Annotated in this window: 52 protein-coding genes and 1 pseudogene (2 of these 53 cut by a window edge); 26 read left to right on the top strand and 27 right to left on the bottom strand. The window is 70.9% G+C overall.

Annotated features, from left to right (window positions below; all coding sequences use genetic code 11):
- Nucleotides 1–563 carry the 3' portion of a chaperonin GroEL gene (gene groL / locus ESP57_RS05655; protein ID WP_115956973.1) on the top strand. The gene continues 1057 nt to the left of window position 1, outside the view, so 563 of the gene's 1620 nt are visible here — the last part of the coding sequence; its start codon lies beyond the left edge, outside the window; the stop codon is at nt 561–563.
- Nucleotides 564–665: 102 nt separating this feature from the next.
- Here the strand turns inward: groL and ESP57_RS05650 are convergent, their stop codons facing one another.
- The gene (locus tag ESP57_RS05650; RefSeq protein WP_243648412.1) at nt 666–2105 is read right to left on the bottom strand and encodes an FGGY family carbohydrate kinase; all 1440 of its coding nucleotides are present in this window, start codon (nt 2103–2105) and stop codon (nt 666–668) included.
- Nucleotides 2102–3292 (bottom strand): xylose isomerase, encoded by a 1191-nt coding sequence (xylA, locus tag ESP57_RS05645; protein ID WP_129230819.1) that lies wholly within the window; start codon nt 3290–3292, stop codon nt 2102–2104. The genes ESP57_RS05650 and xylA overlap by 4 nt, the downstream gene beginning before the upstream one ends.
- A gap of 114 nt (nt 3293–3406) precedes the next feature.
- Between xylA and ESP57_RS05640 the strand changes: the two genes are divergently transcribed.
- Nucleotides 3407–4438: a LacI family DNA-binding transcriptional regulator gene (locus ESP57_RS05640; protein ID WP_129230818.1), complete on the top strand. Its 1032-nt coding sequence runs from the start codon at nt 3407–3409 to the stop codon at nt 4436–4438.
- A gap of 54 nt (nt 4439–4492) precedes the next feature.
- Here the strand turns inward: ESP57_RS05640 and ESP57_RS05635 are convergent, their stop codons facing one another.
- From ESP57_RS05635 to ESP57_RS05610, 6 genes are all read right to left on the bottom strand, one after another.
- On the bottom strand, nt 4493–5164 hold the full coding sequence (locus tag ESP57_RS05635) for a polysaccharide deacetylase family protein (RefSeq protein WP_129230817.1): 672 nt from the start codon (nt 5162–5164) through the stop codon (nt 4493–4495).
- Nucleotides 5161–6780, bottom strand: a complete 1620-nt coding sequence (locus tag ESP57_RS05630) for a glycoside hydrolase family 43 protein (protein WP_129230816.1) — start codon at nt 6778–6780, stop codon at nt 5161–5163. Before ESP57_RS05630 ends, ESP57_RS05635 begins: the two co-directional genes overlap by 4 nt.
- Nucleotides 6777–9164, bottom strand: coding sequence for a beta-xylosidase/alpha-l-arabinosidase (locus ESP57_RS05625; protein WP_129230889.1), 2388 nt, complete (start codon nt 9162–9164; stop codon nt 6777–6779). The genes ESP57_RS05630 and ESP57_RS05625 overlap by 4 nt, the downstream gene beginning before the upstream one ends.
- 65 nt (nt 9165–9229) lie before the next feature.
- Nucleotides 9230–10099 carry a carbohydrate ABC transporter permease gene (locus ESP57_RS05620; RefSeq protein WP_056010396.1) on the bottom strand — a complete coding sequence of 290 codons (870 nt, stop codon included), beginning with the start codon at nt 10097–10099 and terminating at the stop codon, nt 9230–9232.
- A complete protein-coding gene (locus ESP57_RS05615) occupies nt 10096–11133 on the bottom strand; it encodes a carbohydrate ABC transporter permease (RefSeq protein ID WP_129230815.1) in 1038 nt (345 codons plus the stop codon). The genes ESP57_RS05620 and ESP57_RS05615 overlap by 4 nt, the downstream gene beginning before the upstream one ends.
- Nucleotides 11134–11146: 13 nt before the next feature.
- Nucleotides 11147–12442 carry an extracellular solute-binding protein gene (locus tag ESP57_RS05610; protein ID WP_056010390.1) on the bottom strand — a complete coding sequence of 432 codons (1296 nt, stop codon included), beginning with the start codon at nt 12440–12442 and terminating at the stop codon, nt 11147–11149.
- Between the two features lie 144 nt (nt 12443–12586).
- Between ESP57_RS05610 and ESP57_RS05605 the strand changes: the two genes are divergently transcribed.
- The 4 genes from ESP57_RS05605 (at nt 12587) to ESP57_RS05590 (ending at nt 17462) form a co-directional block, all read left to right on the top strand.
- Nucleotides 12587–13753, top strand: coding sequence for an ROK family transcriptional regulator (locus tag ESP57_RS05605; protein ID WP_129230814.1), 1167 nt, complete (start codon nt 12587–12589; stop codon nt 13751–13753).
- A gap of 245 nt (nt 13754–13998) precedes the next feature.
- Nucleotides 13999–15285, top strand: coding sequence for a multidrug effflux MFS transporter (locus ESP57_RS05600; RefSeq protein WP_082571386.1), 1287 nt, complete (start codon nt 13999–14001; stop codon nt 15283–15285).
- A gap of 75 nt (nt 15286–15360) precedes the next feature.
- On the top strand, nt 15361–16047 hold the full coding sequence (locus ESP57_RS05595) for a phosphatase PAP2 family protein (RefSeq protein WP_243648410.1): 687 nt from the start codon (nt 15361–15363) through the stop codon (nt 16045–16047).
- Between the two features lie 143 nt (nt 16048–16190).
- Nucleotides 16191–17462: a D-arabinono-1,4-lactone oxidase gene (locus ESP57_RS05590; protein ID WP_129230813.1), complete on the top strand. Its 1272-nt coding sequence runs from the start codon at nt 16191–16193 to the stop codon at nt 17460–17462.
- 43 nt (nt 17463–17505) lie between these two features.
- Here the strand turns inward: ESP57_RS05590 and ESP57_RS05585 are convergent, their stop codons facing one another.
- From ESP57_RS05585 to ESP57_RS05565, 5 genes are all read right to left on the bottom strand, one after another.
- Nucleotides 17506–18099 carry a GNAT family N-acetyltransferase gene (locus ESP57_RS05585; protein WP_129230812.1) on the bottom strand — a complete coding sequence of 198 codons (594 nt, stop codon included), beginning with the start codon at nt 18097–18099 and terminating at the stop codon, nt 17506–17508.
- A 90-nt stretch (nt 18100–18189) separates the two neighbouring features.
- Nucleotides 18190–18690 carry a MogA/MoaB family molybdenum cofactor biosynthesis protein gene (locus ESP57_RS05580; protein WP_207904482.1) on the bottom strand — a complete coding sequence of 167 codons (501 nt, stop codon included), beginning with the start codon at nt 18688–18690 and terminating at the stop codon, nt 18190–18192.
- Nucleotides 18687–19163, bottom strand: coding sequence for a cyclic pyranopterin monophosphate synthase MoaC (moaC, locus tag ESP57_RS05575; RefSeq protein WP_129230811.1), 477 nt, complete (start codon nt 19161–19163; stop codon nt 18687–18689). Before moaC ends, ESP57_RS05580 begins: the two co-directional genes overlap by 4 nt.
- Complete coding sequence (locus ESP57_RS05570; RefSeq protein ID WP_129230810.1) at nt 19156–20463, bottom strand: molybdopterin molybdotransferase MoeA; 1308 nt, start codon at nt 20461–20463, stop codon at nt 19156–19158. Before ESP57_RS05570 ends, moaC begins: the two co-directional genes overlap by 8 nt.
- Nucleotides 20464–20536: 73 nt before the next feature.
- Nucleotides 20537–20785 carry a MoaD/ThiS family protein gene (locus tag ESP57_RS05565; protein WP_056010367.1) on the bottom strand — a complete coding sequence of 83 codons (249 nt, stop codon included), beginning with the start codon at nt 20783–20785 and terminating at the stop codon, nt 20537–20539.
- Between the two features lie 70 nt (nt 20786–20855).
- On the opposite strand from ESP57_RS05565, the gene ESP57_RS05560 reads away from it, so the two are divergent.
- Both ESP57_RS05560 and ESP57_RS05555 read left to right on the top strand, forming a co-directional pair.
- Nucleotides 20856–22019 carry a ThiF family adenylyltransferase gene (locus ESP57_RS05560; RefSeq protein ID WP_129230809.1) on the top strand — a complete coding sequence of 388 codons (1164 nt, stop codon included), beginning with the start codon at nt 20856–20858 and terminating at the stop codon, nt 22017–22019.
- Between the two features lie 37 nt (nt 22020–22056).
- On the top strand, nt 22057–22470 hold the full coding sequence (locus ESP57_RS05555; protein ID WP_129230808.1) for a molybdenum cofactor biosynthesis protein MoaE: 414 nt from the start codon (nt 22057–22059) through the stop codon (nt 22468–22470).
- A 10-nt stretch (nt 22471–22480) separates the two neighbouring features.
- Here ESP57_RS05555 and moaA read toward each other — a convergent pair whose 3' ends face one another.
- From moaA to ESP57_RS05530, 5 genes are read right to left on the bottom strand one after another with little or no spacing between them, the layout of a single operon-like run.
- Nucleotides 22481–23608, bottom strand: coding sequence for a GTP 3',8-cyclase MoaA (gene moaA, locus ESP57_RS05550; RefSeq protein ID WP_129230807.1), 1128 nt, complete (start codon nt 23606–23608; stop codon nt 22481–22483).
- A gap of 40 nt (nt 23609–23648) precedes the next feature.
- Nucleotides 23649–24806: a sulfate/molybdate ABC transporter ATP-binding protein gene (locus tag ESP57_RS05545; RefSeq protein ID WP_129230806.1), complete on the bottom strand. Its 1158-nt coding sequence runs from the start codon at nt 24804–24806 to the stop codon at nt 23649–23651.
- A complete protein-coding gene (locus ESP57_RS05540; RefSeq protein WP_424219313.1) occupies nt 24803–25648 on the bottom strand; it encodes an ABC transporter permease in 846 nt (281 codons plus the stop codon). Before ESP57_RS05540 ends, ESP57_RS05545 begins: the two co-directional genes overlap by 4 nt.
- A complete protein-coding gene (gene modA / locus ESP57_RS05535) occupies nt 25645–26481 on the bottom strand; it encodes a molybdate ABC transporter substrate-binding protein (RefSeq protein WP_243648409.1) in 837 nt (278 codons plus the stop codon). Before modA ends, ESP57_RS05540 begins: the two co-directional genes overlap by 4 nt.
- Complete coding sequence (locus ESP57_RS05530; protein ID WP_056013036.1) at nt 26478–26882, bottom strand: TOBE domain-containing protein; 405 nt, start codon at nt 26880–26882, stop codon at nt 26478–26480. Before ESP57_RS05530 ends, modA begins: the two co-directional genes overlap by 4 nt.
- A gap of 231 nt (nt 26883–27113) precedes the next feature.
- Here ESP57_RS05530 and ESP57_RS05525 point away from each other — a divergent pair, with 231 nt between their 5' ends.
- The 3 genes from ESP57_RS05525 (at nt 27114) to ESP57_RS05515 (ending at nt 30601) form a co-directional block, all read left to right on the top strand.
- A complete protein-coding gene (locus ESP57_RS05525) occupies nt 27114–27677 on the top strand; it encodes a nucleoside deaminase (RefSeq protein ID WP_129230805.1) in 564 nt (187 codons plus the stop codon).
- Nucleotides 27678–27689: 12 nt separating this feature from the next.
- A complete protein-coding gene (locus ESP57_RS05520; RefSeq protein WP_129230804.1) occupies nt 27690–29234 on the top strand; it encodes an NCS2 family permease in 1545 nt (514 codons plus the stop codon).
- A gap of 134 nt (nt 29235–29368) precedes the next feature.
- Entirely contained in the window at nt 29369–30601 is a 1233-nt protein-coding gene (locus tag ESP57_RS05515) for an MFS transporter (protein WP_243648408.1), read from the top strand.
- Between the two features lie 3 nt (nt 30602–30604).
- Here the strand turns inward: ESP57_RS05515 and ESP57_RS18685 are convergent, their stop codons facing one another.
- The 5 genes from ESP57_RS18685 to ESP57_RS05490 all read right to left on the bottom strand — a co-directional run bounded on the left by ESP57_RS18685 (nt 30605) and on the right by ESP57_RS05490 (nt 37042).
- On the bottom strand, nt 30605–31360 hold the full coding sequence (locus ESP57_RS18685) for an SDR family oxidoreductase (RefSeq protein WP_129230803.1): 756 nt from the start codon (nt 31358–31360) through the stop codon (nt 30605–30607).
- On the bottom strand, nt 31357–32208 hold the full coding sequence (xdhC, locus tag ESP57_RS18680; protein ID WP_129230802.1) for a xanthine dehydrogenase accessory protein XdhC: 852 nt from the start codon (nt 32206–32208) through the stop codon (nt 31357–31359). The genes ESP57_RS18685 and xdhC overlap by 4 nt, the downstream gene beginning before the upstream one ends.
- 13 nt (nt 32209–32221) lie before the next feature.
- Complete coding sequence (gene xdhB / locus ESP57_RS05500) at nt 32222–34675, bottom strand: xanthine dehydrogenase molybdopterin binding subunit (protein ID WP_129230801.1); 2454 nt, start codon at nt 34673–34675, stop codon at nt 32222–32224.
- The gene (locus ESP57_RS05495; protein WP_207904481.1) at nt 34672–36123 is read right to left on the bottom strand and encodes a xanthine dehydrogenase small subunit; all 1452 of its coding nucleotides are present in this window, start codon (nt 36121–36123) and stop codon (nt 34672–34674) included. Before ESP57_RS05495 ends, xdhB begins: the two co-directional genes overlap by 4 nt.
- 163 nt (nt 36124–36286) lie before the next feature.
- Nucleotides 36287–37042, bottom strand: coding sequence for an IclR family transcriptional regulator (locus tag ESP57_RS05490; protein ID WP_056010348.1), 756 nt, complete (start codon nt 37040–37042; stop codon nt 36287–36289).
- Between the two features lie 226 nt (nt 37043–37268).
- Here ESP57_RS05490 and aceB point away from each other — a divergent pair, with 226 nt between their 5' ends.
- From aceB to ESP57_RS05475, 3 genes are read left to right on the top strand one after another with little or no spacing between them, the layout of a single operon-like run.
- Nucleotides 37269–38876 (top strand): malate synthase A, encoded by a 1608-nt coding sequence (gene aceB / locus ESP57_RS05485; RefSeq protein ID WP_129230800.1) that lies wholly within the window; start codon nt 37269–37271, stop codon nt 38874–38876.
- Nucleotides 38873–40138 carry a DUF6986 family protein gene (locus ESP57_RS05480; RefSeq protein WP_129230799.1) on the top strand — a complete coding sequence of 422 codons (1266 nt, stop codon included), beginning with the start codon at nt 38873–38875 and terminating at the stop codon, nt 40136–40138. Before aceB ends, ESP57_RS05480 begins: the two co-directional genes overlap by 4 nt.
- A gap of 40 nt (nt 40139–40178) precedes the next feature.
- Entirely contained in the window at nt 40179–40991 is an 813-nt protein-coding gene (locus tag ESP57_RS05475) for a bifunctional allantoicase/(S)-ureidoglycine aminohydrolase (RefSeq protein WP_056010342.1), read from the top strand.
- A 32-nt stretch (nt 40992–41023) separates the two neighbouring features.
- Here the strand turns inward: ESP57_RS05475 and ESP57_RS05470 are convergent, their stop codons facing one another.
- Nucleotides 41024–41554 (bottom strand): hypothetical protein, encoded by a 531-nt coding sequence (locus tag ESP57_RS05470; RefSeq protein ID WP_129230798.1) that lies wholly within the window; start codon nt 41552–41554, stop codon nt 41024–41026.
- Between the two features lie 187 nt (nt 41555–41741).
- On the bottom strand, nt 41742–42044 hold the full coding sequence (locus ESP57_RS05465; RefSeq protein ID WP_129230797.1) for a hypothetical protein: 303 nt from the start codon (nt 42042–42044) through the stop codon (nt 41742–41744).
- A 321-nt stretch (nt 42045–42365) separates the two neighbouring features.
- Here ESP57_RS05465 and ESP57_RS05460 point away from each other — a divergent pair, with 321 nt between their 5' ends.
- The 12 genes and pseudogenes from ESP57_RS05460 (at nt 42366) to ESP57_RS05410 (ending at nt 54770) form a co-directional block, all read left to right on the top strand.
- A complete protein-coding gene (locus ESP57_RS05460) occupies nt 42366–43175 on the top strand; it encodes a hydroxypyruvate isomerase family protein (RefSeq protein ID WP_129230796.1) in 810 nt (269 codons plus the stop codon).
- Between the two features lie 41 nt (nt 43176–43216).
- Nucleotides 43217–44095 carry a 2-hydroxy-3-oxopropionate reductase gene (locus tag ESP57_RS05455; protein ID WP_056010333.1) on the top strand — a complete coding sequence of 293 codons (879 nt, stop codon included), beginning with the start codon at nt 43217–43219 and terminating at the stop codon, nt 44093–44095.
- A gap of 29 nt (nt 44096–44124) precedes the next feature.
- Nucleotides 44125–45921, top strand: coding sequence for a glyoxylate carboligase (gene gcl / locus ESP57_RS05450; protein ID WP_129230795.1), 1797 nt, complete (start codon nt 44125–44127; stop codon nt 45919–45921).
- A gap of 1 nt (nt 45922) precedes the next feature.
- Nucleotides 45923–47062, top strand: a pseudogene (locus ESP57_RS18675) (glycerate kinase); the annotation flags it as partial.
- Nucleotides 47063–47122: 60 nt separating this feature from the next.
- Complete coding sequence (allB, locus tag ESP57_RS05445; RefSeq protein ID WP_243648428.1) at nt 47123–48439, top strand: allantoinase AllB; 1317 nt, start codon at nt 47123–47125, stop codon at nt 48437–48439.
- A 17-nt stretch (nt 48440–48456) separates the two neighbouring features.
- A complete protein-coding gene (gene bcp, locus ESP57_RS05440) occupies nt 48457–48963 on the top strand; it encodes a thioredoxin-dependent thiol peroxidase (RefSeq protein ID WP_129230794.1) in 507 nt (168 codons plus the stop codon).
- Between the two features lie 100 nt (nt 48964–49063).
- A complete protein-coding gene (uraD, locus tag ESP57_RS05435) occupies nt 49064–49561 on the top strand; it encodes a 2-oxo-4-hydroxy-4-carboxy-5-ureidoimidazoline decarboxylase (protein ID WP_129230793.1) in 498 nt (165 codons plus the stop codon).
- Nucleotides 49558–49899 (top strand): hydroxyisourate hydrolase, encoded by a 342-nt coding sequence (uraH, locus tag ESP57_RS05430; protein ID WP_115957053.1) that lies wholly within the window; start codon nt 49558–49560, stop codon nt 49897–49899. The genes uraD and uraH overlap by 4 nt, the downstream gene beginning before the upstream one ends.
- Nucleotides 49900–49902: 3 nt before the next feature.
- Nucleotides 49903–50850 carry a factor-independent urate hydroxylase gene (pucL, locus tag ESP57_RS05425; RefSeq protein ID WP_129230792.1) on the top strand — a complete coding sequence of 316 codons (948 nt, stop codon included), beginning with the start codon at nt 49903–49905 and terminating at the stop codon, nt 50848–50850.
- Between the two features lie 117 nt (nt 50851–50967).
- The gene (locus ESP57_RS05420) at nt 50968–51780 is read left to right on the top strand and encodes a hypothetical protein (RefSeq protein WP_129230791.1); all 813 of its coding nucleotides are present in this window, start codon (nt 50968–50970) and stop codon (nt 51778–51780) included.
- The gene (menC, locus tag ESP57_RS05415; RefSeq protein WP_129230790.1) at nt 51777–52970 is read left to right on the top strand and encodes an o-succinylbenzoate synthase; all 1194 of its coding nucleotides are present in this window, start codon (nt 51777–51779) and stop codon (nt 52968–52970) included. The genes ESP57_RS05420 and menC overlap by 4 nt, the downstream gene beginning before the upstream one ends.
- 111 nt (nt 52971–53081) lie before the next feature.
- Nucleotides 53082–54770 carry a cell wall-binding repeat-containing protein gene (locus ESP57_RS05410; RefSeq protein ID WP_129230789.1) on the top strand — a complete coding sequence of 563 codons (1689 nt, stop codon included), beginning with the start codon at nt 53082–53084 and terminating at the stop codon, nt 54768–54770.
- Between the two features lie 17 nt (nt 54771–54787).
- Here ESP57_RS05410 and ESP57_RS05405 read toward each other — a convergent pair whose 3' ends face one another.
- Together ESP57_RS05405 and ligD are read right to left on the bottom strand one after the other, a co-directional pair.
- Nucleotides 54788–55633 (bottom strand): aminoglycoside phosphotransferase family protein, encoded by an 846-nt coding sequence (locus ESP57_RS05405; protein ID WP_207904480.1) that lies wholly within the window; start codon nt 55631–55633, stop codon nt 54788–54790.
- Nucleotides 55630–56339: the 3' portion of a non-homologous end-joining DNA ligase gene (ligD, locus tag ESP57_RS05400; protein ID WP_129230788.1), read on the bottom strand. The gene runs 526 nt beyond the window's last position; 710 of the gene's 1236 nt are visible here — the last part of the coding sequence; its start codon lies off the right edge, out of view — the gene reads right to left on this strand; the stop codon is at nt 55630–55632. The genes ESP57_RS05405 and ligD overlap by 4 nt, the downstream gene beginning before the upstream one ends.

Here is a 56339-nt window from a genome sequence, read left to right as displayed (position 1 = left end):
ACACCGACTCCGACTACGACCGCGAGAAGCTCCAGGAGCGCCTCGCCAAGCTCGCCGGCGGCGTCGCCGTCATCAAGGCGGGTGCGGCGACCGAGGTCGAGCTCAAGGAGCGCAAGCACCGCATCGAAGACGCCGTGCGCAACGCCAAGGCAGCCGTCGAAGAGGGCATCGTCGCCGGTGGTGGCGTCGCCCTCATCCAGGCCGGCAAGACCGCATTCGAGAAGCTCGAGCTCACGGGCGACGAGGCGACCGGCGCGAACATCGTCCGCGTCGCGATCGACGCTCCGCTCAAGCAGATCGCCCTCAACGCCGGCCTCGAGCCGGGCGTCGTCGTCGACCGCGTGCGCAACCTCCCGGTCGGCCAGGGCCTCAACGCCGCGACCGGCGAGTACGTCGACATGCTCGCTGCCGGCATCAACGACCCGGTGAAGGTCACCCGCTCCGCGCTGCTGAACGCAGCGTCGATCGCGGGCCTCTTCCTCACCACCGAGGCCGTCGTCGCCGACAAGCCCGAGAAGAACGCGGCTCCGGCCGGCGACCCGACGGGCGGCATGGACTTCTAGTCCGCGCCTCACGCAACGAAACGATGGGCGTCTCCCGAGAGGGAGGCGCCCATCGTCGTGTCAGCGGGTTCGTGCGCGTGTCAGGCGCTCGCTCCCACCCGCTCAGCCGGGTCGGTGCGCGCTCGTCAGGCGTGCGCGGGCGTATTGCGTCCGGATCACCTCACGCGTGTCGCTCGCGAGCTCTGCGTCGATGTCGAGCGGCCATGACGGGCGTTCACCGGTGAGCGCCCACCTCGCCTGCCTGGCGGCGCCGTCGGCGACGTACTCCCCGCGTGCCGGCACGACGATCGGCACGTCGAAGACCTGGGCGGCGATGCCCTGCACCGCCGGATTCTGCGCCGCACCGCCGATGAGCAGGATGCGGGCCGCGTAGACGCCCTGCCCTCGCACGGCATCGAGGCCGTCGGCGAGGCCGCACAGGAGGCCCTCGATCGCAGCGCGCGCGACCGATGCCCGCGTCGTGTTGGCGAACGTGAGACCAGAGAACGAGGCGGTCGCGTCGGGAAGGTTCGGCGTGCGCTCGCCCTCGAAGTACGGCACGAGCACGGCACCGGATGAGCCGGGCACGGCCTCGAGCGCGAGCCGGCCGAGTTCCGCGTGGTCGACCCCGAGCAGGGCGGCCGTGACATCGAGCACGGGCGCCGCGTTCAGGGTGGCGATGAGCGGCAGGCCGCGCCCGGTCGCATCGGCGAACCCGGCGACCGTCCCGGAGGGATCGGCGATGACGGCATCCGTCACGGCGAAGACCGTGCCGCTCGTGCCGATCGAGACCACGACGTCACCGGCGGATGCATCGAGTCCGAGCGCGGCGGCGGCGTTGTCGCCGGCTCCGGCGCCCACGAGGATGCCGTCGGGCGTGCGTCCCGCCGCTGCGTTCGGGGCGAGCACGCGCGGCAGTACCGGGACGTGCCCGAGCGCACGGGCGACCAGATCCAGGTCGTAGCCGTTCGGGCCCCAGTACGCCGTGCCGCTCGCATCCGAGCGATCGGTCGTGAGCTCGTCCAGCCGGGGCCCGAGCGGCGACTCGCCGGCGGGACCGAAGCCCCGCAGGCGCCACGTCAGCCAGTCGTGGGGGAGGACGACCGCCGCGACGCGAGCCGCGGCATCCGGTTCGGCGTCGCGCAGCCATCGGAGCTTCGTGGCCGTGAACGACGCGACCGGCACGACGCCAGTGCGCCTGGCGTACTCGTCGGTGCCGACCTCGGCGATGAGGTCGAGCGCCGCCTGGGCGGATCGGGTGTCGTTCCAGAGCAGGGCATCGCGGATGACGCATCCTTCGGCGTCCAGCACGATCATGCCGTGCTGCTGGGCGGCGATCGAGATCGCGGCGACGTCGTCGAGCCCGCCCGCGTCGGCGAACGCGGAGAGCATCGCACCCCACCATGCCGCGGGATCGACCTCGGTGCCGCCCGGGTGGGCCGCGCGACCGGAGCGGACGAGCGCTCCGGTCGACGCATCCCGGATCACGACCTTGCAGGCCTGCGTCGACGAGTCGACGCCCGCGACGAGCCTGGCACGGTGATCCGCGAGCGGCATCGTCATCGAGCGCCCAGCAGGTGCTCGGTCGCGAGCTGCTGCAGGCGCACGAAGCCGCCGCCCTTGCCGCCGAGGTAGGCCGCTGCGTCGAAGTCCTCGTAGGCCGAGCGGTCGGCGAGGAACTCGTCGTAGGTCTCGCCCTCGTTCAGGGTCGGTGTCGACAGTTCGAAGACCTTCGCGGCCTCGAGCGCCTCCTGCACCTCGGGGTCGGCGCGGAAGGCCGCGGCCCGCTCTTTGAGCAGCAGGTAAGTGCGCATGTTCGCGGCGGCGGACTCCCACACGCCCTTCTCGTCCTCGGTACGCGAGGGCTTGTAGTCGAAGTGGCGCGGGCCGTCGTAGGCGGGCACGCCGCCGGGGCCGCCGTTCTCGAGCAGGTCGACGAGCGCGAACGCGTTGTGCAGGTCGCCGTGGCCGAACACGAGGTCCTGGTCGTACTTGATGCCGCGCTGGCCGTTGAGGTCGATGTGGAAGAGCTTGCCGTGGAAGAGCGCCTGGGCGATGCCGGCGGCGAAGTTGAGGCCGGCCATCTGCTCGTGCCCGACCTCGGGGTTGAGGCCCACGAGTTCGGGCCGTTCGAGCGAGTCGATGAAGGCGATCGCGTGGCCGAGGGTCGGCAGCAGGATGTCGCCTCGGGGCTCGTTGGGCTTGGGCTCGATGGCGAACCGGATGTCGTAGCCCTTGTCGGTGACGTAGTCGCCGAGGAGGTTCACGGCCTCGCGGTAGCGCTCGAGCGCCTGGCGGATGTCCTTCGCGGAGTCGTACTCGGCGCCCTCGCGGCCGCCCCACATGACGAACGTCTTCGCGCCGAGCTCGGCGCCGAGGTCGAGCTGGCGGAACACCTTGCGCAGCGCGAAGCGTCGCACGTCGCGATCGTTGGCGGTGAAGCCGCCGTCCTTGAAGACGGGGGCCGAGAAGAGGTTGGTGGTGACCATCGGCACGATGAGGCCGGTCGCGTCGAGCGCGCCCTTCAGGCGGTCGATCTGCTTCTGGCGCGCGGCATCGGTCGACCCGAATGCGAACAGGTCGTCGTCGTGGAACGTCAGGCCGTAGGCGCCGAGCTCGTCGAGTTTCTCGACGACGTGCACGACATCGAGGGGCGTGCGGGTCGGGCCGCCGAACGGGTCGGTGCCGTCGTACCCGACCGTCCAGAGGCCGAAGGAGAACTTGTCGTCACGGGAGGGCGCGGTGGCCATGGGTGATCCGCCTTTCAGCGTCATCGGTGATTTGTTGGCATGTACAACATAAACTGGGCGACCCGCCCGCGCAAGTCTTCCGGGTTCGCAACTTTCGCGATTAGGATTCGAAACATGAAGACCGAAGTCACGGGCGACCGAGTCACCCTCGCCGAGATCGCCGAGGAGACGGGTTCGAGCCTCTCGACGATCTCCAAGGTGCTGAACGGCCGTGCCGACGTGTCGAAAGCGACGAGGGAGCGCATCGAGCATGCGCTGCACGACCGCGGATACGTGCGCCGCGGCGCGGGTCGTTCGGAATCCCGGCCCGAGCTGCTCGAACTGGTCTTCCACGGACTCGATTCCATCTGGTCGATGGAACTCATCGGCGGCGTCGAAGCCGTGGCGAAGGAGCACGGGCTGAGCGTCGTCCTCACGGTGAGCGGCGACCGGCACGCACCCGACCCCGACTGGATCGACGGCGTCATCCGTCGTCGCCCGGTGGGCGTCGTGCTCGTCTTCTCGGAGATCTCGCCCGAGTATCGCGAACGACTCCGCGCCAGGGGCATCTCCTTCGTGATCGTCGACCCGGCAGGCGACCCGTCGCCCGACGTACCGAGTGTCGGTTCGGCCAACTGGTCGGGCGGCCTCGCTGCGACTCGCCATCTCATCGAGCTCGGGCACCGCCGCATCGCGACGATCACGGGTCCCGAGGACATGATGTGCTCGCTCGCGAGGCTCGACGGGTTCCGCAGCGCCATGAACTCCGCCGGGCTCCCAGTCGATCCGGCATGGGTCCGCTTCGGCACCTTCGAGATCGCGGGCGGTCGCGACCGGGCCCGCGAGCTGCTGGCGCTGCCGGCCGATCTCCGCCCGACCGCGATCTTCGCCGGCAGCGACATGCAGGCGCTCGGCACCCTCGATGCCGCGCGCGAAGCCGGGCTCGCCGTTCCGCACGACCTCTCGATCGTCGGCTACGACGACATCTCGCTGGCGCCCTGGGTGAGCCCGCCGCTCACCACGGTGCACCAGCCGCTCCGCCGCATGGGCGAGGAGGCCGCCCGACTCGCCATCCGCCTGAGCGATGAACAGCCCGAGACCACCCCGCGCATGGACCTCGCGACGAACCTCGTCGTGCGCGAGAGCACGGCACCGCCGGCCGAGTAGGGACGATCCGCCCGCGACACCGACGATGCTTCCTCGGCGAGGGCGTCGCCGGGGTCACGGATGCCGATGACCAGCGCCCTTCGGGAAGGCGAAGCCCCAACCGTCGGCGAGACGCTCCATCACGACCGTCTCCACCGCGGCGAGGGTGCCGGCCCGGTCGCCACCGCCGTCGTGCAGGAGCACGACCTCGCCCGGCCTCATCGCCGCACGCAGGTTCGACGTGAGCGTCGCGACATCCTGCGTCGCCCAATCGTCGATCGTGTTCACGACGGCGAGCGGCTGCATGCCGAGCTCGACCGCGACCCGCTGGGTGGCACCCCAACTGCCGTTGGGCGCCCGCCAGAACGGCACCGGCTGGTTCACGTCGCCGAGCGCCTCGCGGATGATCGCGAGGTTCGCGATGAGATCGGCCCGCACCTCTGATGCCGGCCACGAGCCCATGTCGGCGAAGCTCGTCGAGTGGTTGCCGAGCACGTGGCCCTCGGCGACGATCCGCTGGAGGATCGCCGCGCCGCCCGGTGCGGTGACGTTGCGGCCGATGACGCAGAACACCGCCTTCACGTCGTGCTCGGCGAGGAAGTCCAGCAGCGCGGGCGTCGTATTCGGGCTCGGGCCGTCGTCGAAGGTGAGGGCGGAGACCTCGCCGGAGTCCTCCGCATGGTCCACGGGAGTGGTGACGGGGTCGATCGCCCCGCCGGGGACGACCTCCGGCCCCCGTCCGGTCATGCGGGTTCGGCCGTGTGCACGAGGCTCAGCAGGTCGAAGTCGGCCCAGGCCGCGCCTGCTGCGCCGTGCTCATCGGTGCCGGGAGCGCCGATCGCGAACACCCCGCCCACGACGCCGGCGAATCCTGTTCCTCCGCCCGTGCTCGGGCTGAGGGGTGCGAGGTCGGCGGAGCCGACGTCGCTGCGCCGCTCGTCGTGCTCGAGCCGGGCGATGGCCGCGAAGCCGTCGATCTCCAGGACGAGGCCGACTCGTCCCCCCGGCATCTCCGCGCGACCGAGCACCCGGTCCTCGCCGTCGACATGGAGCACGAGCTCCACGACGCGGCCGCTGCCACGCGGGCGCACGCCGAACGTCAGGTGGCGGTGCTCGGAGAGGCGCAGCGCGAGGCCGGCGACCATGCCGGGCGGCGCGGCATCCGGCACCTCGACCACCGTCGCGAGGGTCGCCGTCGGCTGCTCGAGGCGGAAGCCCGCGAAGGCGTGCGGGGCGAGTTCCGCGAGGCTGCCGGAGACGGCGTGCAGACGGAGGTGTCCGGGCCGTTCGCCGAGCTGCACCCTCGGTGAGCCGACGGCGGTGCGCACCGTGAGCAGTTCGGGATGCAGAGCGAGCCCGTCGAAGTCGTCGACGAGCATCGTCGGCCCGGCGGCCGGGCCCTCGGCCCACGGGACGTCGACCTCGTCGCGCAGACGACCCGCGCCGGGGGCGAACACCGGCCACCCGTCCTCGAAGGTCACGGGCACGAGCCACGTCTCGCGGCCCTGCAGGGCATCGGCGCGCGCGACATCGGCGTTCGCGTCGCCGATGGGAAGACGCCGGGTGGCGAGCGCGGTCGCCCACCAGCCGCCGCGGCCGTCGTCGACGAGGTCCGCGTGCCCGACGTTCGCGACCCCGACTCCGCCGCCGAGATGACGGTGGGTGAGCAGCGGGTTCGCCTTCGAGCCCGTGAACGGGCCCGCCGGGCGTGCGCCACGGGCCGCGCTGACCGCGTGGTGGCGATCGGTGCCGCCCTCGCTCGCGAGGAGCAGCACCTCGCCGTCGAGGCGGTAGAGGTGCGGACCCTCCGCCCAGACGGCGCCCTCGACGGCGCCGTGCCACACGACGTGCTCCTCGCCGACGAGCGTCATGGTGGCGAGATCGAGCTCCCGCACCCATACCTCGGTCTGGTCGTGCCATTCGCCGGGCTCGGCGAGCCGAGTGCCGCACCACCAGGCGCGACCGTCGTCGTCGAAGAGCAGGGACGGGTCGATGCCGGCTGCCTCCTCGATCCACGCCGGGTCGGACCAGGGGCCGGCCGGATCGGTCGCGGTGACGACGAAGTTGCCCTGCCGGCCTTCCCCGCCGACGAGCGTGCATACGACGAAGAAGCGGCCGTCGTGGTGGCGGATCGTCGGCGCGAAGAGGCCGCCCGACGCCGCCACCGTCGACAGGTCGAGCTGATCCTCGCGGTGCACGACGTGTCCGATCAGTTCCCATTCGACGAGATCACGGGAACGGTGCACCGGCAGGCCCGGGAAGTACTCGAACGTCGAGGTCACCACGAAGAACTCGTCGCCCACTCGGCAGATGCTCGGATCGGGATGGAAGCCCGGCAGCACCGGATTGCGCGCCGCGGTCACGGTGAATCCGTGCCCATGCGCTCGGCGGTCCAGACGGGGTGGAGCGCTCGCGTCTGGTCGACCACGCGCACCGGCCCCGAGAGCTCGACCGACGCGGTCAGCGCCAGGTCGCCGCTCGAGCGTCCGAACCCGAGCACGAGTGTTCCCGGCTCGACGATGCGGAGGCCGTCGCGGCCGGTGAACGAGGCGAGGTCGGCGGGCACCTCGACCCCCAGCCGTACGGACGCCCCGGGCTCGAGTTCGACGCGCTGGAACCCGATGAGCCGCTGCAGCGGTCGCACGACGGAGGCCACGGGATCGTGCAGGTACAGCTGCACGATCTCGGCACCCGTGCGGTCGCCGGTGTTCTCGATCGTGAGCGACATCCGGAAGCTGCCGGCGGTCGTCGACTCGGCCTCGTCGATGACGAGGTCGCTCCACGCGAACGGGGCGTAGCCGAGGCCGTGGCCGAACGGGTACCTGGCCGTCGGGTCGATGTTCGACACCTCGCTGCGCCGCGCGAGCGTCGACGCGAGATAGGTCGACGGCTGCGCGCCCGGCGTGGCCGGCACGCTCACGGGGAGCCGGCCGCTCGGATTGACCCGGCCCGAGAGGATCGCGGCGAGGGCCCGTGTGCCCTCCTCGCCCGGGAAGAACGCCTGCACGATGCCGGCGGCGCGCTCCGGCGCCGTGCCGAGCACGTACGGGCGACCGGCGAGGAGCGTGAGCACGGTCGGCGTTCCGGCGTCGAGGACGGCCTCGAGCAGGGCGCCCTGGGCGCCCGGAAGGTCGAGGGTCTCCGCATCGCAGCCCTCGCCGCTCGTGCCGCGGCCGAAGAGTCCGGCGCGGTCGCCGAGGGCGAGCACCACGACGTCGGCGGATGCCGCGAGCTCGACGGCCTCGGCGAAGCCGTCGGTCTCGCCGCCGACGATCGAGGTTCCCGCCGCGAGGGCGATCTCGGCACCGGGGAACTCCTCGCGGAGTGCCTCGACGAGGGTGGGGAGCTCGATGCCCAGCCCGCTCTCGGGGTGGTGGACGCCGACGTGCGTCGGGAAGCCGTAGCACCCGAGGACGGCGAGGGGGTCGTCGGCCGTCGGCCCGATGACGGCGATCCGGGTCGGCGCCGCGAGCGGCAGCGTTCCGTCGTTGTGCAGCAGCACGATCGCCTGCTCCGCGATCCGGCGCGCGAGGTCGCGGTTCTCGGGGGAGTCCAGGTCGACGGACCCCTTCGTCCCGGTCGAGGCCGCGTGCTCGGCCGGCTCGTCGAGGAGGCCGAGCTCGACCTTCTGCACGAGGACGCGGAGTAGCGCCCGGTCGATGACCGACTCGGCGATGCGGCCGCCCTCGACGGCGGCGATGAGCGGCTCGCCGAAGGCGTGCACGGTCGGCAGTTCGACGTCGATGCCGGCCTCGAGCGCGGCGACCGCGGCGTCGCCGAGGTCGCCCGAGGTGCCGTGCAGCGTCTGGAGGAAGGCGACCGAGAAGTAGTCGGCGACCACGGTGCCGTCGAAGCCCCAGGTCTCGCGCAGGAGTCCGGTGAGCAGGTCGCGGTCGGCCGCGGTCGGCACGCCGTCGAGGTCGGTGTACGCGTTCATCACCGAACGCGGCGCCGCCTCGCGCACGACCATCTCGAACGGCGGCAACAGCACGTCGGCGAGTTCCCGCGCGCCGACCGAGACGGGCGCCAGGTTGCGGCCGGCTCGCGAGGCCGAGTATCCGACGAAGTGCTTGAGCGTCGCCACGATGCCGGATGCCTCGAGCCCGCGCACGTACGACGTGCCGACGCTGCCCACGAGGTACGGGTCCTCGCCGATCGTCTCCTCGACCCGGCCCCATCGTGCGTCGCGCACGACGTCGAGCACTGGCGCGAGGCCCTGGTGCACGCCGACCGAGCGCATGTCGGCGCCGATCCGGCGTGCCATCTGCTCGATGAGCGCCGGGTCGAACGTGGCTCCCCACGAGAGTGGCACGGGGTAGGCCGTGGCACCGTACGCGGCGAAGCCGGCGAGGCACTCCTCGTGCACGAGCGCCTGGATGCCGAACCTGCTCGATGCCGCGATGCGCGCCTGCAGCCGTGCGAGCGACTGCGCTCCGAGTGCGGCATCGACCGGTGCCGTGCCGAAGGGGCGGGTGACCTGGCCGAGGCCTCTGGGTAGCACGGCGTCGAGGTCCACCGTGCCGGTCATCTCGTGCTGGTGCGGGGCGACGTCCGCGCCGTCGTCGGAGGCGCCGATCCAGATTCCGTAGAGCTGGGCGACCTTCTCCTCGAGGGTGAGCACGGCGATGAGCGCGCGCGCTCGCTCGTCGGCGGGCAGCGAGCGGTCGCGCCACGGCTCATCGGCGGCGATGGGGGAGGTGGTCGGCGGCTCGGTCGCCGCGGCGGGTCGGGTCGTGGTGTTCGTCATCCTGGCATCCGTGTTCGTGGTGTCGTTCGTGGCGTGGGTCGTTGCATCCGTCGTCGTCGGCTCGGTCATCCCTTGACCGCTCCCGTGAGGCCGCCGACGATGCGCCGCTCGAAGATGCTGAAGAACACGAGCGCGGGGATCATCGACAGCGACGTGAACGCGAGCACCTTGGCCGTGTCTACGGAATACTGGGACGCGAACGCCTGCACGCCGAGCGGCAGGGTGAACGCGGCCTCGTTGTTCAGGATGAACAGGGGGAGGATGTAGCTGTTCCAGCTCGAGATGAACGCGAGGATGCCGACCGTGATCACGCCCGGCAGTGCCAGCGGTACCACCATCCGCCAGAAGAAGCCGAGACGCGAGGCTCCGTCGATCGATGCCGCCTCCTCGATCTCGTCGGGGATGGCCCGCAGGAACGGCACGAGGATGATGATCGTCGTCGGCAGGGCGAACGCGATCTGCGGCAGGATGATGCCGCCGAGGGAGTTCATGAGGCCGAGGTTGCGCACCACGAGGTACAGCGGGGTGATGGCGACCGTCATCGGGAACATGAGCCCGGCTGCGAACATCGCGTAGAGCAGGCCGCGGGCCTTGAAGCGGTAGCGCGCGAGCACGTAGCTCGCCATGAGTCCGAGCGCGACGACACCCACAGTGGTCACGACGGCCGCGACCGTGGAATTCAGCACCTCGCCCCAGAAGGTGCTGCTGACGAGCACGTCGGCGTAGTTCGTGAACACCCACGGCGACGGCAGTGCCGACGGGTCCGTCGTGATCTGCGAGTTCGTGCGGAAGCCGCCGATGATGATGTACGCGATCGGCGCGAGCATGAGCGAGATCACGACGATGCCGACGAAGTAGATGGCGGGGCTGCCCCAGGGCAGCTTGCCGGACTGGCGCGGCCGCGGAGGCCGGGGCAGGGCGATCGATGCGGTCATCGGTCCGTCCGTTCGGTGAGGGCGCCGGCGGTGTCGCGGCGGAGAACGTAGCGCTGGTAGACGAGGGCGACGACGAGCGAGATGAGGAAGAGCACGACGGCGACGGCGTTGCCGTAGCCGTAGTTGCCCGCGTTGCGCCCGTTCGCCACCATGTAGGTCGCCATGGTCGAGGTGCCGGCCGTCGAGGCGACGTACTGGCCCCAGATGATGTAGACGAGGTCGAACAGCTGCAGCGAGCCGATGATCGACAGGAACGCCCAGATGCGCAGGGTCGGGCCGAGCAGCGGCAGCGTGATGCGGCGCTGGATCTGCCAGTAGGAGGCGCCGTCGATCTGCGCCGCCTCGGTGAGCTCCTGCGGGATGCCCTGGAGGCCCGCCAGGAAGAGGATGACGGCGAATCCGATGTACTTCCAGGTGATGATGCCGAGGAGGGTCCACATGGCGATGCCGGGGTCGGCGAGCCAGTCCTGGGTGAAGGCGCCGAGTCCGATCTTCTCGAGGAGCCCGTTCAGAGCGCCCTCGCTCTGGAGCATGAGGCTCCAGCCCGTGCCGACGACGACTTCGGCGATCACGTACGGCGCGAAGATGAGCACGCGGATCACGGACTGCCCGCGCATCGGGCGGTTCAGGAGCAGGGCGAGGAGGAGCGCCGCCGGGCCCTGCAGCACGAGGGACATCACGACGATGATCGCGTTGTGCGCGACCGCCTCGTGGAAGGTGGGGTCCTGGAAGATCGTGACGTAGTTCTGCAGGCCGACGAAGTCGGTCGGCGGCCCGAAGCCCTTCCACCGGAAGAAGCCGTAGTAGCCGGCCATGACGACCGGGAAGATGACGAAGGCCAGGAAGATGAGGAGCGCCGGGCCCACGAGCACGGCGATCTCGATGGTCTTGCGGAGGTCTCGGCGGGGGCGACGTCGGGCGCCGGGCGACGTCGCGACGACCCGGCCGGCGGCCGGAGACGGCGAGCCGCCTCCGGCCGCGACGTCGTCCGTGTCGACTCGTCCCGCGACGGGAGAGTTGGTGCGAACGCTCATGGTGAGTTCGGCCTCAGCCCTTCTTGATCGCGTCGTCGACCGCGTCGACGATGCCCTGGGCGGAGCCCTTGCCGGCGAGCAGGTCGACGACGCCGACGTTCAGCGCGTTGCCGACGTTCTGGCCGAGGAGCGTGTCGAGCCAGACCGAGACGTACGGGGCCTCGTTCACGGCGGCGAGCACCTCCTGCAGGGCAGGGTCGGTCACGACGCCCTGGGCGTCCTTGTTGGCGGGCAGGGTCACGAACGCGTTCGCGTAGCCCTCCTGGTACTCCTTCTGCGAGGCGAACTCGAGGAACTCGCCGCACTCCTTGGGAGCATCGACGTAGCAGGAGAAGCCGTCGACGCCGCCCATGAGCGCACCGGCTTCGCCGTCGCCGCCGTCGACCTCGGGGAAGGGGAACCAGCCGAGGTCGGGCAGGGGCTTCTCATCGGGCGTGAGCGAGGCGATCACTCCCGGGTCCCAGGCGCCCATGAGCTCCATCGCGGCCTTGTGGTTCGCGACGAGGCCGGCGGAGGAGCCGGCGCCCTGCTGGGCGGTCGTGGTCAGGAAGCCCTGGTTGAACGGCTCGATGCCCGCGAACTCCTCGAGGTCCTCACCGGCGCGGAGCCAGCATTCGTCGGAGAAGCTGGGGTCCTCGGTCAGGCCCGTGATGACGTCCTGGCCGCACTCGCGGAGGGCGAAGAAGTAGTACCAGTGAGCGGCGGGCCAGGCGTCCTTCGCGCCGAGCGCGATGGGATCGATGCCGGCGGCCTTCAACTTGTCGACGGCCTCGCCGAGCTCGTCGAACGTGGTCGGCGTCTCGGTGATGCCGGCCTGTGCGAACAGGTCCTTGCTGTAGTAGATGCCGCCCGGCAGCACCGAGGACGGCACGCCGTAGAGCTTGTCGTCGACCGTGAACGCCGAGAGCGCGCCCTCGCCGAGGGCGGTCTTCGTCTCGTCGGAGAGCGCGGCGCTGAGGTCCTGCGCCTGACCGGCCTCGACGACTGCCGCGAGCTTGCCGCCGCCGCGCGCCATGAAGATGTCGGGTGCGTCGCCGGAGTTGAGGGCGGTCTGGAGCTTGCCGTCCATGTCCTCGTTCTGGATCGCCTGGATGTCGATCGTGACGCCCGGGTTCTCCTCCTCGAAGGCGGCTGCGGTCGCCTCCCAGTAGGCCTTGCCGTCACCGGTGGTGGAGTTGTGCCAGAACGTCAGGGACACGTCCCCGTCGCCGGATTCCTCGCCGCCGGCGCTGCACCCCGCCAGCGCCCCCACGGCAAGTGCCGCGGCGGCGCCGATGGCGGTGAACCTGCCGATGCCTCGTGTGTTCATCGTTGAACCTCTCGAAAGTTTCGGCCTCAACGCCGAAAGTGATCTGGACACCGGAACTCTAGCCCGGAGCTGATTTGCCGTCAAGCGCAACAAATTATGCGCGTCGACCGTCGGCCCGCGGCTCCGAGAACATAGAGTGGGCGAGTGGCAGACCGAACCGGCACGTTCGACGGCGTGCATCGTCGAAACCTCTCGAAACTTCTCGTGCTGGCGCATCTCGAAGGACCGCTCTCGCGTGCCCGGCTCACGGCGGAGACCGGCCTGAACCGCTCCACGGTGGCCTCGCTCGCCTCCGAGCTCGCCGACCTCGGTCTCGTCGAGGAGCGGGCTCCCGACCCGACGAACCGGGTGGGGCGGCCGTCGCCGGTCGTCGCGGCGCACCCCTCGGTGCAGGCGATCGTGGTCAACCCCGAGGTCGACGCCGTGACCATCGCCGCGGTCGGACTGAACGCGCGGATCGTGGTGCGCGAGCGCCTCGAGGTCGACCACCTCGTGACACCCGCAGAGACGGCGGACCTCGTTGCCGGCGTCCTGGCCCGATGGCGGACGACCGAGTTGCGCGACGCCCGCATCGTCGGGGTCGGCCTCGCCGTGCCCGGCCAGGTGCGTTCCGACGACGGACTCGTGCGCTGGGCGCCGCACCTCGAGTGGACGGATGCCCCGGTGCGGGAGCTCGTCGAGTCGGCCACGGGCCTGCCCGCCGGCGTCGCGAACGATGCGAGCCTCGGTGCTCGGGCCGAACACCTCTTCGGCGCCGGGCGGGGAGTCGACGACCTCGTCTACCTCAACGGCGGTGCGAGCGGCATCGGCGGCGGGCTGGTGGTCGGAGGTCGTCTCGTCAGCGGCACGCGGGGGTACGCGGGAGAGTTCGGCCAGAACCGTCCGGGCATCGCGAGGCAGGACGATCGCCGCGTGCCCGACGGCGTGCTGGAGGACGAGGTGAGTCGTGCCCGCCTGCTGCAGGTCGTCGGACTCACGCACGCCGACGAGCCGACGCTCGCCGCCGCGATCGCGGCGTCCGGCGGTCTCGCCGTCGCCGAAGAGCTCGCCAGGCAGCAGCGCATCCTCGCGACCGCGCTCGGCAACGCCGTCAACGTGCTGAACCCGTCGCTCATCGTGCTCGGGGGGTTCCTCGCCACGCTCGCTGCGCACGATGCAGCGGCGCTCGAGGCGGCGGTCGCGGCGCAATGCCTGCCGGTGGCGAGCGAGGGACTCGACATCAGGGTCGCCGAGCTCGGCGAGAACCGGTTGCTCATCGGCGCCGCTGAACTCGCCTTCGCGCGGCTCCTGGCGGATCCGCTCGCGGACTGAGGCTCGGCGCGCGCCGGACGCCTCGGAAGGGCCCGCCCAGCCGGTCCCGCGATCCGTACATGAAACCGAATGCGACTCGGAGTTGCCTCGGGGCAACCGACCTGGGCTACAATCGAACCCTGTCGAATCGATTCGAGCCGCGCGAAGGCCGAATCGCACCCGGCGGTGTCCCACGGAACGCCGCCGCCCAGTCTCCCGGCGCCCGAGGGCGTGCGCCGCCGCATCCGAGCACGCCTGGAACGCACATGTCCTCAACCAGCTCCATCCCGATCATCCGCCCCGACGACACCAGGTCGACCCCCGTCGTCGGCGTGCACCCGGGCGACCGGCTGACCAGCCGGCAACGACTCGTCTACGTGCTCGTGCTCGGCGCGCTCACCGCCCTCGGCCCGTTCACGATCGACCTGTACCTGCCGGCCTTCCCGGTGCTGCAGGACGAGCTCGGCGTCTCGGCATCGGCCGTGCAGCTGACGCTCACGGGCACCATGATCGGGTTCGGCCTCGGCCAGCTCATCGTCGGACCGTGGAGCGACAAGGTCGGACGGCGTCTCCCGCTCATCCTCGCGACGGCGCTGCACATCGCGGCATCCCTCGCGGCCGCCTTCGCTCCCGACATCGTCTGGCTCTCGGTCTTCCGCCTGCTGCAGGGCTTCGGCGCCGCGGCCGGCGGCGTCGTCGCGATGGCGATGGTGCGCGACCTCTTCGGCGGCAAGCCCCTCGTGCGCATGCTGTCGCGTCTCGCGCTCGTGAACGGGCTCGCTCCCGTGCTCGCCCCGGTCATCGGCTCCCAGCTCCTCCAGGTCATGGACTGGCGCGGCATCTTCGTCGTGCTCGCGGTGTACGGTGCGGTCGTCGTCGTGGCGGTCGCGTTCTTCATCGTCGAGACCCTGCCGCCGTCGCGCCGCGGGATCTCGGGCCACTCGACCCTGCGCGATCGCTACGCCGCGCTCTTCCGCGATCGCGTCTACCTCGGCGCTGCCATCATCGGCGGCATGACGTTCACCGGCCTGTTCGGGTACCTCTCGACCTCGTCGTTCCTCTTCCAGGAGGTCTACTCCTTCAACGCGCAGGAGTACGGGTTGCTCTTCGCCGTGAACTCGGTCGGCGTCATCGTCGGCGTGCAGGTCAGCTCGCGACTCATGCGCGGCTCCGTGCAGCCGCAGTGGATCCTCGCGGGCACGACGGTCGTGCACCTCGCGATGGCCGCGACGATCATGGCGCTCGACGCCTCCGGCGCCGGATTCTGGGGCACCGCGGTCCCGCTCTGGTTCTACATCCTCGCGTGCGGCTTCGCGTTCCCCGCGGTGCAGGTGCTCGCGCTCGCGCACCACGGCGCTGAGGCCGGCACGGCGGCATCGCTGCTCGGCGCGTTGAACTTCGGCCTCGCCGGCGCCATCTCGCCGCTCATCGGCCTCATGGGCGTCGGCAGCGCCGTACCCATGGCGTTCGTGATGCTGCTCGCGGGCGTCGTGGCGATCGCGGCCCTGTGGCTGCTCGTGCGTCCGAAGACGGTGCCGCCGCTGAGCGACTGACGGCGCGGGGCATCCGCCCGCGAAACCGGCGGCGACCTCACGCGGATGCCGCAGGCCCGACGGTAGCGTGGGGGAATGAGCCTCGAGCCGGTGGAGACGTCAGCGACCCCGGCGAGGGCCTCTCGTCTCGTCCCGATCATCGCCGGAGTGTCGGCGCTCCTCCTCTCGGGCCTCATCGGCATGCTGGTCATGTCATCGTCGGGCGACAACCGATTCGCGATCGATGAGGCGTGGGCCGAGTTCATGGTGAGCGTCCGCACGCCGTTCGGTGAGTGGTTCTCCTACGTCATGAACGCAGTGGGCGGCGGCGTCATCGGCGTGTTCATCGTGCCGGTCGGAGCGGCGATCGTGCTGCTCATCGTCCGGAGGCCGTGGGGCGCGCTCTACTTCATCGTGGCGTCGGCGGCGAGCGCAGGCGTCGTGCAGGTGCTGAAGCACCTCTTCGGCCGGGTGCGACCTGAGGACATGATCGTCGTCTCCGATTTCGGCTCGTTCCCATCGGGCCACGTCGCCAACGCGGCGACGATCGCGGTCGTCATCGGCGTGATCGTGCCACGCGCCTGGGTCTGGGTGGTCGGCGCGGTCTACACCGCGCTGATGGCGTTCAGTCGCACCTACCTCGGTGCGCACTGGCTGACCGACACGCTCGGCGGGGCACTCGCCGGGGCGGGAGTGGCGCTCCTCCTCTGGGCAGCGCTCGCCGGTCCGCTCGAGCGCGAACGAGTGGCCTGGGGCGAGCGGCGTCGCGCACTCGTGGACTGAGCACCCGAGCGCGATCGCGTCGCCTGCGGCGCGTCTCGACGGCGGTGCGCGCGATCCACCGGCGACCGGGGAGCGGTGCACCCGGTGCGGGCAAGTGGCACGGGCAGGGGATACGCTCGCACTCTGACGATGAGGGGAACCGCGTGACCGCGACATCCGCAGGCACCAACTGGGCCGGCAACCTGAGCTACCGCGCGTCGCGCGTCGTGCGACCGACCTCGATCGACGAGCTTCGCGAGGTGCTCGCAGGCGATGGGCCGTTCCGCGTGCTCGGCTCGCGGCACAGCTTCAACGACATCGCGGACACCGAGGGCACGCTCATCGAGACGGCTGGGCTGCCGGTGACGATCGACGCCTCGAGCGCACCGGGCGCCGTGCGCATCACGGGGAGCCCGCGCTACGGCGAGCTCGCCTCGGCGCTCCATGCTCGCGGTCTCGCGCTCGGCAACCTCGCCTCGCTGCCGCACATCTCGGTGGGCGGCGCCGTCGCGACCGGCACGCACGGGTCGGGCGACCGCATCGGCTCGCTCGCGAGCGCCGTACGCGCCATCGCGTTCATCACGGCGACCGGCGAGTCACGCACCCTCGAACGCGGCGAGGCTGACTTCGACGGCGCCGTCGTGAACCTCGGCGCCCTCGGCGTCGTCACCGCGCTCGAGCTCGACGTCGAGCCGACGTACGACGTCGCGCAGACCGTCTACGAGCGTCCCGCGTGGAGCGCCGTGCTCGCCGAGTACGACGCCGTCACCGCGCTCGGTTCGAGCGTCAGCATCTTCACGACGTGGGCGAACACCGACCGCGCCGACCAGTTGTGGGTCAAGCGGCGGCTTCCGGTCGAGACGGATGCCGCGGCATCCGCTGCACTCATCGCCCGGCTCGGTGCGACGGAGGCGACGGCGCCGCGCCACCCGTTGCCCGGCATGGCCGCCGATGCCTGCACGGCGCAGCTCGGCGAGCCAGGGCCGTGGCACGAGCGCCTGCCCCACTTCCGGCTCGATTTCACGCCCTCGGCCGGAGAGGAGCTGCAGTCGGAGTACCTGGTGCCCCGCTCCGACGCCGTCGCCGCACTCGAGGCGATGCGCGGTCTCGCCGCGCAGATCGCCCCGCTGCTGCAGGTGTGCGAAGTGAGATCGCTGCGCGGCGACGACCTGTGGCTGAGCCCGGCCCACGGCACCGACGTCGTAGGAATCCACTTCACGTGGAAGCGGGAGCAGGCGGCCGTCGAAGCGCTGCTCCCGACGATCGAAGCGGCGCTGCCCGCAACGGCCAGGCCGCACTGGGGCAAGGTCTTCACCCTCGACGCCGATGAGGTGCGACGGCGCTATCCGCGCTGGGCGGACTTCGCTGCGCTTCGGGAGCGGTTCGACCCCGAGGGACGATTCCGCAATGCGTACACGGCGCGGCTCGGGCTCTGAGGCGAGGCGACGCAGCCGCTGACGTCGGTGCGCCGCTCCTTCGTCAGTTGCCGGCCGGCGGCACCGTCTTGCGCATCACGGTTTTGCTCTTCCCGATGTGACGCTCGAACGCGAACCCCGCCTGCTCGAACATGGCCCTCGTGCCGTTGTGCAGGAACGACGACGACGTCTTCTTGCCGGGGACGAGCTCGTTGGGGAACGAGACCACCTCGCCCCCGCCGGCCTGCGCGATCAGCTCGAGTGCGCCGTCCAGGGCCTCCCGCGCCACTCCGGAACGCCGGTGATCGCGGTCGACGAAGAAGCACGTGATGCGCCACGGCGCCGGGTCGGTCTCGCCCGCGTCGTACTGCTTGCGGTGGTAGATGTTCGGCAGTTCGACCGGGCTGCCGTACTCGCACCACGCGATCGCGTCGTCGCCGTCGAACACGAGCGCGGCGTGCGCGACGCCCTCCGCAACGAGGCGCTGCTTGAACGTCGGCCGGTCGTGCTCCTCTTTGACGGTGTGCTTGGTGTCGTCGTGGAAGTACGAGCAGTAGCACCCGCCCCAGACCCCGTTGTGCTTCTGCGCGAGCGCGAGCCACGCCGGGAACGTCTCGGGCGTGAGCGGTTCGATCCGGTGCGTCGTGACGCGATCCATGCGGTCATCCTGCCAGCATCGCCGAGCGATGTCACGGGTCTCATCGCCGGCCCGAAGATGCTCGGTCCGCCGCGGCCGCCAGCTGATGAGTCACCTCGCTGGGTGGTCGCCCCCGGCGAGTTGATCGAGCGCGTGTTCGAGCACCTCGCCGAGCAGCTCGAGGCCGTCGCGGACCCCGCCCGCAGAGCCGGGGAGGTTCACGATGAGCGTCGACCCAGAGACACCCGCCAGCCCGCGCGAGAGCAGGGCGGTCGGGGTCGTCGCCGCACCGCGACGACGCAGTTCTTCCATGAAGCCCGGCAGCTCGCGATCGAGGAGCGGAGCCGTGGCCTCGGGTGTGCCGTCGCTCGGGGAGACCCCGGTGCCGCCCGTCGTGACGACGACCGACGGGTGGCCGGCCAGCGCCCGCTGCAGCGCGTCGGCGATGGGCAGGCCGTCGGCGACCACCTCGGGCCCGACGACGTCGAAGCCGCGCTCGGCCAGCCACGCCGTGATGACCGGGCCGGTGCCGTCGACCGCGACGCCGGCAGCGGCTCGCGTCGAGGCGACGATGACGACGGCGGTGCGCGGCATCCGCTCGGTCGCGGTCATTCGCGCGACCAGTCGCCGCTCTTGCCGCCCGCCTTCGCGAGCACCATCACGTCGGTGATGACGGCGCGATTGTCGACGGCCTTGATCATGTCGTAGAGGGTGAGTGCCGAGACGGACGCTGCGGTGAGCGCCTCCATCTCGACGCCGGTGACGCCCTTCGTGGTGACCGTTGCGACGATGCGCACGCGGTCGCCCTCGGGCGTGATGTCGACGTCGAGCTTCGTGAGGGGCAGCGGGTGGCAGAGGGGGATGAGCGTCGAGGTCTGCTTCGCCGCCATGATGCCGGCGATGCGCGCCGTGCCGATCGCCTCGCCCTTCGGCAGGCTGCCGTCGGCGATGGCGTCGACCACATCGGTCCGCGTGACGAGCACGGCCTGTGCGCTCGCCGTGCGCCGGGTGATCGCCTTGTCGGTGACGTCGACCATGTGCGCGGACCCGTCGCCGCGCAAGTGGGTCAGTCGTGGTTCAGTCATCGATCCTCCAGACGTCGACGTGGGCTCCGGCCGGCAGGTCGCCGACTCCCACGGGCAGGTGCACGAGCACGGTGGCGTTCGCGTAGGCGTGGAGCAGGTGCGAACTCGGCGCCCCGACCTCGACGTCGCCGTCGCCGTCGAGCACGCCGCGACGCACCTGGTGCTTGTCGAGGGGCGACGTCACGTCGTGCGCGAGCCTCAAGCGCGCCCGCGCTCGGTCGGGAGCGAGCCCGGCGAGCTCCCGCAGCACCGGACGCAGGAACAACTCGAACGAGACGAGTGCGCTGACCGGGTTGCCGGGGAAGGACACCACGGGAATCTCGATGGGAGCTCCACCACCGTCGGGGTCGATCGCCGCGATGCCGAGGCCCTGCGGCCCGCCCGGCTGGATCGCGACCTTGACGAACTCGACGCCGAGCGGCGCGAGCGCCTCGCGCACCACCTCGAACGCGCCGGCGCTGACACCGCCCGTGGTCACCACGAAGTCGGCTGGGCGCGCAGCTCCGGACGGGGCCACCCGAACGGATGCCTCGACCGCGGCCCGCACGGACGCAGCGTCGTCGGGCGCGAGCGCTTCGGCGACCTCCACGCCGCACTCGCGCAGGGCGGCGCCGATCATCGCGGTGTTCGCGTCATGGATCTGGCCGGGGCGGAGCGGCTGCCCCGGAGGTCGCAGTTCGTGTCCGGTCGAGAGGAGGAGCACGCGGAGCGGTCGCCGCACGAGCACGTCGGTGACGCCGGCGGCGGCGAGCGACCCGAGCTGCGCGGGGCCGAGCCGGGTGCCGGCGGGGAGCAGCAGGGAGCCCGCGCCGATGTCGCTGCCGGCACGGCGGATGAACGTGCCCGGTTCGACGGCGGAGGTGAAGCCGACGATGGAGCCGGCGGGGGAGTCGTGGCGACCCGAGCCGAGGCCGAGGAAGGCCGGCGGGTCGACGGCCTCGATCGGCACGACCGCATCGGCGCCCTGCGGGATCGCCGCTCCGGTCATCACGGGAGAGGCGGTGCCCGGTTCGAGCGCGACGGGGGCATCGCCGGCGGCGCTCGTGCGGCCGACGTCGAGGCGCACCGGCGCACCCGGTCGGGCGCTCGTGAGTTCGGCGGAACGGACGGCGTAGCCGTCCATCTGGGAGTTGTCGAAGCCCGGCAGGTCGATAGGGGAGCGCACGTCCTCGGCGAGGACCCGTCCGTGGGCGGAACCGGCCGAGAGTTCGAGCCGCTCGGAGCCGGCCGCTCCGAGACGGGACGCGAGCGGATCGAGCAGTGCGTGCACCGCACGTTGGTGTTCGACGTAGCTGCGCATGCGGGCCTCGGCTCTCTGCGGTCGGTTCTGCGGTCTCTCGAGTTTCGAGGAGCCCCGGCGTGTGGTCGGGTGCTCAGCCGCCGGCGAACGGGGGGAGGATGTCGACGGCTTCGCCGATGGGTGTCGCCGGATCGCGCTGCACGGTGCCGTCGACGAGGAAGGAACCGCTCTGGAGGACCCGCTGCATGTCGGCACCGTATCGTGCCGCCAGCTCGTCGCGGAGGGTGCCGACCGTGGCGTCGCCGTCGACCTCGAGGCGCTCCTCTTCGACCCCCGCCGCCTCGGCGGCCGCCGCGAAGTACCGCACCGTCACCATCGTCATGTCCACGATGCTACCCGAGCGCGGAACCGCGAATCCGTCACGCGGAAACCGCGCGCGTAGACTTGCCGGCATGACCGAGCCGCTCGTCGAACCCGGGCCAGCGCTGCCTCCGGCGCGACTCGCGCGCTTCAGTCGGCAGCTCATGCTCCCGGGCTTCGGCGAGCTCGCCCAACGGCGGCTGCAGGCGGCCCGGGTACTCGTGGTCGGCGCAGGCGGCCTCGGCAGCGCGGTCGTGCCCGCGCTCGCCGGATCGGGCGTCGGCACGATCGGCATCGCCGACTTCGACACGGTCGAACTCAGCAACCTGCCGCGCCAGCTCAGCCACGGCGTGGCCGACCTCGGCCGCAGCAAGGTCGACTCGCTCGCCGAGACGGTCGCCGCGAGCGACCCCGAGTGTCGCGTCGTGCGCCATCACGAGCGCCTGACCGCGGCCAACCTGCCCGGGATCCTCGACGACTACGACCTCGTGGTCGACGGCAGTGACAACTTCCCGACGAGGTACCTGACGAACGATGCCGCGCATCTTGCGGGAAAGCCGCTCGTCTGGGGAGCGATCCTGCGGTACCACGGTCAGGTCGGGATCGCCTGGCGCGGCCATGGCCCGGGGTACCGCGACCTGTTCCCGGTGCCGCCCGCTCCGGGGGAGGTGCCGTCGTGCGAGCTCGGTGGCGTGCTGCCGAGCCTGTGTCTCGTCATCGGCGCGCTCATGGCGACCGAGGTCGTGAAGCTCGTCACCGGTCTCGGTCGACCGCTCCTCGGACGCGTGTTGAGCTATGACGCGCTCTCGGCTCGCACGCGCGAGATCCCGTATTCGGTCATCGCCGACGCGGAGGAGATCACCTCGCTCATCGACTACGAACTGTTCTGCGGAGTCGATGACGCGAGCGCCGCGGATGCCGCCGCCGACGGCACCATCGCGGTCGCGCCGATCTCGGCGGCCGAGGTGCTGCAGCGCATCCGTGCGGACCAGCCGCTCAGGCTCGTTGACGTGCGAGAGCCGTCCGAAGCGGCGCTGCGACGCATCGACGGGAGCACCCTGCTGCCGTTGGCCGAACTGCTGGGCGGCGCCGAACCGCCACCGGGCGACGGCCCGATCGTCGTGTACTGCGAGGTCGGCATCAGGTCGCAGCGCGCCGCGCGTGAGCTGCAGCGGCGCGGTCACGCCGAGGTGAGCTCGCTCGACGGCGGCATCGAACGCTTCGCCGCCGTGGCCGACGACCTCATCACGCGCTGAGCGGCTGACCTCGGAGGCGGAGGGTTAGGATCACGGGGTGATCGAACCGTACGCCGTCGTCTCCGACCGACCGCTCGACGAGGCCGCCGTCCGGCGAGCCGTCGAGTCAGATGCCAGCGGCGCCGTGGTCATGTTCTGCGGCGTGGTGCGCGACCACGACGGCGGGCGCGGCGTGCAGTCGCTCGACTACCGGGCGCACCCCGAGGCCGAGCGGTTCCTCGCCGACTGCGTGCGCCGCATCGCCGAGGAGACCGGGTTCGCCGTCGCCGCGGCGCATCGCGTCGGCGACCTCGCGATCGGCGATGTCGCGCTCTTCGCGGCTGCCGGCGCCGGTCATCGAGCGCAGGCATTCGATGCGTGCGAACGGCTCGTCGAGCTCATCAAGCAGGAGGTGCCGATCTGGAAGCGCCAGCACTTCGACGACGGCGTCTCGGAGTGGGTCGGCCTCTGACGACGAGCGCTCAGCCGCCGATGTAGCTCATCTCGACCTTGCTGCGTTCCGCACGCAGTTCGGGGGTGAGGGTCGCGCGGATCTCGGAGTACCGGTCGTCGCGAGCGCCCCAGATCGACGCCATCGCCGCGGCGAGCCCCTCGTCGTCGACACCGCTGCGCAGCAGCGCGCGCAGGTCGTGGCCCTCGCTCGCGAAGAGGCACGTGAACAGCTTGCCCTCGGTCGAGATGCGGGCCCGGTTGCAGGTGCCGCAGAAGGCGTTCGTCACGCTCGAGATCACGCCGATCTCGCCGCCGCCGTCGAGGTAGCGCCATCGTGCCGCCGTCTCGCCCGGTGCCGCTGCAGCGACGGGCTCCAGCGGGAGTTCGGCGCCGATGCGCTGCACGATCTCGGCCGACGAGACGACCTCGTCGAGCTGCCAGCCGTTGGACGTGCCGACATCCATGTACTCGATGAAGCGGAGCGAGAACGGCGAACCGTGGAATCGCCTGGCCATCGGCAGGATCTCGTGGTCGTTGAGCCCGCGCTTGACGACCATGTTGATCTTGATGGGGCCGAGGCCGGCGGCGTGCGCGGCGTCGATGCCGTCGAGCACGCGCGAGACCGGGAACCGCACGTCGTTCATCGACTGGAACAGCTCGTCGTCGAGCGAGTCGAGCGAGACGGTGACGCGGGTGAGCCCGGCGGCCTTCAGCGCGTCAGCCTTGACCGCGAGCGCCGAACCGTTGGTCGTGAGCGCGATCTCGAGCGGGCGGCCGTCGGGGGTGCGCAATGCGGCCAGCTGTTCGACGAGGCCCTCGAGGCCACGGCGCAGCAGTGGCTCGCCGCCCGTCAGTCGCAGCTTCTCGACGCCGTGCGCCGCCGCGATGCGCGAGATGCGGGTGATCTCCTCGAAGCTCAGCAGCTCGTCGCGGTCGAGGAACGCGTAGTCGCGACCGAACACCGCCTTCGGCATGCAGTAGACGCACCGGAAGTTGCATCGGTCGGTGATCGAGATGCGCAGATCTCGCATCGGGCGATCGAGCCGGTCAGTGATCGAGCCCTGCGAGCTGCCCGTCGAGGGCAGCCGGCGCACGCCGATCGTCGCGCCCGGCGTCGCGACGCGGGGCGCCGAGACGGGAACGGCCGTGTCCGTCATCGAGTCACCCCCTGTTCGTGGAAGCCACCGTAACACCGGCTCAGGCGTGCTCGCGCACCGAGATCTCCGCCGCCGCGACGATGAACGCGAGTCGCGCACCCGGACGGAGCTCGAGGGCGACAGCCGCAGCGCCGGGCAGGTCGACCGCGAGTCCGGGATGTTCCTCGGTCGTCAGCCGCACCCCTCCCGGGGCGGGCTGTAACAGCGAGACGGTGCCGATCCAGCGGTTCGCCATCATGCTGTCGGATGCCGCGGCGCCCGCTTCTCCGAGCGGTGAGACGTGCACGGCTGCAGGGCTGAACACGGCCGAGGCCGGCGCGCCCGCTGCGGCGGGGCCGAGCGGACGGCCCCCGTCGCCGACGTGCTCGGACGGAACGAGCCGCAGGAGCGAACCGTCGGCGCCCGAGACCGCGACGCCGCCCGAACCGGTCGCGACGCCGGTCGCGAGGTTCACGCCGGCGAGTGCCGCGACGAACGGTGTCGCCGGGTGGCCGAGCACCTCGGCCACCGGACCGAGCTGCGCGATGCGTCCGTCGTGCAGGATCGCCGCGCGCTGCGCCAGCACGATCGCGTCGAGCGGGTCGTGCGTCACGAGGATCGTCGGGGTCGCCGTCTGGGCGCACAGCTCGCCGATGAGGCGTCGCATGGTCGCGGCGGTGGGCACGTCGAGTGCCGCGAACGGTTCGTCGAGCAGCAGCAGCTCGGGCCGGGCGGCGAGGGTCCGGGCGATCGCCACCCGCTGCTGTTGCCCGCCCGAGAGCTCCGCGGGGCGCCGACGCGAGAGCTCGGCGGCGCCGACGCGCTCGAGCCAGGTCATCGCGTCGAGCCGCGCCGCCGATCGGCCGCGCCCCTGTGCTCGTGGCCCGAAGGCGACGTTCTCGAGCACGTCGAGGTGGCGGAACAGCAGCGATTCCTGACCGAGCAGCCCGACCCTGCGTTCGGCCACCGGGAGGTCGATCGTCGCCCCTGCGCCGCCGTCGCGCCGTGCCAGTTCGCGATCGCCGAGCCGCACGACACCCTCGGTGGGCGCGAGATGGCCTGCGATCGTCGCGAGCAGCGTCGACTTGCCCGAGCCGTTCGGCCCGAGCACGGCGAGCAGCTCGCCGCGCTCGACCCGCAGGGAGGCCTCGACCCGGAAGGCGCCGCGCTCGCTCGCGAACTCCGCGACGAGGGCCCCGGATGCCTCGACACCCGTCATCGCGGCGCGTCCTCTCGCCAGCCGCGCATCACGAGCAGCACCGCGATCGCCACGGCGACGAGCATGAGCGAGAGCGCGATCGCAGTGTCCTCGCTGACCCCGGCGCCGTTGAACGCCGTGTAGATCGCCAGCGGCATCGTGCGCGTCACCCCGGCGGTGTTGCCCGCGAACAACGCCGTCGCGCCGAACTCGCCGAGCGCCCGGGCGAAGCAGAGCACGGTTCCGGCGAGCACCCCAGGCCCGACGAGCGGCAGGGTGAGGCGCCGGAACACGGTCAACGGGCTCGCACCGAGCCCTGCGCCGACGGCTTCGAAACGGGTGCCGACCGCACGCATCGACCCCTCGACCGAGATCACGAGGAACGGCAGCGCCACGAACACCTGTGCGATCACGACCGCCGCCGTCGTGAACGGCAGCCGCACGCCGAGCAGGGCGAGGCTCTCCCCGAAGAGGCCGGTTCGTCCGAGCAGGGCGAGCAGCGCGATGCCGCCGACGAGCGGCGGCAACACGAGCGGCAGGGTGACGAGGGCTCGAAGCACCGCCGCCGTTCGTCGGCCGGCGCGGGCGATGACGAGTGCGAGCGGAATGCCGAGGAGCAGGCAGCAGACGGTGGCGACGCCGGCGGTCGCGAGCGACAGCGAGAGCGCCTGGACCGCGGCGGGCGAGGTGACGGCCTCCGGGACGGCGCTCCAGTCGAGCCGCAGGAGGAGCGCGACCAGCGGCAGCGCGAGCACGGCGATGCCGATGGCAGCGGGCACGACGAGCAGACCCGGGACCGGGCTCACCCGGCGACCGACTCCCGTCCCGCGTCGCGTCGCCGCGACCGGAGTCGCCTCGGTCACGGTGCGCCGAAGCCGAAGGACTCGAGTATCGCCGCGCCGTCGGGGGAGGTGACGAACTCGGCGAAGGCCGCGGCCGCTTCGGGGTTCGGTGCGCCGGCGAGCGCGGCGATCGGGTACCGGTTCACCGCGGCATCCGCACCGTCGATCGCAACGCCTTCGACCTCGTCGCCGGCCGCGGCGATATCGGTGACGTACACGAGCCCGGCGTCGGCCTCGCCGGCGCGCACCTTCGTGAGCACCGCGGTCACGTTCTGCTCCTCGCTCGCCGGGGTCACCTGCACGCCGGCCTCCCCGAACAGCGTCGTCGCCGCGGCACCGCAGGGCACCGCGGGCGCGCACACGATGACGATCGGGGCCGGGGCCGCGTCATCTGCCAGGTCGTCGAGTCCGTCGATGCCGAGCGGGTTGCCCGGGGCCACCGCGATCTCGAGCACGTTGGTCGCGAAGATCTCCGGCTCGCCGTCGACGAGGCCTTCCTCCGCGACCCGGTCGAGGTTTTTCTCGTCGGCCGATGCGAACACGTCGGCGCGTGCGCCCTCGATCAACTGGGTCGCGAGCACGGATGAACCGTCGTAGGTGATCGGCAGTACGTCGAGCGAGGGATGCAGGTGCTCGAAGCGCGCGGCCAGTTCGTCGAACGCGTTGCCGAGCGATGCCGCGGCGAAGACGGTGAGTTCGCCGTCGAGCGGGGAGACGGCGCCGGACCCGCTCGCACCGGTCTCGGGGCCGGCGGTTGCCTGCTCGTCGACCGAGCCCGAGGCGCAGCCCGCCAGCAGTGCGGCGAGGGTGAGGGCACCGAGCGCGAGGGTGGCAGCGGTGCACGCACGGTTCACGAGTGCTCCTGCTCGGTCTCGACGACGACCATCGTCGCCTTCACGATCGCGACACCGCGCGAGCCGACCTCGAGCCGCAGTTCGCGTGCCGCCTCGGACGACATGAGCGAGACGACCCGGTGCGGGCCGCACTGCAGCTCGACCTGGGCCATGAGGCCGTCGAGCTCGACACGGGTGACGAGTCCGACGAATCGATTGCGCGCGCTGCGGCGCACGGTCGACCGGTCGTCACCCGCAGCCGCGATCGCCTGGGCGCGCGCGGCGAGCTCGACGCCGGGCACCACCTGACGGCCCGCGGCGTCCCTCGAGACGCTCAGCACGCCGTCGCCGACCCACCTGCGCACGGTGTCGTCGCTCACGCCGACGAGCTCGGCGGCTTCACTGATCCGATACTGCGTCATGAACTGCACAATACTTCCGCATCTGCGGAGTCGCAACCGCGGTTTCCACACATCGGAATCTCAATTCCAAAAACCTGTGGACGGTCGACCCAGTGGCTGCTACCTTCGAACTCGGCCGACGCAGCAACCCTGCCCATCGCTCGGCCGCCCATGAGTCGGATCAACGGAGATCCACCCGGTACCCCGGGGAAGTCCACCGCGCCGGCGATGAACAAGCAAGGAAGCCCTCTCATGGATTCGCTCGGACTCTCAACCGTCACGGCTACCGACGGCAAGCCCGCCACCGCCCAGCCCGCCGCCTCACCTTCCACCCCCGCGCCCACCCCGGCCGAATACCTCGCCCGCGCCGTCGCCATCGCGACCGAGAACGTGCGCAACGCGGGCGGCCCGTTCGGAGCCATCGTCGTCACCGCCGACGGCCGCGTGTTCGAGGGGGTGAACCGCGTCACCGCGAACCTCGACCCGACCGCCCACGCAGAGGTCTCGGCGATCCGTGCGGCATGCCAAGGCACCGGCAGCTTCGACCTCTCGGGCGCCACGCTCTACTCGAGCTGCGAGCCGTGCCCCATGTGCCTCGCCTCCTCCCTCTGGGCGCGCATCGACAGCGTGCACTTCGCGGCGACCCGCGACGACGCGGCCGACGCCGGCTTCGACGACGCCGTCTTCTACCGCTACTTCGAGGGCGACGCCCCCGACCGGGAGATCATGCCGGTCTCCGACATCGAACTGCCCGCCGCGGTACGCGTGGCCCCGTTCACCGAGTGGCGCCGCACCGCCACCCGTACCGAGTACTGAGTGGAAGCGCACATGTCACAGGACACCAGCACCCGCGGCGCAGACCACGCGGACGAATCGAAGAACTCCCTGCCGGCCGACACCTTCGCGGTCGCGAGCATCCCGAACCCCCTGCCCACCGGCGCGACGACGACCGTCGACGCCGAGCCCAAGAACGCCTTCGACCGGTTCTTCGAGATCACCGGCCGCGGATCCACCGTCGGCCGTGAGATCCGCGGCGGCATCGTGACCTTCTTCACGATGGCGTACATCGTGATCCTCAACCCGCTGATCCTCGGCAACGTGCCCGACGTCGACGGCAACGTGCTCGACCCGGCACAGGTGGGTGCGGCCACCGGCCTCACCGCAGGCGTCATGACGATCCTGTTCGGTCTCTTCGCACGACTCCCGTTCGCCCTCGCGGCGGGCCTCGGCATCAACTCCTTCCTGGCGGTCTCGGTCGTCGGGCAGGTGACGTGGCCCGAGGCGATGGGCCTCGTCGTCATCAACGGCGTCATCATCGTGCTGCTGGGTGCCACCGGTGCCCGCACCGCGATCTTCAAGGCCGTGCCGCAGGCGCTGAAGGCCGCGATCACGGTCGGCATCGGCCTGTTCATCGCATTCATCGGCTTCGTCGACTCGGGCTTCGTGAATCGCACGCCGGGTGGCCCGCCCGTGCAGCTCGGCGACGCGGGCTCGATCACGTCGATCCCGACCCTCGTGTTCCTCATCACCCTCGTGCTGATCGGCATCCTCGTCGCGCGTCGTGTGCCCGGAGGCATCCTGATCGGCATCGTGACCGGCACGATCATCGCGATCATCGCGCAGGCGATCCTCGTGCTCGGCCCGAGCTTCGAAGACCCGAGCGGGTGGCACATGACGATCCCACAGCTCCCGACCTCGCTCGTGACGATCCCCGACTTCGGCCTGGTCGGTCAGTTCGACCTGTTCGGCGCCTTCGGTCGCATCGGCATGCTGTCGGCGACGATGCTCGTCTTCACCCTCGTGTTCTCGAACTTCTTCGATGCGATGGGCACGATGACGGGTCTCGCGAAGAATGCCGGTCTCGCGCACAAGGACGGGACCTTCCCGCGCCTGCGCTCCGCGTTCATCGTCGAGGGCGCCGGCGCCATCGCGGGCGGCGCGACCTCGACCTCGTCGAACACGGTCTACGTCGACAGCGCGTCGGGCATCGGCGAGGGCGCCCGCACGGGCCTTGCCGCGATCGTCGTCGGCGTGCTGTTCTTGATTTCGATGTTCCTGACGCCGCTGACCCTCGTCGTCCCGATCGAGGTCGGCTCGGCCGCCCTCGTCGTCGTCGGTGCGATGATGATGACGCAGATCAAGGAGATCAAGTTCTCGAACTTCGCGATCGCGTTGCCGGCCTTCCTCACGATCGTGACGATGCCGCTGACGTACTCGATCGCGAACGGCATCGGCGTCGGGTTCATCTCCTGGGCCCTCGTCAACGCCCTGTCGGGCCGTGCCCGCAAGGTGCACTGGCTCATGTGGGTCGTCTCCGCCGGCTTCGCGCTGTACTTCGTGCGCGGACCGATCGAGGCGATGCTGGCGGGCTAGGGTCGCAAGCGACGCACGAACGGCCGCGTCTGCCCCGGTGCGCACCTTTCGGTGCCCACCGGGGCAGACCGCTGCGCGGCGGACAGCGCGAGGCCGCCCGGTCGACGCGATTGCAGAGAAGAGAGGTACGGCACGTGCCGAAGACGACGCCATCGACGGATGCCTCGGGCGACGGGCGCCGTCGCGCCCACGACCCGGCCGACCGCGTCGACTCGGTCTGGCGCTCGCGGGGCATGCCCGCGCTCCTGACGATGACCGCGCTCGGCTTCGCCGGATACGCGGTCCTGCTCCCGGTCGCGCCGCTCTGGGCGGTTGCGGGCGGCGTGGATGCCGCCGGCGCGGGACTCGTCACCGGCGTCTTCATGTTCGCCACGGTCATCGGCCAGTTGTTCGTGCCCGCCGCCCTGCACCGGTTCGGGTGGGGCGCCGTGCTCGTCGTCGGCCTCGCGCTGCTCGGCATGCCGTCGCTCCTGCACCTCCTCTCCGCCGACCTGCTGCCCGTGCTCGCGATCGCCGCCGTGCGCGGTGCCGGGTTCGCTGTGCTGACGGTGGCCGGCTCGAGCGCCGTCGCCGAGCTCGTCGAGCCCGCGCGCCGTGGTCGGGCCATCGGCGCCTTCGGGCTCGCCATCGCCGGTCCGCAGCTCGTGCTGCTGCCGATGGCGCCGTGGGTCGCCGAGGCGGTCGGCTATTGGGCGGTCTTCCTCCTCGGCTCACTGCCGCTGATCGCGATCATCCCGGCCGTACGCCTCGCCCGGCGCCTGCACGCCTCGCACCACGACCCCGGCGAGCCTCGGCACGCCTCCGCCGCCGCACGGTTCTCGGAATTGCGCGCGCTCGCCGCCCCCGTCGGCATCCTCCTCGGGGTCACGCTCGCGGGCGGCGCGCTGCTCACCTTCGTGCCGCAGCTGCTCGACGGTGCCGCCGCGGTGGCCGCACTGGCGTTCGTGACGGCGACCGCCGCTGCCGCCCGCTGGCTGGTGGGCGGTCTGGCCGATCGGGTCGGAACGCATCGACTGCTCTGGCCGTTCGTGCTGGTGACGGTGGCGGGCCTCGCGCTCGTGGCCTGGTCCGTCTCGCCGGGCGCACAGATGGTACCGCTGCTGCTCACGGGCGCGGCACTCGTCGGGCTGAGCTACGGAGGCCTGCAGAACCTCACGCTCGGGGAGGCGTTCGCCGTCGTGCCGCGTGACTCGGTCTTCGCGAGCACCGTCTGGAACATCGGCTTCGACACCGGCACCGGCATCGGCGCCGTGGTCGTCGGCGCGCTCGCGGCCGGGTTCTCGTTCCAGGTCGCGTTCATCGCTGCGGCGGCGATCGCCCTCCTGACCCTGCCGCTCGCGCTGCTGCGTCGACCGGTGCTGCGGTGAGGCTCAGCCTCGGCCGATGAACGGCATGCCGGCAGCCGTGGCGGTCAGCTGCGGCACGCTCGCCTCGGCGGGCAGACCCGCGAGGTGCACGATGAGCCCGGCGACGACCGCGACGTCCATCGTCGGCTCGACGTCCGGGCCACCGATGACGTCATCGAGCAGCCCGGTGCGCGCGTTGCCTACGTCGAGCTGCGTACAGGTGATGCCGTACGCTCGGCCGTCGAGCTCGATCGACTTCGAGAGCCCGGCGATCGCGTGCTTCGTCGTCGTGTAGGCGACCGAGCGAGGTCGCGGTGATTGCGCGGCGATGGATCCGTTGTTGAGGATGCGCCCGCCCATGGGGCGCTGCGTCGCCATCTGGCGGAACGCCGCTCCGGCCGCGAGCACCGCGCCGGTCACGTTGACCGCGAGGGTCGCCGACCAGTCGTCGAGCGTCAACTCGCCGACATCCGCGGCGGGGCCCGGCACGCCGGCGTTGTTCACGAGCACGTCGAGTCGACCGAACCGGAGCACGTGGGCGGCCACCAGCGCGTCGACCGCCGACGCGTCGGTGACATCGACCGGGGCGACGAGGGCATTCGGATGCCTCGCGCCCGAGTCGTCGGACGCGGCATCCTCGAGCGGTCTCCGCCGCCGACCGGCGAGCGTCACCGCGAAGCCGGCCGCGAGGAGCGCCTGGGCGGTCGCCCGTCCGATGCCCGTTCCGGCGCCCGTGACGATGACGGACCGGAGCGGCGTCTCGGCGCGCTCGGCGTTCACGCCGCGGTCTCCGGTGGCTGAGCCTCGGCGGCCTGCGACTCCTCGATGAGCTGCAGGATCTTGGCGGCGACGCTCACCGCGATGGTCGCCGGCGCCTTGCCGCCCACTTCGGGCACGCCGATCGGGGTCGTCACCCGGGCGAGGTCGTGCTCGTCGTGCCCGAGCTCCGCGAGCTTCACCTGGAACCGCGCCCACTTCGAACGCGAGCCGATGAGCCCGATCGAGCCGAGGTCCCCTCGGCGCAGCGCGGTGTCGGTGACCGCGAGGTCCTCGATGTGGTCGTGGGTCATGATGAGCACGTGCGCGCCCGGAGGGAGCGCCGCGAGGCCGGCCTCGGGCACGGGCTCGTGGTGCACGTGCACCTCGGCGACGGCGTCGGCGAGCACGCCCGACTCGCCGGGCGCGCCGAGTCGTGCTGGCGCGAGCATCTCGGCGCGCGAGTCGACGAGGTGCAGGGCGAGCTCCTGGCGGGCGAGGATCCGGGCCAGCTCGAGGCCGACGTGCCCCATGCCGAAGATCGCGACGGACGGGACGACCCGAACGGGTTCGAGCATGAGCGTGACCTCTCCTCCGCAGCATTGCACGCCGTACTCGGTCGTGGCCTTGTCGCTGAGCTTCAGGGTGAGCAGCTCGGGCTCGGCACCGCCGCTCGCGAGCAGTTCACGAGCACGCTTGATCGCGGTCGCCTCGAGGTTGCCGCCTCCGACGGTCCCGAAGACCCGGTCGGGTGCGACCACCATCTTCGCGCCGCCGTTGCGGGGAGCGTGACCCCGCACGATCGCGAGCGTGACGATGACCGCGGGCGTCCGCTCCTCCCGGAGCCGCTGCAGTGCGTCGAGCCAGTCCATCGGGCGGGCCCGCTCAGGCCTCGGTGGTCGCCAGCGCGGGCACGTCGGCGCCGGCCGGTGCGGAGCCGGCCGAAGCACCCGTCGGGTCGTGCTCGGCCGAGGCATCCGCTGCCGGTGACGTCGCGGCGACCGACGCCGACCCTGCCGACCGCGCCGCCTCGATCGCCCAGTAGACCGCCTCGGGGGTCGCCGGCGACCCGAGCTCGACGCTGTGACCGGCGGGCGCGAACTCGCCGACCGCCTCCCGGATCGCCTCGCGGGCGCTGAACGCGAGCATGAACGGGGGTTCGCCGACGGCCTTCGAACCGTAGACGGCACCGTCTTCGCGGGCGTTCTCGAAGAGTCGCACGTTGAACTCCTCGGGCATCTCCGAGAAGCTCGGCAGCTTGTAGGTGCTCGCGGACTGGGTCAGCAGTCGGCCGCGATTCGGCCCGTCCGTCTCGTCCCAGCGGAGCTCCTCGAGGGTGAGCCACCCGACGCCCTGCACGTAGGCGCCCTCGATCTGCCCGATGTCGAGCATCGGCGACAGGGAGTCCCCGACGTCGTGCACGATGTCGACCCGGCGCACCCGGTAGGCGCCCGTGAATCCGTCGACCTCGACCTCCGTCGCGGCGCAGCCGTAGGCGAAGTACTTGAAGGGGGAGCCCTTCATCAGGTCGGGGTTCCAGTGCAGCCCCTCGGTTCGGTAGTAGCCGGCGGCCCAGAGCTGCACGCGCTGCAGGTATGCCGCGTTCGCGACCTCGGCGAACGTGAGGCTCTCGTCGAACTTGCCGAGGCCCGTGATGAGACCGCCCTCGAAGCGGACATCCCGCTCGTCGACGCCGAGGAGCCGGCCGGCGACCTTCGCCATGCGTTCGCGGATCTGCTCGCACGCGTTCTTGACGGCGCCGCCGTTCAGGTCGGCGCCTGAGGATGCCGCGGTCGCGGAGGTGTTCGGCACCTTGTCGGTGCGCGTGGGGGCGAGCCTGACCTGGTCGAGACGCAGCCCGAGGGCGGTCGCCGCGACCTGCAGCATCTTCGTGTGCAGCCCCTGGCCCATCTCGGTGCCGCCGTGGTTGATGAGCACCGAGCCGTCCTTGTAGACGTGCACGAGGGCGCCGGCCTGGTTGAAGGCGGCGAAGTTGAACGAGATGCCGAACTTCACGGGCGTGATCGCGAGCGCGCGCTTCGTGTCGACGCTGGCGGCGTTGAACGCGGCGATCTCGGCGCGGCGCTCGTCGAAGTCGCTCTCGTCGACGAGGCGCTGCCAGATCGCCTCGAGGCGATCGGCGTCCTTCACGAGCTGCCCGTAGGGGGTGCTCTGCCCCGGCCGGTACATGTTCTTCCGGCGGATCTCCGCCGGGTCGATGCCGAGCACCGGCGCGACCCGGCCGAGGATGTCCTCGATGAGGAAGACGCCCTGCGGGCCGCCGAAGCCGCGGAAGGCGGTCTGCGAGGTCTTGTTCGTCTTCGCGATGCGGCCGTACGCGTGCACGTTGGGGATCCAGTAGGCGTTGTCGATGTGGCACAGCGCCCGGCCGAGCACCGGCTCGGAGAGGTCGATGCTCCAGCCGCCGTCGGCGGTCAGCGTGGCGTCGAGCGCCTGGATGAGTCCGTCTTCGGTGAATCCGGCCTTCCAGCTGATCTGGAACGGGTGGCGCTTGCCGGTCATCGTGATGTCCTGCGTGCGGTTCAGGCGAAGTCGCACCGGCCGGCCCGTGAGCTTCGCGCCGAGCGCGGCGATCGCGGCGAAGCCGTGGGGCTGCATCTCCTTTCCACCGAAGGCGCCGCCCATGCGAAGGGACTGCACGGTGACCTGGCTCGACGAGATGCCGAGCACGTGCGCGACGATCTCCTGTGTCTCGGACGGGTGCTGCGTCGAGCACTGCACGAAGTACTGCCCCTCGGAGTCGAGGATCGCGAGCGAGGCGTGCGTCTCGAGGTAGAAGTGCTCCTGCCCTCCGAACTCCGTGACGCCCTCGAAGACGCGCGGTGCGCCCGCGAGCGCGGCCGCGGCGTCGCCCCGTTCCACCGTGCGGGCGATGCCCTGATACGACTCCGCGGCGATGGCCTCGGACACCGTGATGTAGGAGGGGAGCGCTTCGTAGTCGACCTTTACGGCCTCGGCTCCGAGCCGCGCCGCCTCTTGAGTCTCGCCGAGCACCCACACGAGTGCGTGCCCGTAGAACATCGCCTCGCTCGGGAAGAGCGGTTCGTCGTGCTTGATGCCGGCGTCGTTGATGCCGGGCACGTCGTCGGCCGTGAGCACGCGTACGACGCCGGGCACGTCGTACGCCGGTGCCACGTCGACCGTGACGCGCGCATGCGCATTCGTCGACTGCACGGGCCAGGCCGTGAGCACACCGGCGGTGTGCGCGGCGAGGTCGTCGGTGTACATCGCGGCGCCCGTGACGTGCAGGGCGGCGCTCTCGTGCACGGCGCGCAGGCCGACGACGGGGTTCGCGGGGCGATCGGCGAGTGCGCTCATGCCGAGACCTCCTTCGACTCGATGACCGTGCTGCTGTACAGCTTCAACAACGAGCTGCCGAGCATGAGCGATCGGTACTCGCTCGAGGCCCGGTGGTCGGACATCGGCGTGCCCTCGGACTGGAGTACCGCCGACGCGGCGCGCACGGTCGCGACGTTCCACGGCCGGCCCACGAGCGCCGCCTCGGTGGCGTAGGCGCGAAGCGGGGTGGCGGCGACGCCGCCGAGCCCGATGCGGGCGGCCGTCACGACGCCCCCCTCGATGTCGAGCGCGAAGCCGAGCGCGACGCTCGAGATGTCGTCGAAGCGGCGCTTCGCGATCTTGTGGAAGGCGGTCACGCGCGCCAGCGGCAGCGGGATGCGGATCGCGCGGATGAGTTCGTCGGCGCCGCGGATCGTCTGCCGGTACCCGGTGAAGTAGTCGGCGAGGTCGACCTCGCGCTCACCGCCGGCCGAGGCCAGCACGAGGCGCGCGCCGAGTGCGAGCAGCGCCGGCGGAGTGTCGCCGATGGGGGAGCCGGTGCCGAGGTTGCCGCCGAAGGTGCCGCGGTTGCGGATGAGCCGTGAGGCGAACTGCGGGAAGAGCTGGGCGAGGAGCGGCACCTGGCCGTCGAGTCGTCGTTCGACCTCGGACAGCGGCAGGGCCGCGCCGATCTCGATGAACTCCTCGCCGATCTCGAGCGTGCGCAGCTCGGGCAGCTGCTCGATCGCGACGACGAGCGGGGCGCGGCGCCCGCGCAGGTTCACCTCGACGCCGAGGTCGGTCGACCCCGCGAGGAGCAGGGCCGTGGGCTCGTCGTGGAGGAGGTCGAGCGCTTCGGAGAGCGAGGCGGGGCGGATGAATCGGCCGCCACCGCTCGAGAAGTCGGTCGGCATGGGTGCCGGGGCCGGCCGGCTGCGCCGGGCGGCCAGTTCGTCGTCGGCCTCGGGGGAGCCGAGCGTGTAGGCCGCATCGCGGATCGGGCGGTAGCCCGTGCAGCGGCACAGGTTGCCGCTCAGGGCGTGCAGGTCGAAGCCGTTCGGGCCGTGCTCCTCGCAGACCTCATCGCCGGCGGCCGCGGGGGCTCGGTCGGCGCGGTAGTACTCGCCCGCCATGCTGCACGCGAAGCCCGGGGTGCAGTATCCGCACTGCGAACCGCCGGCCTCTGCGAGCTTCTCCTGCACGGGGTGGAGCTCATCCGGCGAACCGAGGCCTTCGGCGGTCACGATCTCCTGGCCGTTCAGCGCGGCGGCCGGAACCAGGCACGCGTTCACAGCCGTCCACGAGGTGCCCCCGTTGTCGTCCGGTGTCGCGACCAGCATCGCGCACGCCCCGCACTCGCCTTCGGCGCAGCCTTCCTTGCTGCCCGAGAGGCCGGTGTCGCGCAGCCAGTCGAGGGCCGTCGTGTGGGCGGTCGCGCCCTGCAGCGGGCGTTGCCGCCCGTTGACCGTCATGGTGATCTCGTCCATGGGATCTCCTCGGTTCGGCGCCCGCATGGACGCCATGGCACCGGGGCCCCGATGGCCCCACCTCGCGCCGCGTCTGCCCGGGGCAGACACTCGATACTACCGCGCCGCGACCGAAAATCCCCAAAAATTTGGAATCAACATTCCGCAGAGTGGATATTACGGCTCAGGCCGCCGAGGTGACGTCCGCGATCTCCTGCACGATCTCCCGGAGCACCGGGATGGCCCGCTCGGCGAAATCCTCGCCGACGCGGGCAACGGGACCTGACACCGAGACGGCGGTCGGCACCGGTGCGCCCGGCACGGTCATCGCGTAGCAGCGCACGCCGACCTCCTGCTCGCCGTCGTCGATCGCGTACCCCCGCTCGCGGGTCGTCTTCAGGTCGGCGATGAGCCCGTCGATCGTGTCGATCGAGTACTCGGTGGCCTTGGGCATGCCCGTGCGCGCGATGATCTCGCGCACGGTGCCGTCGTCGAGCTGGGCGAGGATCGCCTTGCCGACGCCGGTGCTGTGCAGGTGGGAGCGGCGGCCCACCTCGGTGAACATCCGCATCGCGTGCGGCGATGGGGCTTGCGAGACGTAGATGACCTGGTCGCCGTCGAGGGTCGCGAGGTTCGCGGTCTCGCCGAGTCGCTCGACGAGCTCCTTCAACTGCGGCTTCGCGAGCTGGCCGAACTGGCGGTTCGCGACCTCGCCGAGGCGCACGAGGCGCGGGCCGAGCGCGTAGCGGCGGTTCGCGAGCTGCCGCGCGTAGCCGAGTGAGACGAGCGTGCGGAGGAGCCGGTGGATCGTCGGGAGCGGCAGGCCGGCCATCGTCGACAACTCGCTCAGCGTGACGTCCCCGCCGGCATCGGCGATCAGTTCGAGGAGGTCGAAGACCCGGGCCACGGATTTGACGCCTTCGGTGGGGCTGTCCGCCATCCGGTGCACTCCTGTTCCATCGTTGCGGCAATCGGAATCCGCATCGCGGAAAATCTACCGTTCGCAGTCAAGATACCGCACCGATCCGGGGCGAGAACGGATGAATCGAGCGCGCCGTTCTCCGTGGTGGTACATTCGGATCGAGTTTCCGGAGTGCAGATATCTGCATCCACGATGCGAAAACAATTCGATTGACGAACGTCTCGTCGCAGGAGAGAGTGGCAGCATGACCATCGAGATCACCCGAGCCTCGACCATCGACGGAGCCGACGAGATCCTCTCGGATGGCGCCCTCGCCTTCGTCGAGGCGTTGCACCACCGGTTCGACGCACGCCGGCACGAGCTCCTCGAGGCGCGGCGGGTGAGGCGCGATCGCATCGCCGCGGGGGGCACGCTCGACTTCCTGCCCGAGACGCGGGCGATCCGCGAGGGCGACTGGCGCGTGGCATCCGCCCCCGATGCACTGCTCGACCGACGTGTCGAGATGACCGGGCCGGCGGCCCCGGCCAAGATGGCGATCAACGCCCTGAACTCCGAGGCACGCGTCTGGCTGGCCGACCTCGAAGACGCGTCGAGCCCGCACTGGAACAACGTCGTCGGCGGCGTCAAGAACCTGCGGGATGCCGCGCTCGGCACGCTCGCCTTCACCTCGCCGGCCGGCAAGGTCTACGCGCTCCGCACCGATGTGCGCCGGCCCACGGTCGTGACCCGCCCGCGCGGCTGGCACCTGCCCGAGCACAACGTGCTCGTCGACGGCGTGCCGGGCTCGGCGGCGCTCGTGGACTTCGGCCTGCACTTCTTCCACACGGCGCAGCTGCTGATCGACAACGGCCACGGCCCCTACTACTACCTGCCGAAGCTCGAGAGCCACCTCGAGGCGCGCCTCTGGAACGAGGTCTTCGTGTTCGCGCAGGAGCAGCTCGGAATCCCACAGGGCACCGTGCGGGCGACCGTCTTGATCGAGACGATTCCCGCGGCGTTCGAGATGGACGAGATCCTCTACGAGCTGCGCGACCACGCGTCCGGCCTGAACGCCGGGCGCTGGGACTACCTCTTCAGTCTCATCAAGGTCTTCCGCGACGCGGGCCCCGAGTTCGTGCTGCCCGACCGCGCCTCGGTCGTGATGACGGCGCCGTTCATGCGCGCCTACACCGAGCTGCTGGTCAAGACCTGCCATCGGCGAGGGGCCTTCGCGATGGGCGGCATGGCCGCCGTCGTGCCGAACCGCAGCGACCTCGAGGTCACGCGAGCGGCGTTCGAGAAGGTGCGCGCCGACAAGACCCGCGAGGCGAACGACGGCTTCGACGGCTCATGGGTCGCTCACCCCGATCTCGTGCCCGTCTGCCGCGAGGTGTTCGACGCCGTGCTCGGCGATCGGCCGAACCAACTCGAGAAGCAGCGTCCGGAGGTCGAGGTCACCGCGGCCGAGCTCCTCGACGTCGCATCGGCGCACGGCGAGGTCACCGAAGCCGGCCTGCACGGCAACCTCTACGTCGCAGTCGCCTACACCGCGGTGTGGCTGTCGGGCAACGGCGCCGTCGCGATCCACAACCTCATGGAGGATGCCGCGACGGCCGAGATCTCCCGCTCGCAGGTGTGGCAGCAGCTCAGGAACGGCGTCGTGTTCGCCGACACCGATCGCGCGATCACGCCCGAGCTCGTGCGCACGGTGCTCGCCGAAGAGGTCGAACGGCTTCGCGGGGAGGTCGACCCCGAACGCTTCGCCCGGTACTACGAGCCGGCGGCCGAACTCATCGCCGACATCTGCCTCTCCGAGGAGTACGTCGACTTCCTGACCCTGCCCGCCTACGAGCTGCTCGAGTCCGAACGATGAGCGCATCACCGGGCTCGCTCACCGCCGCCGACCTGGCGCGCGTGGATGCACGGCTGAAGGCCACCGACGAGCTGCTGGCCACCGCCTACCCCGGCGACGACGGCTCGCGCCAGCCCGTGCACACGGTGTACGTGCCGGCTGACCGGTACACCCCCGAGCTGGCGGCGGTGTGGGGGCAGGATGCGCTCGCCGCCGTCGAGGCGTTCGGCGGACTCGAGGCGATCGCGGCCGCGGTGGGCCTCGACAGCGGCATCGCGGCCACCGTGGCGCCGCGCGTGCGCGAGAAGCTCGAACGCGAGCCGATCGAAGACCTGCGCATCGACTTCGAAGACGGCTACGGCGACCGCGGCGACGACGCCGAAGACGCCGATGCGGTGCGGGCGGCCAAACGGGTCGTCGCCGCAGCCGGCGCCGGCTTCGCCCCGCCGTTCATCGGCATCCGCTTCAAGTGCTTCGAGGCGCCGACGCGGGCACGCGGCATCCGCACGCTCGACCTGTTCGTGACCACCTTGGTCGAACACGGCGGGCTGCCCGACGGCCTCGTGCTGACGCTGCCGAAGGTGTCGACCGTCGCGCAGGTCGAGGCGATGGCGGATGTCGCGGCAGGCCTCGAGCGCGCGCACGGCCTGCCCGAGGGGCGACTTCGCTTCGAGGTGCAGGTCGAGACGCCGCAGCTCGTGCTCGGCGCCGACGGCCGCTCGCCCGTCGCGCAGCTGCCGCTCGCCGCCCCAGGCCGCATCAGCTCGCTGCACTACGGCACCTACGACTACAGCGCCTCGCTGCAGATCGCCGCCGCCTACCAATCGATGGAGCATCCCGTCGCCGACCTCGCGAAGGGCATCATGCAGCTCGCGGTCGCGGGCACCGGCATCCGCCTCTCCGACGGGTCGACGAACGTCCTCCCCATCGGAGACCGCGCCGAGGAGGCCTGGGCGCTGCATGCCCGCCTCGTGCGCCGATCGCTCGAACGCGGCTACTACCAGGGGTGGGACCTGCACGCGCATCAGCTGCCCACGCGGTTCCTCGCGAACTACGCGTTCTACCGCGAGGGATACCCCGAGGCATCCGCGCGGCTCCGCGACTATCTCCAGCGCACGCCGGGTGCGGTGCTCGACGAGCCCGCCACCGCGAGGGCGCTCGCCGACGTCGTGCTGCGCGGCGTCGAGTGCGGTGCGATCGGCGAACCGGAGGTCGTCGCCGACATCGGCATCGACCGGCGGGCGCTGACATTGCTCGCCCACCCGAGGCTGGCGACGCGATGACCGGATGCGCCGCACTCACCCCGAACGACAAGGAACACGCATGAGCTACTTCACTCCCGAGGGCGGTCTCCCGGCCCAGACCGAGCTCCTGACCGACCGCGCGATCGTGAAGGAGGCGTACACGGTCATCCCCAAGGGCGTGCTGCGCGACATCGTCACGAGCAACCTGCCGGGGTTCACGAAGACCCGATCGTGGATCATCGCCCGGCCCATCGCAGGATTCGCGACGACGTTCTCGCAGTTGATCGTCGAGATCGCACCGGGCGGCGGCGCCGAACGGCCCGAGGCCGAGGCGGGCGTTGAAGGCGTCGTGTTCGTGACGGCGGGTGCGCTCGTGGTGACGCTCGAGGGGGAGCGGCACGTGCTCGAGCCCGGCGGCTACGCCTATCTCGCGGCCGGCGCGTCGTGGTCGCTCGCGAACGAGGGGGCGGCGATCACGAGCTTCCAGTGGATCCGCAAGGCGTACGAGGCCGTCGACGGCATCGCGCCGCCGGCGTCGTTCGTCACGAGCGACCAGGAGGTCGCGCCGCGCGAGATGCCCGGCACGAACGGCGCCTGGGCGACCACGCGTTTCGTCGATCCCGACGACCTCGCGCACGACATGCACGTCAACATCGTGACGTTCCAGCCCGGTGGCTCGATCCCGTTCGCGGAGACGCACGTCATGGAGCACGGGCTCTTCGTGCTCGAGGGCAAGGCGGTGTACCGGCTGAACGACGACTGGGTCGAGGTCGAGGCCGGGGACTTCATGTGGCTCAGAGCCTTCTGCCCACAGGCCTGCTACGCGGGCGGCCCCGGGCCGTTCCGCTACCTACTGTACAAGGACGTGAACCGTCAGATCCGCCTGACGTAGCCAAGGGGCGCGGTCCTCTCCGCCTGAGGCCGTTACTCGACGACGACAACGTAGGCGTCGTGCGATTCGGCCCAGGCAGTAGCCGCGGCGACCATCGCGTCTCGGTCGCTGTCGCCCCCGAGCTCGGTCCCGCCGGATTCGTCGACGGAGGAGATCGTGCCCCAGACACCGAAGCCCCAGTAGACGATGACGACGACGCGACCCAGCTCGTTCGCGTAAGAGCTTGCGACCTCGCGGATGCTTCGTACGCCCGCCATGGGCGCGAACTCGTCGGCCGTCTGTGTCTGCGCCGCGCCAGGAGCCGCGTCGGCGGCTATCTGGTCGTTGACCGGCTGCGGGAGGGGCTGTCCGGGTGTGACGACGACGACGGTGCCATCGTGGAGAGTGATGTCGCGAGGAGCGTTCGTCGCGAGCACCTGCTTCTCGAACTCGGAGAGCTCACCGTCCGCGTCCGAGTCCCCTTCCATCGGCGCAGGCGGCGCCGTGGCCGCCGCCTGCGAGGTCGTGCCTGTGTCCGAAAGAAACGAGACGTTCCCAGGAGTACAGCCGGTGAGCATGGTCATCGCGAGCACGACTGCGGCGGCTGCGGTGGCGGTGCGGATGGTGATCACTGGGTGGTCCCCTCGGTTTGTTCCGGCCTGGAATCTTGATTGCGCGGGCCGCTGGGGCTCGCCCCCGAGGGCGTGTGCGATCCGTGGTGAGTGTAGTCGTGGACGCGGGGGCCTGATGCCCACAGCTACACCGTGTGGATCAAGCCAAAACGTCGGGTGCACGGTCGATCGAGCCGGTCCCGGGCTCTTGGAGGCCCCGCCTCTTCCCAAGAACCCACCCCACGACGAAAGCGGCGAGGACCGCCGCGATGGCGAGGATCCCCATGCCCCAGAGCTTGGAGGCCGGCACGAACGGGGCACCGCCAACGAAACCGAAGTCACCCACAGGTTGGTATGCGAACCATCCGAACGTGGCGGTCGGTCCTGGGAGCAGGACCAGAACAAGCCCGAGAACAGCGAGAGCCCCTGCCCCGATGATGATCGCTTTGGGACCGGTCGTCATGAGCTGCTCCTCTTGGGATCGTGATCCTGACCAACGTATCCGAACGCGCGAATCGGCAGCGGATACTCGGCGCCGCTTTGATCGCGTTCGGCGCGTGCGCCCTTCCGTCGTGCCTCCGCGCCGCCGAGGAATGCGCAGCGCAGGCCGGCGTCAGGAGCAAGTCACGTCGCCGCCAACGCTCCCTTCGCCCTCCGGCGAGCGGATCGAACGGATGCCGCGGCGTCCGCTCGATTCGAACGGTTGACGCGGCCCAACCGCTCGCTTACACTTTCACACAGCAGAAGGAATCTTCCGCACTACGAAAACACCGAAGGAAGCACGATGACGTACACGGTGAACTGCTCGATCCTCCTCACTGAGCTGCCCCTCCTCGAGCGGCCCGCTGCAGCACGCGCGGCCGGCTTCGACGCCGTCGAGTTCTGGTGGCCGTTCGCGGAGTCGGTTCCGAGTGACCGTGACGTCGACGCCTTCGTCGCCGCCGTGCGCGACGCCGGCGTGCAGCTCACCGGACTGAACTTCAACGCCGGCGACATGCCGGGCGGCGACCGCGGCCTCGTGTCATGGCCGGCCCGCTCCCGCGAGTTCCGCGACAACCTCGCCGTCGTCGCGGGCATCGGCGACGCACTCGGATGCCGCGCGTTCAACGCCCTCTACGGCAACCGCATCGACGGGGTCTCCGCCGAGGTGCACGACGGGGTCGCGGTCGAGAACCTGGCCGCGGCTGCGGAGGCCGTCGCCGTGATCGGCGGCACCGTGCTGCTCGAGCCCGTGAGCGGTGCTCCGCGGTACCCGTTGCGCACCGCCGCCGACGTGCTCGAGGTCATCGACTCGGTGCGCGAGGCTTCCGGCGCTCGCAACGTCAAGCTGCTCGCCGACTTCTACCACCTCGCCGTCAACGGCGACGACGTGGCCGCGGTCATCGAGGCGCACGCCGCCGACTTCGGCCACATCCAGATCGCCGATAACCCAGGCCGCGGCGCGCCGGGCACCGGCGACCTCCCCCTCGACGACTGGATCGCCCGCAGCCACGAGCTCGGCTACTCCGGTGCGATCGGCCTCGAGTACAAGGCCCCGATCGCGACCGCATTCGACTGGCTCGCGTCGGCACCCGCCGCCGAAGCCGCACGCTGAACCACAGCGGAACCACACTCGACTCCAACGAAGGATCCATCATGAGCAACATCACCGTCATCGGCCTCGGCATCATGGGACTGCCCATGGCCAAGAACCTCGTCGCCGCAGGCCACCATGTCACCGGCTTCAACCTCAGCCAGGATCGGATCGACGAACTCGTCGCCGCCGGTGGCCACGGAGCCGGAAGCATCGCCGAGGCGGTCGCGGCCGCCGACGTCATCATCACGATGGTGCCCGACTCGCCGGATGTCGCGGCCGCCGTCCGCGGCGACGACGGCATCTTCGCCAACGCGAAGGCCGATGCCCTCTGGATCGACGCGTCGAGCATCCGCCCCGACGTCGCCGCCGAGCTCGCCGACGAGGCGCGCGCCGCCGGCCTCCGCGTGGTCGACGCCCCCGTCTCGGGCGGCGAGCAGGGCGCCATCGACGCCGTGCTCTCGATCATGGTCGGCGGAACCGAGGCCGACTTCGCGAGCGCGCTGCCCGTGCTCGAGGCCGTCGGCAAGACCATCGTGCACGTCGGCCCCTCGGGCGCCGGTCAGACGGTGAAGGCGGCCAACCAGCTGATCGTCGCCGTCAATATCCAGGCGCTCGCCGAGGCGATCCTGTTCCTCGAGGCGTACGGCGTCGACACCGACGCGGCCCTGAAGGTGCTCGGCGGCGGGCTCGCCGGCTCGAAGGTCCTCGACCAGAAGGGCCAGAAGATGCTGAACCGCGACTTCGCCCCCGGCTTCCGTCTCGCGCTCCACAACAAGGACATGGGCATCATCACCGCCGCGGCCCGGCAGGCCGGCATTACGATCCCGCTCGGTGCCCACGTCGCCCAGCTCGTCGGCTCGACCGTGCAGCAGGGCGACGGCGGCCTCGACCACTCGGGCCTCTTCAAGCTGACCGCCGCCGCCTCCGGCCGCAACTGACTCTTCACATCCGACGCAAGGAAGACATCATGACTCGCATGCGTACCGTTGACGCGGCCGTGCTCATCCTCGAGAAGGAGGGAGCGACCGAGGCCTTCGGGCTCCCCGGCGCCGCCATCAACCCGTTCTATTCCGCGATGCGCGCCCACGGCGGCATCCGTCACACCCTCGCCCGCCATGTCGAGGGCGCCTCGCACATGGCCGACGGCTACACCCGTGCCGCCGACGGCAACATCGGCGTCTGCATCGGCACCTCCGGCCCCGCGGGCACCGACATGATCACGGGACTCTACGCCGCACAGGCGGATTCGGTGCCGATCCTCTGCATCACCGGCCAGGCGCCCGTCGCGAAGCTCCACAAGGAGGACTTCCAGGCGGTCGGCATCGACGCCATCGCGAGGCCGCTCACCAAGATGGCGATGACCGTGCTCGAGCCCGCTCAGGTGCCCGGCGCCTTCCAGCAGGCGTTCCAGCTCATGCGCTCGGGTCGGCCAGGCCCCGTGCTGATCGACCTGCCGATCGACGTGCAGATGGCCGAGATCGAGTTCGACATCGAGACGTACGAGCCCCTGCCCGTCGTCAAGCCGGCCGCGACCCGCGCCCAGGCGGCGAAGGCCCTCGACCTGCTGACGGCGAGCGAGCGCCCGCTCATCGTCGCCGGAGGCGGCATCATCAACGCCGGGGCATCCGATCGCCTCGTCGAGCTCGCCGAACTCCTCGGCGTGCCCGTCGTGCCGACCCTCATGGGCTGGGGCGCGATCGCCGACGACCACCCGCTCTCTGCGGGCATGGTGGGCCTGCAGACCTCGCACCGCTACGGCAACGAGAGCCTGCTCGCGAGCGACTTCGTGATCGGCATCGGCAACCGCTGGGCGAATCGCCACACCGGCGGGTTGGACACGTACACGAAGGGGCGTACCTTCGTGCACATCGACATCGAGCCCACCCAGATCGGCCGGGTCTTCGCACCCGACTACGGCATCGTGTCGGATGCTGCTGCGGCACTCGATGCGATGATCGCTGTTGCGCGTGAGCGTGCCACGGCGGGCGCCCTGCCCGACTACTCGGCGTGGGCGGGCGACTGCCGTGCCCGCAAGGCGACCCTGCACCGCAAGACCCACTTCGACAACGTGCCGATCAAGCCGCAGCGCGTCTACGAGGAGATGAACCGGGCGTTCGGCCCCGACACCACCTACGTGACCACGATCGGCCTCTCGCAGATCGCGGGTGCGCAGATGCTGCACGTGTTCGGCCCGCGGAAGTGGATCAACGCCGGCCAGGCCGGCCCGCTCGGCTGGACCGGGCCCGCCGCCCTCGGCGTCGTACGCGGCAAGCCGGGTGAGACGGTCGTCGCGCTCTCGGGCGACTACGACTTCCAGTTCATGATCGAGGAGCTCGCCGTCGGTGCGCAGCACAAGCTGCCGTACATCCACGTCGTCGTGAACAACAGCTACCTCGGACTCATCCGCCAATCGCAGCGCGGCTTCGAGATGGAGGCGCACGTCTCACTCGCGTTCGACAACATCAACACGCCGCATGTCGAGGGCAGCAGCGCGAACGGCTACGGCGTCGACCACGTGAAGGTCGCCGAGGGCCTCGGCTGCAAGGCCATCCGCGTCGAGCGGCCCGACGACCTCGGCGCCGCATTCGCGGAAGCGGGCGCGCTCATGGCCGAGCACCAGGTGCCCGTGGTCGTCGAGGTGATCCTCGAGCGCATCACGAACATCTCGATGGGCGTCCAGATCGACGGCGTCAACGAGTTCGAAGAGCTCGCAGCGTCGCCCGACGACGCCCCCACGGCGATCCTGTCGCTCGCGAAGGTCTGAGATGCGCATCGTCGTCGCTCCCGACAAGTTCAAGGGGTCGCTGACCGCGCCCGCGGTGGCGTTCCACGTCGCCGCGGGGCTGCGCTCGGTCGCTCCCGACGTCGAGGTGGTGTCGGTGCCGGTCGCCGACGGCGGCGAGGGAACGCTCGATGCCGCGGTCGCCGCGGGCTACGAGTTGCGCACGGCGGAGGTCGCGGGCCCGACGGGGGAACCGGTCGCTGCGGCCTTCGCCGTGCGCGGCAGTCACGCCGTCATCGAGATGGCGCGGGCCTCGGGGCTCGACCTGCTGCCCGGCGGCGTGCCCGACGCCCTCGGCGCAACGAGCCTCGGCACCGGCCAGCTCGTGCGCGCCGCGCTCGACGCCGGTTGCCGGGAGATCGTGCTCGGCATCGGCGGTAGTGCGTCGACCGATGGGGGAGCCGGACTCCTGCAGGGGCTCGGGGCGCGATTCGCGGATGCCGCGGGCGCCGAGCTGCCCCTCGGCGGCGCCGCGCTCGCGCGGCTCTCGACCGTCGACCTCTCGGGCCTCGACCCCCGCCTCGCCGAGGCCGAGATCGTGCTCGCGAGCGACGTCGACAACCCCTTGCTCGGCTCCGATGGGGCCGCCGCCGTGTTCGGACCGCAGAAGGGCGCGACCGTCGCCCAGGTGTGGATCCTCGACGACGCGCTCACCCGGTTCGCCCTCGAGCTCGCTCACGCGTCGGCGGAGGCGGGCAGGCCGGGCCGCGTCGACGACGCGGCGCTCGCTCCCGGCTCAGGCGCAGCGGGAGGGGTCGGCTTCGCCGCCATCGCGGTGCTCGGTGCGCATCGGCGCCCCGGCATCGACGTTGTGCTCGAGTTCGCAGGTCTCGCCGACGCATTGCGCGGGGCCGACGCCGTGATCACGGGGGAGGGCAGCCTCGACGAGCAGAGCCTCGGCGGCAAGACGCCCATCGGCGTCGCGCGCGCAGCGGCTGCTGCCGGGCTGCCGGTCTACGCCGTGTGCGGGCGGACGACGCTCTCTGCCGGCGACCTCGCCGCGGCCGGATTCGCGGGCGTGCGCTCGCTCGCCGAGGTCGAGCCCGATTCGGGGCGCAGCATCGCCATGGCCGCCCCGCTCCTCGAGCGGGTCGCCGCCTCGCTCGGCGCGCAGATCGCCGCCGAAGTCCATGCCGAGGTCGGTGTCGATGCCGGTTCCGGGGCGCCCGCTCCCTACGACCGCGTGCTGCTCGGAGAGCGCGTGCTCGTCGACGGTGCCTTCATCCCGGCCGAGATCGGAATCCGTGATGGCGCGATCGCCGCGATCGTGCCGTTGGGCACCGGCCTCGCGAGCGCCGAGACCGACCGGCTCGCCCCCGACGAGGTACTGATCCCCGGACTCGTCGACACGCACGTGCACGTCAACGAGCCCGGTCGCACCGAGTGGGAGGGGTTCGCCTCGGCGACCCGTTCCGCGGCCGCCGGGGGCGTCACGACGATCATCGACATGCCGCTGAACAGCATTCCGCCGACGATCTCGGTCGCGGCGCTCGACGAGAAGCGTGCGGCGACGGCCGGACAGCTCTTCGTCGACGTCGGGTTCTGGGGCGGCGTCGTGCCGGGAAACGCCGACGAGATCGAGCCGCTCGTCGCCGAAGGCGTGTTCGGTTTCAAGTCGTTCCTGCTGCCCTCGGGCGTCGACGAGTTCCCCCACATCTCGGCCGACGAGATGGAGGTCGCGATGCGCCGCATCGCGGCCGCCGGCTCGATGCTCGTCGTGCACGCCGAAGACGAGCACGTCATCGACGGCGCACCGCACAAGGGCGGCCCGAGTTACCTCGACTTCCTCGCGTCGCGTCCCCACGAAGCCGAGGACACCGCGATCGCACAGGTGATCGAGCGGGCGGCGCGCACCGGGGTCCGTGCGCACGTGCTGCACCTGAGCTCGGCGGACTCGCTCCGGCAGATCGCCGAGGCGAGGGCCGCGGGCGTCGACCTCAGCGTCGAGACGTGCCCGCACTACCTCGCGTTGTTCGCCGAAGACGTGGCGGCGGGAGCGACGGCCTTCAAGTGCTGCCCGCCGATTCGCGAGGCGTCGAACCGCGACGCGCTCTGGATCGGTCTCGTCGACGGCGTGATCGACTTCATCGTCTCGGATCACTCGCCGTCGACGCCCGAGCTAAAGTACGCGGGCGACGGCGACTTCGAGGTCGCCTGGGGCGGCATCGCCTCGCTGCAGCTCGGACTGCCGCTCATCTGGACCGAAGCGCGAGCCCGCGGCATCCGTCTCGAACAGGTCGTGGACTGGATGTCCGCACGGCCCGCCGAGCGGGTCGGCCTCACGACGAAGGGGCGCATCGCAGTCGGCGCCTCGGCCGACTTCGCGGTGTTCGCCCCCGAGGCGGTCTTCACCGTCGACGCCGCGGCGCTCGAACATCGGCACCCCGTGACGCCGTACGACGGGCGCGAACTGACGGGAGTGGTGCGCAGCACCTATCTCGCCGGTACGCCCGTCGATCGCGAGCGGGCGCAGGGCCGGATGCTTCGGAAGAACTCATGAAGGGAACAGAGCACGACATGATCAACTCCTCAGACGAACTCGAACCGGGCCAGATCGCGCCGGACTTCACGCTCACCGACGCGACCGGTTCGCGCCGTACTCTCGCGGAGCACCGCGGCCGGCCCGTGATCGTGTACTTCTACCCGGCGGCGTTCACCCCCGGCTGCACGACGGAGGCCTGCGACTTCCGCGACAACCTCGCGTCCTTGCAGTCGGCCGGGTACGACGTGCTCGGCATCTCGCCCGACCCGGTCGAGCGGCTCGCGCAGTTCGCGGCGGCCGAGGCGCTGAGCTTCCCGCTGCTGTCCGACGAGGATGCCGCGATCGCGAGGGCCTGGGGTGCGTGGGGCCAGAAGACCGTCGACGGCCGCACGTTCGACGGACTCATCCGCTCCACCGTCGTCGTCGACGCCGAGGGGCGCGTCGTCTCGGTCGAGTACAACGTGCAGGCCGACGGTCACGTCGCGCGACTTCGTGAGCGGCTCGGCCTGCCGAGGCTTGTCTCGTCGGTCACCGTTCAGTAGAATTGCCGCATGCTGAAATAACAGTTCCACGATATGAAATCATTCGATTCATATTTCCATACACCGTGGATGCCAGCAGAATCAGAGAGTGGATCAAGCAATGCTGCTTGAAGTATTCAATGGAGCCGATCGCCGAGCGGCGATCGCCGCGCTCCGCCCCTGCGTCGACATCGGCCGCTGGGGCGACGCGATCGTCGACGGGCGGCCGTACGCTTCCGTCGACGAGGTCGTCGCCGCGGCCGAGTCCGCGGCGACGCCGTTCACACCCGACGAGATCGAGGGCGCGCTCGCGCATCATCCGCGCATCGGGGATCGCGCACGCGGTGATCATCGCGAGGCGGAGCTCAGCCGAGCCGAGCAATCCGGGCTCGACCCGAGCGACGTCGAGGTGCAGCACGCGCTCGCCGAGGGCAACCGCGAGTACGAGCGCCGGTTCGGCCGGGTGTTCCTCATCCGCGCCGCAGGGCGCAGCGCCGGGGAGATCCTCGACACGCTGAACGAACGGCTCGGGCATACGCCCGACGAGGAAGACGAGATCGTCGCGGAGCAACTCCGCGAGATCGCGATCCTCAGACTGAAGGGAATCCTCGCCGAATGAGCATCTCGCAGATCACCACCCACGTGCTCGACGCGGTGCACGGCCGGCCCGCCGCCGGCGTGCCCGTCGAACTCCTCGCCCGAGAGGGCGACGAGTGGCGGCTCATCGGCACCGGGACGACCGACGCCGACGGCCGGGCCACGCGACTCGCCGCGAGCTCGGTGCCGAGCGGCGAGTACCGGTTGCGGTTCGACACCGGCGCCTATTTCGCGGCCCGCGACACCGAGACCTTCTACCCCGAAGTGCTGCTCACCTTCCTCGTCGCCGAGGAGGGACGGCACTACCACGTGCCGCTCCTGCTGAGCCCCTTCGCCTATTCGACGTACCGAGGAAGCTGAACCATGACCGATACACTCATCGCCAACGACTCCACCACGACCGTGAACAGCGCAGACGACTCCGGGATCATCCTCGGCGCGAACCAGTACGGCAAAGCCGAGGTCCGCGTCGTCAAAGTCACGCGTGACACGGCCCGACACGAGATCGAGGATCTCAACGTCACCTCGCAACTGCGCGGGGACTTCGCCAGGGCCCACCTCGAGGGCGACAACTCCCACGTCGTCGCGACGGACACCCAGAAGAACACGATCTTCGCCTTCGCCCGCGACGGGGTCGGCTCGCCCGAGGCGTTCCTGCTTCGCTTGGCCGAGCACTTCACGAGCTCGTTCGACTGGGTGAGCGGCGGCCGTTGGGAGGCCGAGAGCTTTGCCTGGCAGCGCATCGAGGCGCACGGTGCCGGGCACGACCACTCGTTCGTGCGTTCCGGCCAGGAGATCCGCACGGCCGTCGTCGTCGCCGACGGCGCCGACCGTCACGTCATCGCCGGGCTCAAGGAGCTCACGGTGCTGAAGACGACGCAATCGGGCTTCGCGGGATACCCGAAGGATCGCTACACGACCCTGCAGGAGACCGCCGACCGCATCCTCGCAACCGACGTCGCCGCCCGCTGGCGGTACACGAGCCCCGAGGTCGACTACAACGCGGTCTACGAGAACGTCAGGGCACTGCTGCTCGAGGCCTTCACCGAGCAGTACTCCGCCGCGCTGCAGACCACGCTCTTCGACATGGGGCGGCGGGTGCTCGAACGCCACCCCGAGATCGGCGAGATCCGCTTCTCGATGCCGAACAAGCACCACTTCGTCGTCGACCTCGCCCCGTTCGGGCTCGACAACCCCAACGAGGTGTTCTACGCCGCCGATCGGCCCTACGGGCTCATCGAGGCGACGGTCACGCGCGACGGGCTCGCGCCCGCGCCCGTCGCGTGGGAGGGCATCGCCGGCTTCTGCTGATCCGGACGGACGGAACCAAGCGAAGGGCGGATGCTGCGGCATCCGCCCTTCGTCGTCGTTGTCGACGCGCTGCGGTTCGCCGCGCTAGCGTCGAGCCATGACGGAAGGTCGGCACGCGTGAGCGGGGCGCCACCACAGGCCGCGACCAGGTGGCCCGCGGCGCGCTCGATCGCGGATGCCGCCGACGCACGCGCCGGGGTCGTGACGCGTCAGGCGACCGCTGACGAACTCGACGGCGTGCTCGCGCGCTTCGAGGCGACCTGGGGTGAGGGGCGCGGACCTGATCGCTCGATGCTGCAGGCCATCGCGCACGCCGGAGGCACCCTGCTCGTCGCCGTGCCGCATGAGCACGTGGAAGGCGCCGGAATCCTCGGCGCCGCCCTCGGATTCCTCGGCTGGGCCGGCGGCGTCCACCTGCATTCGCACATGAACGCCGTCGATCCCGCCGCGCGGGGAGGTGGCATCGGTCTCGCCTTGAAGCTCCGCCAGCGCGCGATCTGCCTCGAGCACGGCATCGACGAGATCCGGTGGACCTACGATCCGCTCATCCGCCGCAATGCGCACATGAACCTCGTCCGGCTCGGCGCCGAGGTCGTGGCCTATCGTCCCGACTTCTACGGCAGGCTCGGCGACCGGATCACGGGCGCCGACCGAAGCGACCGCTTCGAGGTGCGCTGGCGGCTCGATTCCTCTCGCACCGCACGCGCGCTCGCCAGGCGGCCGCAGCCCGCGTGGTCGGCCGAGGGCGGCCTCGCGCTCGACGCCGACTTCGAGCGACTGCGAGCGGATGCCCCGGCCGACGCCGCCCGCCTCCGCGAGCGTTCGCGAGAGGCCTTCGCCGCGCTCGCCGGCCGTGCGCTGCGGCCCGAGCTCGACGCCGCGGGCGACTACGTGTTCACGAACGACGACCCCGACCGGGAGACCGAATGACACCCACGACCGTGACTCCGCGCATCGAGGCGATCGAGTTGCATCGCATCGAAGTGCCGCTCGTGCGTCCCTTCGAGACGAGCTTCGGCCGGGAGACCGTGCGCGAAGCGCTGCTCGTGCGAGTGCGCACCGATGCGGGCGACGGCTGGGGCGAGTGCGTCGCCGGCCGCGATCCGTTCTACTCGGCCGAGTACGTCGGCGGAGCGGCATCCGTCATCGAGCGCTACCTCGCGCCGGCGCTGCTGGCCGCGCACGCCGTCGGTGCCTCGCATCCCGCCCCGGCTGACGGCGACCGATCGGCCGGCGTGCCGCTCGCAGCATCCGTCGGGCCCGCGCTCGCATTCGTCGCCGGTCACCGCATGGCGAAGGGGGCGATCGAGGCGGCCGTGCTCGACGCCGAGCTGCGGGCGCAGGGGCGGTCGATGGGCGCCGCGTTCGGCGCGGTGCGCGACTGGGTCGACTGCGGCGTCTCGGTGGGAATCGCCCCGACGCTCGAGGAGCTGCTCGACGAGGTGACCGGCTACCTCGAGCAGGGATACCGGCGCATCAAGCTGAAGATCAAGCCCGGGTGGGACCTCGTGCCCGTCGCCGCGGTCCGCGAGCTCATGGGGCCCGGCGGCCTGCTGCAGGTCGACGCGAACACGGCGTACACCGCCGACGACATCCCGCTGCTCGCGAGCCTCGACCCGTTCGGGCTGCTGCTCATCGAGCAGCCGTTCGCCGAAGAGGACATCGCGACCCACGCACTGCTCGCGAGCGCGTGCGAGACGCCGGTCTGCCTCGACGAGTCGATCCTCGACGCCGCGACCGCGGTCGACGCGATCGAGCGCGGGGCGACCTCGGTCGTCAACATCAAGCCCGGGCGCATGGGCGGCTACCTCGAGGCGCTGCGGGTGCACGACGCCTGCCGCGCGCTCGACGTGCCGGTGTGGTGCGGCGGCATGCTCGAGACCGGCATCGGCCGTGCGGCGAACGTGGCACTCGCGGCGCTGCCGGGCTTCGTGCTGCCGGGCGACACCTCGGCATCGTCGCGCTACTACGCCGACGACGTCACTGAGCCGTTCGTGCTCGGCGAGGGCGAGCATCGGGGGCAGCTCCGGGTTCCGGATGGCCCGGGCACGGGCGTCACCGTGCGCGACGACCTCGTGCGGCAGTGGGCGAGCGCACCGCCCGTCGTGCTCGCGCGCTGACCAACGCACCCGGCGACCGTAGCACGACCATTTCGTGCCGTAGTATCTCCTCACGATTGCAAACTGCCGTCCGGTATTCCGGCCCACGGCTCTACCGTGAAGGAACGCCCGATGCCGCAGTGGCACCCGCTCCGCGGCCGAATGCTCACCCGAACAGTCGTCGCCGCATTGGTCGCGGCGGTGGTGGTGCCGCTGGCGCACGCTCCGGTGGCGGCGGTGGCGGCCGTCGACGACCTCACGATCAGTGGGAGCCTCGTCGCCGAGGCTTCTGCGACCCACATACTGCGGTACTACGACTTCGGCGTCAGGCTCAGCAGCGCGGAGGACGAATCCATCGCGTACAAGCAGTTCCGCGGACCCGATTTCTCGATTACCGCACCGGAGCCGGGGGTGTACACCCTCTTCATCAGCCCGGTGCCGACGCCGGACCCCTCACCATGGGCCGGGTCGTGGTTCGGGGACACGCCCTTCCGGTGGCACGCCTCAGAAATCACGGTGAGCGGCACGAGCCCGGTCACGGGGCTCACGGTCAAGATCGCCGAGGGCGGCGCGATCAGCGGCGCGATCCAGTATCCACAAGTCGGCCTCGTCTACGGTCTCACCGCTCAGGCCTACCTGCTCGACCCGGCGACTGGCCGGTACGAGTACATCGCCGGTGACTCGCGTGACTTCGCCGGCCCGTACTCGATCCACTCGCTGCCAGCTGGCTCGTATGCCGTTCGCTTCGGTCATTCCGGGGGTAACAGCAACGATCAGACCCGCATGTTCCCATCCGAGTTCTACACGGGCGCCAGATATCTGGACGAAGCACAACCCGTGGAGTTGACCGCCGGTGGGGCGGTCGCAGGAATTGACGGCGAGCTCGACTACTTCTCGTTCGACGTGAAGCGCACGGCTGGAGAGAACCGCTACGCAACCGCTGTCGGTATCTCCTCGGGTGCATTCGATCGAGGCGTGCCCGCGGTCTACCTCGCGAGCGGTGCGGCGTGGGCCGACGCGCTCAGCGCCGCTCCGGCCGCCGCGCATCGCGGTGGACCGCTCCTCCTGACGGCACCCGACCATGTCCCGGATGTGGTGCTGGCAGAACTGAGTCGGCTTCAACCGGATGAGATCATCGTCGCCGGTGGGCCTGCGGTCGTCTCGCAGACCATGATCGATACGCTCTCGGGCCGGGGCTACGACGTGCGTCGGGTCGCCGGCACCGATCGCTACGACACTTCTCTGAAACTCGCGGTTGACGCGTTCGACGGGGGACCCGACGAAGTCAGCGCTTGGCTGGCGACCGGTCATGGCTTCGCGGACGCCCTCAGCGCAGCGTCGGACGCGAGCCGCGTCGACATCCCGCTGATCCTCGTCGACGGTGCCGCAGGCGGAGTCGGCGAGTCGACGCGGGACACCTTCGACCAACTCGGAATCGACCACTTCGAGGTGGCTGGAGGATCGGCGGCGATTACGCCTGCGGTCTTCGATGCCCTGCAATCCATTCCGGGACGAACGGCAAGCCGGTACGCAGGAGCTGACCGGTATGAGACGAGCCGACTGATCGCTTCCAACTTCATCTCGCGTGCGCCCTCCGCCTACACCGGACGCGCCTTCCTGGCCTCGGGTGAGGGTTTCGCCGATGCTCTGGCGGCAGCGCCGATCGCGGGGATCAGCGGTTCGCCGTTGTTCCTGACGCCGGGCTACTGCGTTCCACGCGCCACGCTCGATGCGATGGTCGAGCTCGACGCGTTCCTCGTCGAGCTCGTCGGCGGGCCGGCGGTGCTGGGTGCCGGCGTTGAGGAACTGGCTTGGTGCTGAACGGCTGAGCTCTTCGGCTACAGCAGGAGGGCGAGCTCGCCGATGGCCGCGGCCGACCCGGCACGCCCCGGATCGTCGTCGAGCGCGAACCAGGTCGACGACAGCGCGCACCACGCCACGAGCCACTTCGCCAGCCGTGACCGTTCGATGCCGCTCGCCTCGACGACCACGCCGAACTGCCGTTCGAGACGGCCCGGGCGCAGGGCGCGCTCGGGCGAGGGGTTGCAGAGCAGGTTGCAGTAGTCGAAGCCGGCTTCGCCGACGAGCCCCTTCGGGTCGATCGCGAGCCAGCCGCGTTCGCCGAAGTCGAGCACGTTGCCGTGGTGCAGGTCGCCGTGCAGGACGACCGGCTCGCGCGGGTCGTCGAGGAGTGCCGCTGCGACGTCGGCGCCGCGGCGGTGCTGAGGGCCGAGCCCGTCGGCCGCGGCGAAGAGCTCGCGGAACCACGTCGGCAGGTCGACGAGCTCCGGTGGGTCGGTGCGGTCGAGCACGAGAGCGGATGCCGCGTGGATGCGGCCAGCGGCCGCGCAGATCGTGCGGGTGGCCTCGTCGTCGCGGCCATCGGCGACCATGCGCACGAGGTCGCGGTTTCCGGTCGCGCGTTCGAGGAGCAGGGCCTCATCGCTGTGGGCGAGCACCCTCGCGGCGCCGCGGCCGTCGAGTGCCACGAGGAGCTCGGCGCCGCGTTCCTCCTCGTCGGTGTGCGCGAGCTTCAGCATCGCCGGCGACCCGTCGCTCGTCTGCACGGGGATGAGGCGGCTCGAGGGCGTCGTCACCGGGTCGCCGTCGGGGCGCAGGCGCCAGTGCCGCAGCCATGCGGCATCGCCGGCGAATCCGGGGTTCACCGGGCCGAGGTCGCTCACAGGCGATTCCACTCCTTGCCGGCCCACGGGTCGTAGTCGATCTCGAGCGGTTCCTGCTCGGGCCGCAGCTCTTCGGGCACGTGCTGCAGGTTCACCCGGATGCGGTACCAGAGCGAGGAGCTGCCGCGCATGCCGTCGACGAGCACGTCGGCGGGGTGCAGGTGCGCAGCGACCGCCGAATGCCGCGCCTTCCAACGCTCGAGGCCCTCGAGCGCCTCCGGCTTGGTCTCGGCACGGGCGATCTCGATGAGCGGCATCGTCGAGGCGCGTCGCCCCGAGCCGTCGGAGGACTTGGGCGGCTTCTCGGCCGGGCCGAGCTCCTCGGCGAGGGCGAGGAGGCGATCGAGGCTGCCGACGGCGTCGTCGATGCCGGCCGCCGGGTCTCCGCGGTCGGCGAAGCGCTCGAGCACGGTCGCCACGGTGAACCGCTCGGGGTGGCTGCCGCGCACCTCGCCCCAGTCGAGGGGCGTCGAGACGCGCGCGTCGGGCAGGGGCCGGATGGAGTACGCCGAGGCCACGGTGCGGTCCTTCGCGTTCTGGTTGAAGTCGACGAAGACGCTCTCGCCGCGCTCCTCCTTCCACCACCTCGCCGAGGCCATGCCCGGTGCCCGGTTCTCGACCTCGCGAGCGAGGGTCTCGGCGGCGAGCCGCACCTCGCGATAGTCCCATCTCGGCTCGATGCGCACGTTGATGTGCAGGCCGCGGG

It is taken from the genome of Agromyces fucosus (genome assembly GCF_004134865.1).
GTDB lineage: Bacteria > Actinomycetota > Actinomycetes > Actinomycetales > Microbacteriaceae > Agromyces > Agromyces fucosus.
Note: the sequence above shows the minus strand (reverse complement) of the source record. Positions and strands in the feature narration are given on the sequence as shown.

Excerpts from the sequence above, each read along its gene's own strand:
- aceB (WP_129230800.1), top strand. The coding sequence starts at position 37,269 with ATGACCATCGAGATCACCCGAGCCTCGACCATCGACGGAGCCGACGAG.
- ESP57_RS05565 (WP_056010367.1), bottom strand. The coding sequence starts at position 20,785 with ATGACGATGGTGACGGTGCGGTACTTCGCGGCGGCCGCCGAGGCGGCG.
- uraH (WP_115957053.1), top strand. The coding sequence starts at position 49,558 with ATGAGCATCTCGCAGATCACCACCCACGTGCTCGACGCGGTGCACGGC.
- xdhC (WP_129230802.1), bottom strand. The coding sequence starts at position 32,208 with ATGGACTGGCTCGACGCACTGCAGCGGCTCCGGGAGGAGCGGACGCCC.
- ESP57_RS05625 (WP_129230889.1), bottom strand. The coding sequence starts at position 9,164 with ATGACGAACACCACGACCCGACCCGCCGCGGCGACCGAGCCGCCGACC.
- ESP57_RS05465 (WP_129230797.1), bottom strand. The coding sequence starts at position 42,044 with ATGACGACCGGTCCCAAAGCGATCATCATCGGGGCAGGGGCTCTCGCT.
- ESP57_RS05455 (WP_056010333.1), top strand. The coding sequence starts at position 43,217 with ATGAGCAACATCACCGTCATCGGCCTCGGCATCATGGGACTGCCCATG.
- ESP57_RS05650 (WP_243648412.1), bottom strand. The coding sequence starts at position 2,105 with ATGACGATGCCGCTCGCGGATCACCGTGCCAGGCTCGTCGCGGGCGTC.
- moaC (WP_129230811.1), bottom strand. The coding sequence starts at position 19,163 with ATGACTGAACCACGACTGACCCACTTGCGCGGCGACGGGTCCGCGCAC.
- xdhB (WP_129230801.1), bottom strand. The coding sequence starts at position 34,675 with ATGAGCGCACTCGCCGATCGCCCCGCGAACCCCGTCGTCGGCCTGCGC.
- ESP57_RS05525 (WP_129230805.1), top strand. The coding sequence starts at position 27,114 with ATGGATTCGCTCGGACTCTCAACCGTCACGGCTACCGACGGCAAGCCC.
- ESP57_RS05570 (WP_129230810.1), bottom strand. The coding sequence starts at position 20,463 with ATGCGCAGCTACGTCGAACACCAACGTGCGGTGCACGCACTGCTCGAT.
- ESP57_RS05470 (WP_129230798.1), bottom strand. The coding sequence starts at position 41,554 with ATGACCATGCTCACCGGCTGTACTCCTGGGAACGTCTCGTTTCTTTCG.
- ESP57_RS05615 (WP_129230815.1), bottom strand. The coding sequence starts at position 11,133 with ATGAGCGTTCGCACCAACTCTCCCGTCGCGGGACGAGTCGACACGGAC.
- uraD (WP_129230793.1), top strand. The coding sequence starts at position 49,064 with ATGCTGCTTGAAGTATTCAATGGAGCCGATCGCCGAGCGGCGATCGCC.
- ESP57_RS05620 (WP_056010396.1), bottom strand. The coding sequence starts at position 10,099 with ATGACCGCATCGATCGCCCTGCCCCGGCCTCCGCGGCCGCGCCAGTCC.
- ESP57_RS05530 (WP_056013036.1), bottom strand. The coding sequence starts at position 26,882 with ATGACGCAGTATCGGATCAGTGAAGCCGCCGAGCTCGTCGGCGTGAGC.
- ESP57_RS05560 (WP_129230809.1), top strand. The coding sequence starts at position 20,856 with ATGACCGAGCCGCTCGTCGAACCCGGGCCAGCGCTGCCTCCGGCGCGA.
- ESP57_RS05475 (WP_056010342.1), top strand. The coding sequence starts at position 40,179 with ATGAGCTACTTCACTCCCGAGGGCGGTCTCCCGGCCCAGACCGAGCTC.
- ESP57_RS05640 (WP_129230818.1), top strand. The coding sequence starts at position 3,407 with ATGAAGACCGAAGTCACGGGCGACCGAGTCACCCTCGCCGAGATCGCC.
- ESP57_RS05600 (WP_082571386.1), top strand. The coding sequence starts at position 13,999 with ATGTCCTCAACCAGCTCCATCCCGATCATCCGCCCCGACGACACCAGG.
- menC (WP_129230790.1), top strand. The coding sequence starts at position 51,777 with ATGACACCCACGACCGTGACTCCGCGCATCGAGGCGATCGAGTTGCAT.
- ESP57_RS05610 (WP_056010390.1), bottom strand. The coding sequence starts at position 12,442 with ATGAACACACGAGGCATCGGCAGGTTCACCGCCATCGGCGCCGCCGCG.
- ESP57_RS05480 (WP_129230799.1), top strand. The coding sequence starts at position 38,873 with ATGAGCGCATCACCGGGCTCGCTCACCGCCGCCGACCTGGCGCGCGTG.
- ESP57_RS05410 (WP_129230789.1), top strand. The coding sequence starts at position 53,082 with ATGCCGCAGTGGCACCCGCTCCGCGGCCGAATGCTCACCCGAACAGTC.
- ESP57_RS05520 (WP_129230804.1), top strand. The coding sequence starts at position 27,690 with ATGTCACAGGACACCAGCACCCGCGGCGCAGACCACGCGGACGAATCG.
- bcp (WP_129230794.1), top strand. The coding sequence starts at position 48,457 with ATGATCAACTCCTCAGACGAACTCGAACCGGGCCAGATCGCGCCGGAC.
- gcl (WP_129230795.1), top strand. The coding sequence starts at position 44,125 with ATGACTCGCATGCGTACCGTTGACGCGGCCGTGCTCATCCTCGAGAAG.
- ESP57_RS05495 (WP_207904481.1), bottom strand. The coding sequence starts at position 36,123 with ATGGACGAGATCACCATGACGGTCAACGGGCGGCAACGCCCGCTGCAG.
- ESP57_RS05595 (WP_243648410.1), top strand. The coding sequence starts at position 15,361 with ATGAGCCTCGAGCCGGTGGAGACGTCAGCGACCCCGGCGAGGGCCTCT.
- ESP57_RS05580 (WP_207904482.1), bottom strand. The coding sequence starts at position 18,690 with ATGACCGCGACCGAGCGGATGCCGCGCACCGCCGTCGTCATCGTCGCC.
- ESP57_RS05585 (WP_129230812.1), bottom strand. The coding sequence starts at position 18,099 with ATGGATCGCGTCACGACGCACCGGATCGAACCGCTCACGCCCGAGACG.
- ESP57_RS05490 (WP_056010348.1), bottom strand. The coding sequence starts at position 37,042 with ATGGCGGACAGCCCCACCGAAGGCGTCAAATCCGTGGCCCGGGTCTTC.
- xylA (WP_129230819.1), bottom strand. The coding sequence starts at position 3,292 with ATGGCCACCGCGCCCTCCCGTGACGACAAGTTCTCCTTCGGCCTCTGG.
- ESP57_RS05635 (WP_129230817.1), bottom strand. The coding sequence starts at position 5,164 with ATGACCGGACGGGGGCCGGAGGTCGTCCCCGGCGGGGCGATCGACCCC.
- ESP57_RS05545 (WP_129230806.1), bottom strand. The coding sequence starts at position 24,806 with ATGACGGGTGTCGAGGCATCCGGGGCCCTCGTCGCGGAGTTCGCGAGC.
- moaA (WP_129230807.1), bottom strand. The coding sequence starts at position 23,608 with ATGACGGACACGGCCGTTCCCGTCTCGGCGCCCCGCGTCGCGACGCCG.
- pucL (WP_129230792.1), top strand. The coding sequence starts at position 49,903 with ATGACCGATACACTCATCGCCAACGACTCCACCACGACCGTGAACAGC.
- ESP57_RS05460 (WP_129230796.1), top strand. The coding sequence starts at position 42,366 with ATGACGTACACGGTGAACTGCTCGATCCTCCTCACTGAGCTGCCCCTC.